The organism is Rhodococcus sp. NPDC003382 (genome assembly GCF_053589135.1).
Window position 1 is genome coordinate 1 of the sequence record NZ_JBSFRH010000043.1, and the last position, 54,158, is coordinate 54,158.

The following is a 54,158-nucleotide window of genomic DNA, read 5'->3' on the forward strand; positions in this document are numbered from 1 at the left end:
CGTTTTCGGTAGCGGCCGCTACCGAAAACGCGCACGGCAGGAAGGGCGTCAGAATGCGCTGCGCCCGCCGTCGACCGTGTGGATACCGCCGGTCACCCAGTCCGCCTCGTCGCTCGCCAGGAACAACGCCAGCGACGCGACATCGTTCGGCGTACCCAGCCGCCGCAACGGGAAGCGGTTCGCGACCTCCGCGTCGATGGCCACCTGATCGGCGTCGTCGGTGGCCGCACCGCGGTCCACGCGTGAGCGGTACACCAGCGGCGTGGGGATGGTCCCGGGACAGATCGCGTTCACGCGGATGTTGTCCGGGCCGTACGTGACCGCCATCTGCTTGGTCATCGCGATGACGCCGCCCTTGGCCGCCGTGTACGGGAAGATACCCGGCAGGCCGATCAGGCCACCCATGCTGGCCTGATTGATGATCGATCCGGTCCGCCGCTCGATCATGTGCGGAAGCGCGTACTTCGACGTCAGCCACACGCCCTTGAGGTTGACGCCGACCACCTTGTCCCACTCGGCTTCCGTCGTGTCCGCCGCGTCCCCGGCGCCGTTCACGCCGGCGTTGGCGAACACGACGTCGAGCTGCCCGAATTCGGCGAGCGTCTCGTCGATCATGCGCCGGGAATCGGCATCGGAGGTGACGTTCGCTGTGACGGGCAGCGCCCGGCCACCCGCCGCCGCGATCTCGTCGCACACCGCGGTGGCCGCGGCGAGATCGAGGTCGACGACCGCGACCGCGGCGCCTTCCTCCGCGAAACGCAGGGCGGATGCGCGGCCGAGGCCGGAGCCGGAGCCGGTGACGAGTGCGGTCTTCCCCGCAAGGCGTCCATTCGAGGACAAGAGTGTTCCTTTCTTTCCGGCGTTGCCGCCGAACAGGATTCGAGAGGTGAGGCGTTCACGCCATGAGTGCGGTGAACTTCCAGTCCAGCACCGGTGCCGGCTCGGCACCCGCGCGGTGCGCGAAGACGAGCGAACGCAGCTTCAGGACGCCGCCACCGCCGGGGAGCGCGGTGGCGGACTCGATGTGCAGGTCGCTGGTGAGAGTGTCGCCCTCGTGCACCGGACCGGTGTGGTCGCAGGACTGCCAGCCGAGCACGGTCACGAGGTTGGGCAGCGCGCGCGTCGCCTGCGACAGTGCGAGACCGATCGTGTGGCCACCGTAGACGAGGCGGCCCGCGGCGCCCACCCGCTCGTCGTGGTGTGTCGCGGCGATGTTGAGCGTCAATCGTGCGAGTTCCGGTGCGCTGGAGACGACGTCGCCGCTCGATCGCAACACCGCACCCGCGACGGACGGGTCGAAATGTGTGCCGGGAACGCGTTCGCGGTACTCGGCGAGATTCCAGTCCACGGGAGCCGCCCAGTCCGGTTCGTCCTGCGGGCCGATGGACGACAGGTCGTCGGTGCGGATCACGGTCGCGGGGTCGGTCGCCGGGTTCAGCGGGAGCATCGCACAGCGGTAGAAGTCGAGCACGGTGCGGCCCTGCTGGTCGACCGTGTTCATCCGCAGCGCGGCCAGGCCGGTCGCGGCGCGGCCGGGTTTGACGGAGTTGCTCTTGAGGCCGACGACCTCGGTCGTGGTGTAGAGGGTGTCGCCGATGCGCGGGAACCGGTGGAAGCGCAGGCCCCGGTAGAACAGGTTGGCCTTGACATGGTGGGTCGCGAGCGTGGACTGACCGATCGCGAGATCGGTGACCAGGCCGGCGTGCGCGATCGGCCCGGCCGCGACCGCGGTGGACAGGTGCGTGTCGAGCGCCAGGCGCAAGCGATCACCGAGGATCGCCTGGTGGGCCGCGGCGAGACCGTCGGTGAGCGTGACGGCGGGTGCCGTGTCGAAGACCTGGCCGACCGTCAGGTCGTCGAGGTAGGGTCCGCCGACGGCGATGGCTTCGGTTGCGGGAGTGGTCATCTCAGGATCCGATCTTCGACAGGGTGCGGCGGGCGGCGACGGCGACGGCTTCGTCGAGCATCTGTCCGTCGAGCTGGGCGGCCCCGGCGCCGCGAGCCTCGGCCTCCTCGAGCGCGGCCAGGACCTGTCGCGCGGCCTCGGCCTGTTCATCCGTGGGGGTGAATGCTGCGGCAGCGGAGTCGATCTGGGCGGGGTGGATGACCCACTTGCCGTCGAAGCCGAGGTCGGAGATCCACCGGGCGCTGTGGCGGAACGCCTCGTCGTCGGCGATGCCGAGGAACGGTCCGTCGACGGCCTGCACACCCGCGGCGCGGGCGGCGTGCAGCACCCGATCCTGCACGTAGATCCAGTGCTCGGGGGCGGCGGTGCGGGAACGGCCCAGGGCGGCACCGAGATCGGCGTATCCGATGATGACACCCGCCACGCGCGCACCACAGACGATCTCGTCGATGCGCTGCACACCCGCGGGTGTCTCGATGAGCGCCTGTACGACGGCGTTCGACGAGCCGAGGATGCGATCGGCCTCGGCGAGGTCCGCCGCGCTCTCCACCTTGGGGATCACGATCGAGGCGAGGGCATCGCCGAGTTCGGCGCACGCCCGCAGGTCGTCCTCGAACCAGGGGGTGCCGCGTCCGTTGATGCGCACCGACACCGTGCGCCGGCTGCCGTGCTCGCGGACCAGGGGGGCGACGAGGTCGCGGGCGGCGTCCTTCTGCGCGGGGGTGACGGCGTCCTCGAGGTCGAGGACGACTTCGTCGGCGGCGGAGGCGAGAGCCTTGGACGCCTTGCGTTCGTCGGAACCGGGTGCGACGAGCACCGCTCGCCTGCGGACGTGTTGCTCGGGAGTCACGGAGAACCTCATGGAGAGTCGGAGCGGCAGGAACGGCGCTAAATGTACGGCCATTGTGTGGGGTTGCGCCACCCCATAGGTAGGCGCAGCGGGTCCTATCACCGAAAACTCTCGAAACAAAGTGGATGCTCGTCGAAACCTCCATTGACAATGGCATGCCGTACTACACAAAATGGCCGTACAAAGTTTCGGGTCCGCGTGGCCCGCTCCGAAACCGAAGGGTCACCTGCGTGAGCTACAACCTGAACGACGAAGAGGCCTTCCTGGTCAAGACCGTCCGCGACTTCATCGACCGCGAGGTCAAGCCGACGGTGCAGGAGGTCGAGCACGCCAACGAGTACCCCGAGAAGTGGATCGAGCAGATGAAGCAGATCGGGATCTACGGTCTGGCGGTCCCGGAGGAATACGGCGGCTCGCCGGTGTCGATGCCCTGCTACGTGCAGGTCACCGAGGAACTCGCCCGCGGCTGGATGTCCCTGTCGGGTGCCATGGGCGGCCACACGGTCGTCGCCAAGCTGCTGACCCTGTTCGGCACCGAGGAGCAGAAGCGCAAGTACCTGCCGAAGCTGGCCACCGGTGAGATCCGGGCGACGATGGCGCTGACCGAGCCCGGCGGCGGCTCCGACCTGCAGGCCATGACCACCACCGCCAAGCGCGACGGCGACGACCTGGTCATCAACGGCGCGAAGACGTGGATCACCAACGCCCGCCGCTCCGGCCTGATCGCGCTGCTGTGCAAGACCGACCCGGCGGCCACGCCGCGCCACAAGGGCATCTCCGTGGTGCTCGTCGAGCACGGACCGGGCCTGACCGTCTCGCGTGACCTGCCGAAGCTCGGTTACAAGGGTGTCGAGAGCTGCGAGCTGAGCTTCGACAACTACCGGATCTCCGCCGACGCCATCCTCGGTGGCGAGCCCGGCAAGGGCTTCGCCCACATGATGAAGGGCCTCGAGACCGGTCGCCTGCAGGTCGCGTCGCGCGCCCTCGGTGTCGCCACCGCGGCGCTCGAGGATTCGCTGGCGTACGCGCAGCAGCGCGAGAGCTTCGGCCAGCCCATCTGGAAGCACCAGTCCATCGGCAACTACCTCGCCGAGATGGCCACCAAGCTGACCGCCGCGCGGCAGCTGGCCCGCTACGCCGCCGAGCGGTACGACAGCGGCGAGCGGTGCGACATGGAAGCGGGCATGGCGAAGCTGTACTGCTCGGAGGTCGCCATGGAGATCGCCCTGAACGCGGTCCGCATCCACGGCGGCTACGGCTACTCCACCGAGTACGACGTCGAACGCTACTTCCGCGACGCGCCGCTGATGATCGTCGGTGAAGGCACCAACGAGATCCAGCGCAACGTCATCGCGAGCCAGCTCGTGGCCCGCGGCGGAATCTGACACGATCCCGGATCGGTAGGATCCCCGCGTCATGAGCGGTAGGGAACGAGAATCGGAGCCGGCGTACGCGCAGCTGTCACGGCAGTTGCGCGAGGCCGTCGAATCCGGTCGGTACCGGGACGGGGTCCGGCTGCCCACAGAAGCCGAACTCGCGCAGCAGCACGGCGTGAGCCGGCAGACGGTGCGCCGGGCCTTCCAGGACCTCGTGGCCGACGGCGTCGTGTACCGGGTTCCCGGACGCGGCACGTTCGCCAACGAACCCGGGCGCCGGTACGGGCGTCCGCACGGTTCGATCGAGGACCTGCTCGCGCTGTCCGCGGACACGACGATGGAGATCGTCACCCCGCTGCACCGCAAGGTCGACATCGAGGCGGCCAGCCGGTTGCGCCTCGACACGGACCTGCTCCATTCGGTGACGTTCCGCCGTCTGCACGACGGCGTGCCGTTCGTCCACACCACCATCTGGCTGCCGGGTCCGATCGCCGCGTACGTGCAGGACGCGCCGGAACTGGCGGCGGGTGCGTCGAGCAAGGTCACACTCATCGGTCTGCTCGAGCCGCACCTGCCGCATCCGATCGTCCGGGCCGCACAGTCGATCACCGTGGCCCCGGCGACCGCCGAGGTCGCTTCGGAGCTGGGCTGCGAGGTGGGCCATCCGATGTTGCGGGTGGATCGCCTCTACTCCGACACGGAGGGCACGCCGACCGAACTGTCGGTCAGCTACTTTCTGCCCGAGCACTACACCTATCGAGTCACCCTCACACGAGCCGAGCACTGACGACCGCCGGCCCCGACCACACAGGAGTCCAGAACATGCGCGTATTCCAGGGCATCGCCGAGATCGAAGCCGCTGTCGGCGAGCACCTCGGCTACAGTGATTGGCTCGAGATCACGCAGGAGCGCGTGAACACGTTCGCCGACGCCACCGGCGACCACCAGTGGATCCACGTCGATCCCGAGCGTGCCGCGTCCGGCCCGTACGGGACGACGATCGCCCACGGCTACCTCACGCTGTCGCTTCTGCCGGTCCTCGGCTCGCAGATCTTCACCGTCGAAGGCCTGAAGATGCGTGTCAACTACGGGTCCAACAAGGTGCGCTTCCCCGCGCCGGTGCCGGTGGGCTCGAAGGTCCGCGCCGGTGCCACGGTCAAGTCCGTCGACCGCACCCCCAAGGGCGCGAACCTGGTCCTGTCCTACACCGTCGAGGTCGAGGGTGGCGACAAGCCGGCGCTGATCGCCGAGACGGTCGCCGTTCTCGTCGAGTGAGCCCGATCAGACGGTGCAGCCGCGGGCGCTGACCGGCCAGCGGTCGACGACCTCGCGGCCGCGGGTGACGATGAGCTCGTCCGCCAGGTTCACGGCGTTGCACACGTGATTCGGGATCACCCGTAGCCGCGCCCCGAGATCGGGGCGCGGCACATCGGGGCCGGCCGGCCACGCGACCGTCGCATGGTGTTCCGACAGGGCGGTGATCCGTGCGTCCGGAACCCCGAGGATCAGGCCGTACCCGGTGGCCCACGGCGCCCGATCTGCGCCGAGCGACTTGCTCCCCGCGTCGAGCACGACGACACCGTCACGGGCGGAGACGACGGTCGCGAGGACGGTGAGCGCGACCTCTTCCTCGGTGACCGTGCCGAGCTCGAGCTGCTGGGCGTCGCCGAAGACGTACACGCCGGGCCGCAGTTCGGTTGCGGCCGTGTCCAGGTAGGCGGTGGGAGTCGAGCCGCCGCTGACGATTCCCGGTTCGATCCCGGCGCCGCGCAGCGAGTCCGCGGCTGTTCGCAGTGCCTCGGATTCCTCGGCCGCTGCGGCGCCGGGTCGGGCCGGTCCGTACGAGTGACCGGGGAAGGTGAAGACCCCGGCGACGGTCAGTCCCGCCGCGGTCGCCGCGGCCCCCACCGCACCGGCGTGCCCGGGTGCCACGCCGGTGCGGTGGTGGCCGCTGTCGACCTCCACGAGAACCTCGATCGCGGTGCCCGCGTGCGTGGCGAGCGCCCGCGCCCCCTCCACCGAATCGACTCCGACCGTGACACGCGTACGGTCCGCGAGCGCCGCGAGCCGCGCGCCGCGGGCGGCATCGACCCACAGCGGATACGCAACGAACAGGTCGCCGAAGCCGTGATCGGCGAACACCTCCGCCTCGGACACCGTCGCGACCGTCAATCCGGCCGCGCCGGCGGCGATCTGGAGTCGCGCGATGTCGGGGCTCTTGTGGGTCTTCGCGTGCGGGCGCAGCGTCACGCCCCGGGTCCGTGCGGATTCGGCCATCCGTTCGATGTTGCGGTCGAGTACGTCGCGGTCGACGAGGAGCGCCGGGGTGGCGGTGACGGCATCGAACAAGGTCATGCGCGCACCGTACACTCGGCCCGTGGAAAGCCGGCCCGTGTTCGATCCCGATGACGTCCGACGTGCGGAAGCGGCACTGCGGACCCCGGACATCGAGCGGTGGGCGCAACGGTTCGAACTGCTCTCCGACGTCAATCGTCTGCGGATGCTGCTGTGCCTGCACCACGCGCCCGGTATCCGCGTCACCGATCTCGCGACTGCGCTCGGTATGACCGGCACCGCCGTCTCGCACGCGCTGCGGTTGCTGCGCGACCGCGGATGGGTCTCGGCGACACGGGACGGCCGGGCCGTGCGGTATCGGCTCGTCGACGACACGGTGCACGAGATGCTGCATTCGATCGGTGCGACGCACCAGCACGCCGCGCACTCCCACGAGAACGACTGATTCCGCCATCGGGGTCGGCGAGCGCGGCTTATCGTGGATACGAGCCTGTGAAGCAGGCGGAGCGAGGTCGTATGCACGAACTGTCGATCGCGCAGGATGTGGTCGAGACGGTGTGCGAACGCGCCGGCGGTCGGCGCGTCCGTAGCGTGCGCATGGTCGTCGGGGCTTTGTGTGCGGTGGTTCCGGACTCGATGTACTTCTGCTTCGAATTGGCGGCGACCGGCACCGCCGCGGAGGGCGCGCGGCTGGATCTGGAGACGCCGGACGGCGTCGGACACTGCCGGGAGTGCGATGCGGATTTTGCATTGACGGACCCGATCCTGTTGTGTCCGTGCGGAAGTGCGGACGTCGAGGTCCGTTCGGGTCGGGAGTTGACGATCGTGTCGATGGAAGTGAGCTGATCGCATGTGCGCCACGTGTGGATGCGGTGACGATGCCGGCCCGCGTATCACGGTGCCCCACGAGCACGAGCACGAGCACGAGCACGAGCACGAGCACGGTCACGGTCACGGACACGGACACGGACACGGACACGGCGAGGGCACCGCCGGGTCCGGCTCCACCGAAACCGTCACGCTCGAGCAACGGGTACTGGCGAAGAACGACGTTCTGGCCGAACGCAATCGGGGTTGGCTCGCCGGTCGTGGCGTCACCGCGTTCAACGTGATGAGTTCGCCCGGTGCCGGAAAGACCACGTTGCTCGAACGGACGATCAGGGACCTCTCCGGATCCGGTCCGATCGCGGTGATCGAAGGCGATCAGGAGACCCTGCTCGACGCGGAACGGATCCGCCGGGCGGGTTGCTCTGCGGTGCAGGTCAATACCGGGGCGGGCTGCCACCTGGACGCGCAGATGATGCACGACGCGCTCACGGCACTCGATCCCGAGGCGGGGACCCTGCTGTTCGTCGAGAACGTCGGGAATCTGGTGTGCCCGGCCCTGTTCGACCTCGGAGAGCAGGGCCGGGTGGTCCTCATCTCCACCCCCGAAGGAACCGACAAACCGCTCAAATATCCGCACATCTTCGCCGTCGCAGACCTGGTTCTGGTCAACAAGATCGATCTGCTGCCCTACGTCGACTTCGACATCGAAACCTGTGTGCGGCATGCGAAATCGATCAACCCCGGAATCGAGGCGATCGCGGTGTCCGCGACGACGGGGGAGAACCTCGCCGCGTGGTACGACTGGATCGCCGATCGTCGTCGGCCCGAACGTTATTCGAGATCGTAAACCGGACCTTCGTTGACAATCCGTCGCGATCGGGTCCCTAATAGGAGAAGCGCTGTGCAAGTGGGCCGACGGTCGACTCCGGCAGCGCAGGGGTGAACCGGCACTCCGGAAGGTGGCTCAGCATGCCTACACCACAAGCGCAGGCGGCCGAGGACACATTGATCCACGTCCTGTGGATCAATGCCGGTCTCAGCTGCGACGGCGATTCGGTTGCGCTCACCGCTGCGACGCAACCCACCATCGAGGAGATCGCGCTCGGAGCGCTGCCGGGTCTGCCGAAGGTCGCGGTGCACTGGCCGCTGATCGACTTCGAGTGCGGACCCGAGGGTGGCGCCGACGACTTCCTCGAATGGTTCCGCAAGGCCGACCGCGGCGAACTCGAACCGTTCGTGCTGGTCGTCGAGGGATCGATTCCCAACGAGAAACTCCACGACGACGGCTACTGGTGCGGCTTCGGCAACAACGAGGAGACCGGGCAGCCGATCACCACCAGCGAGTGGCTCGACCGGCTGGCCCCCAAGGCCACGGCGATCGTCGCCGCCGGGACCTGCGCGACATACGGTGGCATCCACGCGATGGCGGGCAACCCCACCGGCGCGATGGGGGTCCCCGACTATCTGGGCTGGGACTGGAAGTCCAAGGCGGGCATCCCGATCGTCTGTGTGCCCGGATGCCCGATCCAGCCGGACAATCTGTCCGAGACGCTCACCTACCTGCTGTACATGGCGACGGATCAGGCGCCGATGATCCCGCTGGACGAGGCGCTGCGTCCCCAGTGGTTGTTCGGAAAGACCGTCCACGAGGGCTGCGACCGCGGCGGATACTACGAGCAGGGTGATTTCGCGACCGAATACGGCTCGCCGGAGTGCATCGTCAAGCTGGGCTGCTGGGGTCCGGTCGTCAGATGCAATGTCCCCAAACGCGGTTGGATCAACGGTATCGGCGGCTGCCCCAACGTCGGCGGTATCTGCATCGGATGCACGATGCCGGGATTCCCCGACAAGTTCATGCCGTTCATGGACGAACCTCCGGGTGGTCTGGTGTCGAGCACCGCAATCGGCATGTACGGCTCCGTCATCCGGAACCTGCGCAAGATCACGAGACGAACCCTGGACCACGAGCCGTCGTGGCGCACACCCGGCACGAAGTTGACGACCGGAGCCACCCGCACCTGGTAGGTGTGCAGCCGACGTTCCGAGAGAGGCCAGCTCGATGACAGCCACCACTCCCGATTCCAGCTCCACGAACTCGCTCGTCGAGATGGCCTGGGATCCCATCACCCGAATCGTCGGTAGCCTGGGCATCTACACGAAGATCGACTTCGCGAACAACACTGTCGCCGAATGCCACAGCACCTCGTCGATCTTCCGCGGGTACTCCCTGTTCATGAAGGGCAAGGACCCGCGCGACGCGCACTTCATCACCAGCCGCATCTGCGGGATCTGCGGCGACAACCACGCCACCTGCTCGTGCTACGCGCAGAACATGGCGTACGGCGTGCAGCCACCGCATCTCGGGGAGTGGATCGTCAATCTCGGCGAAGCGGCCGAATACATGTTCGACCACAACATCTTCCAGGAGAACCTCGTCGGCGTCGACTACTGCGAGAAGATGGTCTCCGAGACGAACCCGTCCGTCCTGGCACGGGCCGAGAAGACCCGCGCACCGCACGAGGACCAGCACGGCTACCGCACCATCGCCGACATCATGCGGTCCCTGAATCCGTTCAGCGGCGAGTTCTACCGAGAGGCACTGCACGTCAGCCGGTCCACCCGAGAGATGTTCTGTCTCATGGAAGGCCGTCACGTACATCCCTCGACGCTCTACCCCGGCGGCGTGGGCACCGTGGCCACGGTGCAGTTGATGACCGACTACATGAGCCGGCTCATGCGCTACGTCGAATTCATGAAGAAGGTCGTGCCGATGCACGACGACCTGTTCGACTTCTTCTACGAAGCGCTGCCGGGTTACGAGAAGGTCGGCCTGCGGCGCACCCTGCTGGGGTGCTGGGGCGCGTTCCAGGATCCGGAGGTCTGCAACTTCTCCTACCGGGACATGGAGAACTGGGGCCGGAAGATGTTCGTCACGCCGGGGGTGGTCGTCGACGGCAAACTCGTGACGACCTCGCTCGTCGACATCAACCTGGGTCTGCGGATCCTGCTCGGCTCGTCGTACTACGAGGACTGGACCGACCAGGAGATGTTCGTCAAGACGGACCCGCTGGGCAATCCGGTCGACCGCCGCCACCCGTGGAACCAGCACACCAATCCGCACCCGCAGAAGCGCGACCTCGAGGACAAGTACAGCTGGGTGATGTCGCCGCGCTGGTTCGACGGCACCGATCACCTGGCCCTCGACACCGGCGGCGGACCGCTGGCCCGGCTGTGGTCGACCGCGCTGGCCGGTCTCGTGAACATCGGCTACGTCGAGTCGACCGGGTCGAGTGTCAAGATCAACCTGCCGAAGACCGCGTTGAAGCCGCCGGTGACGCTCGAGTGGAAGATTCCGAAGCACGGCAGCAACACCCTCGAACGCAACCGCGCCCGCACCTATTTCCAGGCCTACGCGGCGGCGTGCGCGCTCCACTTCGCGGAGAAGGCGCTCGAGGAGATCCGTGCCGGCCGCACCAAGACGTGGGAGACGTTCGAGGTGCCGGACGAGGGCATCGGCTGCGGATTCACCGAGGCGGTGCGCGGCGTGCTCTCCCATCACCTGGTGATCCGGGACGGCAAGATCGCCAACTACCACCCGTATCCGCCGACGCCGTGGAATGCCAGCCCCCGCGACAGCTACGGGACACCCGGGCCCTACGAGGACGCGGTGCAGGGTCAGCCGATCTTCGAGGAGAACGACCGCGAGCATTTCAAGGGCATCGACATCATGCGCACCGTGCGCAGTTTCGATCCGTGCCTACCGTGCGGCGTGCACATGTACCTGGGCGATGGGAAGACGCTCGAGAAGGTGCATTCGCCGACCCAGTCGGTCACCGGAGAGTGACGGATGGAGCGGTGGCGAGAATCCGGTGACCGTATCGAAGCGCTGCTCGATGCCTGTTCCGTAGCCGGGCCGGCAGCCCGCGACCGCGCGGAGGACCTCGTCCGCGAGGTACTGGATCTGTACGGGGCCGGCCTGACCCGGATCCTCGACGCGATCGCCGTGTATCCCGGAGCCGTGGACGCGGTCGCACGCGACGACCTGGTCGCGAGCCTGCTGCTCGTCCACGGCCTCCACCCGCACGACGTGACGACGCGGGTGCGCACCGCGCTCGACTCGGTCCGCCCGTACCTGGAGTCGCACGGCGGCGACGTCGACCTGCTCGACATCCACGGATCGGTGGTGCGCCTGCGGCTGCTCGGCAACTGCCGGGGATGCCCGTCGTCGGCGGCCACGCTCGAACTGACAGTGCGCGACGCCGTGCGGGCGGCGGCGCCGGAGATCACCGAGCTCGACGTGGAAACCGAACCCGACGATCACGGCCTCATCCGTCCGGAAACCCTGTTCGCGCACGTCCGTTCCGATGTGAGCGGGAAATGGTGTGCAGTAACGGAGTTCGAGGAGCTCGCGGAAGGAGAGGTCGGCGGATTCACGATTGCCGGTCTGCCGGTGCTGGCATGCCGCCTCGACGGTCGGTATCTCGCCTACCGCGACCACTGCCCCGTGTGCGGCGGATCGTTTGCCGGTGCGGTGCTGCACCGACGAGCGGGAGGTGACGCGGGGGCGGTACTGCGCTGCCCGGGGTGCCGAGCACACTTCGACGTCCGCAGGGCCGGAGCCCGGGTGGACGACGGTGCCGCCGAACATCTCGAGCCCCTGCCGGTGCTGGTTCGCGACGGAACCCTGTCGCTCGCCGTACCCGACACCCGCCCCAGTGACATATCCCGTCGCTCCGCTCGCCCCACGGGAGTGGCGTGATGGCCACCGTCTCCGAGGTTCTCGGCCGCATCGCCGCCGCGACACCGGTTCCCGCGGCGGAGCGGTGTCAGATGTGTGCGATCGAGTTCGACGAGGCGCACCGGCACGTCGTCGACCTCGACTCCCGGCACCTGATGTGCGTATGCCGGTCCTGCTACCTCCTGTTCACCGATCACGGCGCAAACCTGCGGTTCCGCGCCGTTCCCGACCGGTACCTGTCGTTCCCGGACTTCACGCTCGCGCCGGGCCGGTGGGAGGACCTGGAGATCCCGGTGGGGCTGGCGTTCTTCTTCCACAATTCGACGCTCGGCCGCACCGTCGCGTTCTATCCGGGACCTGCCGGTGCCACGGAATCGGAGCTGCCGCTGGGCATGTGGGACGCGGTCCTCGCCGATAACCCGGCGCTGACCGCACCGCTGCCCGACGTGGAGGCGCTGATCGTACGGGTACCGGACCGCGGTGAACCCACGTGCCACCTCGTGCCGATCGACGCGTGTTACGAACTGGTGGGCAGGCTGCGGCGGGTGTGGCGGGGCTTCGACGGCGGACAGGATGCGCGTGCCGCACTCGACGGATTCTTCGACACACTCGCCCGGCGGAGCCGACCGGTCGACGCGGGGGCACCGTCGTGACCGCGCTCGAGTTCGGCATCGTCGACATCGCGCCCGAACCGTACGCGGCCGCGCCGACCCTGCTGGCGAAACTCGGGATACGGGAAGACACGGGCGCGACCGTGCACGCACTGGCACTGCGGTGCCAGCTCCGCATCGAACCGCGCCGCCGGAACTACGGCCCCGACGAGGAAGCCGCGCTGACGGACCTGTTCGGCACGCGCGACCGATGGGGCACGACCCTTGCGCCCTTCCCGTGGCTGCACGCGTCGACGGTGGTGCCGGGATTCGAGGGCGCGTGCGAGACCACGCTGCCACTGGCCTGCACGTACGACTTCGAGGTCGCGGCCTCGCGCTACCTGCACGCGCTCTGCGACGGTGCGGTGCCGTTGCTGGCCCTGTTCAGCGGTACCGTCTTCATCCGCGGCACCACGGGATTCGCGGTCGAGCAGGTGCCGTGGGACCGCGAGGCCCGATACGACCTTCCGGTACAGGTATGGCGTGACCTGATGCGGGCGCACTTCCCCGACAGCGGATACGCGCGCCTGACCCACGCGACGCTGGCCGCACTGGCACGGTTCAAGGCCGAACGGGGACTGACCGATCTGGACGCCACGATCACCGCACTGCTCGACGCAGCCGGTGCCGGAACGGATGCGGAGGCGTCGTGACGGTGGAGCGGCAGCAGCAACACGACGACACGGACCGGGTGCGTGCGGTCGCCGACGCGATCCTCTACGAGGGTTACCTGCTGTATCCGTACCGGGCGAACTCCCGGAAGAACCACTCGCGCTGGCAGTTCGGAGTTCTCGGGCCGCCCGGAGCCGCCGCGTCCGGGCTCGGCGAGCCGCCGGGTCTGGCGGCACAGACCGTGCTGCGCATGCTGGGAGCCGAGCCGGTGATCGAGGTGACCCTGCGGTTTCTCCAGCTTCAGCGTCGTACGGTGCAGCGCCGCACCGGCGAGGGGTTCGAGATCGTGCCCGAGCTGGTCGTCGTCGGACAGTCGTGGGTCGGGTGGGACGAGGCCGTCGAGTGCTCGTGCGCGTTTTCGGTAGCGGTGGCTACCGAAAACGCGCACGGGGCAGCGGAGGTCGCGGTGCCGGCGGGGGAGGACACCGAACTGCTGACCGAACCGGACGGCACGGTCGCCGGACGTCTGCTGCGCACCCGCCGCGCCGTGCACGCGACCGTGACCGTCGAGGCCGGACCGATCGACGGCGATCTCGTCCGCGTGTCCGCCACCGTCACGAACACCGGTGACGCGCCCGTCGACGCGGACGACGCGATCGGGCGGTCGCTGATCGGTGCGCACCTGATCCTCGCTGCCACCGAGGCGCGTTTCGTATCGCTCCTCGAACCGCCCGCCGACGCGGCCGCACTCGTCGGCACCTGCACCCACGAGCGTTGTTTCCCCGTGCTCGCCGGGGACCCGGACCCGGCCGTGCCGGGGGAAGCACCCGTCGTGCTGGTGTCGCCGATCATCCTCTACGACCACCCGCGCGTCGCCGAGCAGAGCGGCGGAGACCTGTTCGACGCCACGGAGATCGACGAGATCCTCACCCTGCGGGTACTGACCCTCACGGACGAGGAGAAGGCGCAGGCCCGCGCCACCGACGCGCGGGCCGCGGACATCGTGGACCGCTGCGAGGCGATGACCCCCGAGGAGCTCCAGGCACTGCACGGCGTCCTGCGCGACCCCGGCCGCGGCGCCGATCCGATGGGCGCCGGTCCGATACCCGAGGTGCCCGACGGTGTCGACTGGTGGACCGAGGAAGCGGACACCAGCGTGCGACCGGAACTCGACACCGTGCTCGTGCAGGGGGTGCCCGTGGGACAGGGAAGCCTGGTCCGGCTGCACCCGTCCCGGCGGGCCGACGCGCAGGACCTGTTCTTCCGCGACCGGCTCGCGCGCGTCGCGACGGTCCACGCCGATGTGGACGGCGGGACCCACGTCGGGGTCGTCCTCACCGACGACCCCGCTGCCGACCTCCACGAATGGTTCGGCCGCTACCTCTATTTCGCGCCGGACGAGATCGAACCGGTGCCGGACGTCCCGGTGCAACCGTCGAGGAACGAGGAGTCATGAGAATCGTCGGAATGCTGACCACGGCGGTCGCCGCCGCCGTCGCGGTCGGTGCAGCATTGGTCGCAGTGAAGTCGTTGCCGGATCTCAAGCGCTACTTCCGGATCCGGAACATGTGAGGAGTGGGGTGCGGATTCTGGTCGCGGGCGTGGGCAACATCTTCCTCGGGGACGACGGGTTCGGACCCGAGGTCGTGCGCTGCCTCGCCCGGAGCCCGCAACCGGAAGGAGTCCGGTTGGTGGACTACGGGATCCGCGGCATGCACCTGGCATACGACCTGCTCGACGGGTGGGACGGCCTGGTCCTGGTCGACGCGGTTCCCGACGCCGGGGAGCCCGGGGCGGTGCGGGTCTTCGAAGCCGGCGACACCGCACCCACCACGGTCGGGGTCGATGCACACGGCATGGACCCGGCCTCGGTGTTCGCGACCCTCGCGGCGCTGGGCGGGAGCCGGCCCCGCACGATCGTGGTGGGATGTCAGGCGCAGTGCGTCGACGAAGGCATCGGGCTCTCACCCGCCGTCGCGGCCGCGGTCGAACCGGCCGCCGCGGCGGTGCGCCGAGCCGTGCAGAATCTCCGGCGACCCGATCGGGCCGCCCGGCCGAGGCCCGGAGGTTGACGTATGTGCCTGGGAATTCCCGGCCGGGTGATCCGGCTGCTCGAGGGCTACGGCGGCCAGTTGGCGCTCGTCGACGTCGTGGGTGAGAGCCGGCAGATCAACATCGGGTTGCTCGACGACGCAGGCGTCGAACCCGGCGACTGGGTGATCATCCACATGGGTTTCGCGATGGAACGGGTCGACGAAGCCGGCGCCGAACGTGCCCTGGCCGGACTGGAACTGATGGGCCGGGGCCCGGACCGGGAGGATCCACCGTGACGAGCGCCGTCGAGCGCCGCCGCGTGACCGTCCGGGGGGTGGTGCAGGGAGTCGGGTTCCGGCCGTTCGTGGCGGGCCTGGCCGCCGAACTGCGCCTCGCCGGGCACTGCGGGAACGACGACACCGGCGTGTTCGTCGAGATCGAAGGGGCCACAAGCACACTCGACGAGTTCGAGCGACGGCTGCGGGCCGAAGCCCCGCCGCTCGCCGACGTTCTCGATCTGACGTCGGTCCCGCGCACGCCCCGCGGCGACCGCGACTTCCGCATCGTGGACAGCCGCCGCACCCCGGGACTGCGCACGCTGATCCCGCCCGACGTCGCCACGTGCGAGGACTGTCTGCGGGAACTGAACGATCCCGCCGACCGCCGGTACCGGCATCCGTTCGTCAACTGCACCCACTGCGGCCCCCGGTACACGGTGATCACCGACCTGCCCTACGACCGCCCCGCCACGACGATGGCGGCGTTCCCGATGTGCCCGCGCTGCGCCCGCGAATACGCAGATCCGGCCGACCGGCGGTACCACGCCCAGCCGATCTGCTGCCCGGACTGCGGACCGCGGATCCACACCGAACGCGGCGGCGACCGCATCGACGGGGACGACGCGGTGCTGGCAGCGGTGCAGCGTGCCCTCGCGGCCGGGCAGCTCGTGGCCGTCAAGGGGCTCGGCGGCTACCACCTGATGTGCGACGCCACCGACCCCGACGCGGTCCGGCGGTTGCGCGAACGCAAGCGGCGACCGGACAAGCCGTTCGCGGTGATGGCACCGGACGTCGCGACGGTCGCATCGCAGTGTGTCCTGTTCCGGCAGGAGATCGAGGCACTGACCCGGCCGGCGCGCCCGATCGTGCTGCTGGAGAAGCGGGCCGATACCGCGGTGGCGGACGAGGTCGCGCCGGGCCTCGGCGAGCTCGGGGTGATGCTCGCGTACACCCCGTTGCACCACCTGCTGTTCATGCCGGTGCCCGGGCACCCGAATCCGGTGCCGCGCCTGCTCGTGATGACCTCCGGGAACGTCTCGGGCGAACCGCTGTGCACCGACGACGACGACGCCCGCACCCGGCTCGGCGGCATCGCCGACCTGTTTCTCGTGCACGACCGGCCGATCGCGGTGCCTTGCGAGGATTCGGTGGTCGCGGTCGTCCACGGCGACCGGGAGTCGCCGATCCGGCGCTCGCGCGGCTACGCGCCGATGCCGGTCCTGCTCGACCGGCCGTCGCCGCCGGTCCTGGCGGTCGGCGCGGAACTGAAGAACACCTTCTGCCTGACCCGGCAGGAGTACGCATTCTGTTCGGCACACCTCGGGGACATGGGGTCGCTGGAAAGCAGGCGGGCGTTCGAAACGTCCGTGGAGCGGCTGACCGCGCTGCACCGGGTCACCCCGGAACTCGTGGTGGCCGACGCCCACCCCGGATACGCGACGCGGCAATGGGCCGAGCGCTACGCCGAGGAGCACGACATCGCGCTGCACACCGTCCAGCACCATCACGCTCACGTCGCGTCGCTGCTCACCGAACACGGCAGGATCGGTTCGCCGGCACTCGGCATCGCGTTCGACGGCACCGGCTACGGCTGCGACCGCACGGTGTGGGGTGGGGAACTGCTGCTCGTCGGACCGGACCTGCTGGACATGCGCCGGGCCGGGCACCTGCGGTCCTTCCTGCTGCCCGGCGGCGACGTCGCCGTGCGGACCCCGGCGCGGGTCGCGCTGGTGTTGCTGCGCGACGCCGGTCTCGGCGATCCCACGTCACCGCACCTGGACGACCTGCCGTGCGCCGGGGCCCTGACCGACGTGGAACGGGACCTGGTGTCCGGCCAGCTGACGTCCGGCATCGGCTGCGTATGCACCACGAGCGTCGGGCGGCTGTACGACGGAGTGGCGTCCCTGCTCGGGGTGCGTCATCGCATCACGTACGAGGGGCAGGCGGCCGTGGAACTCGAGGCGCTCGCGCGTACCGCCGCCGAGCCGGCGCCGGTGCGGATGACGGTGCACGGCACCGAACTGGACTGGACCGGGACGCTGCGCTGCCTGGTCGGGGGACTGCGGCTCGGGGTTCCGGCCGCGGATCTGGCGCTGGGATTCCACCAGGCGCTCGCGGTCGCGACCGCTCGGCTCGCCGCGCGGATCGCCACCGACGCCGGAATCACGACGATCGGGTTGACCGGAGGTGTCTTCCAGAATCGACTGCTCACCGAAGGTGTTCGAACTATCCTGCAAGACAGTGGGTTCGATGTCCTGACGCACAGTCGGGTGCCGTCGAACGACGGTGGGCTGTCGCTGGGACAGGCCGCGATCGGCGCCACCCTGGCACGGCGGCGAGCCGCGAGTTCTGCACGGCGGCGGGCCGCCACTTCGGAGCAGCGGCGAGCCGCCGGTTCGGAGCAGCGGCGAGCCGCCGATTCGATACGGCGGGAAGCGGATCCGGCGCAGACGGGACGTGGGCGATGACATCGACGACACAGCAATCGAACCCGCCGATCGGTGAGAACCCGATCGGGGAGGACCTCGCCGCGGACCTGGCGACCGCGGCGCTCGGGCTGGCGCGACGATTCCATGCGGGCGCGACGCTGTGGGTGGTCTCGCCGCAATGGGAACCGCACGCCCACCACGTGGCCGTGGAATTCGTGCATCCGGTGATCATGGGCAAGCGGGCGCTGCCGGCGGTGTCGCTGGTCGAGCCGGACCCGGTGGCCCAGTGCCGGGTCGCGGTGCGGCCGGGCGACGTGATCCTCGCCGTCGCGCCCGCGGACGAACCCGACGTCCTCGACATCGTGCGTCGCGCCGCGGCGTGGGGAGCCGACACCATCTGGATCGGTGCCGGACCGCGCCCGCCCGCCGGGGCCGCCACGCACGTGCTGTGGGTGGATTCGAACGATCCGATGGTGTGGGCCACCGGCCGATTCGTGCTGATGTACCACCTGCTGTGGGAATTGACCCACGTCGTCTTCGAGCATCCCGGACTGCTCGAAGAAGACCACACCGACGCGGTGTGCGTGACGTGCAGCGACGAGGGCAGGCTCGCGGAGGTCGTCGCCCCACCCGGCGCCGACACCGCCACCGCTCTCGTGCGGACCGCGGACGGGGAGGAGCACGTCGACGTGTCGATCCTGGAATCCGTTGCCGTGCACGATCTTCTCGTCGTACACGGGGGCGTGGCGCTAACCCGGCTCGACGCTACTGCCGATCCGGGGGAGAGGTGACACCGTGAGCGAACCGGAACAGACGAGTTTCCTGTATCCGTTCATCGAGGCGGACGAACGCGACGCCGCGCCGCTGTTACGCGACCTCGCCGCGTCCGCTCGCAGCAAGGCAGCGGAGAGCGCACGGTTGCAGCAGGCGTCGATCGACGAATGGGGACCGGCACTCGAATCCGCGGGGGAGCGGATGGCCCGGTCCTTCGCACGCGGTGGCCGGCTCTACACGTTCGGCAACGGCGGCAGCTCCACCGACGCCGCGACCCTCGCGTCCCTGTTCAGCCGGCCCGCCCGCGGACGGCCGGTGCCCGCCTGGTCCCTGGCCGCGGACCAGGCCGTGGTCACCGCCCTCGGCAACGACGTCGGCTTCGACCTGATCTTCTCGCGGCAGATCATCGCCCACTCCCGGCCGATCGACATCGCGATCGCCCTGTCCACGTCCGGCAACTCGGACGATCTCATGACGGCCCTCGCCGAGGCGCGATTCCGCGGCCTGCTCACGATCGGATTCGCCGGGCACGACGGCGGGCGGATGGCCGTCTCCGACGACCTCGACTACTGCTTCACGATCCGCTCGCAGAGCATCCACCGCATCCAGGAGAGCCACGCGCTGCTCGGATACCGCCTGTGGGAGATCGCGCAGGATCGTCTCGCGCGCGAGACGTCGACGGGCGGAGGCGGAACGTGAGCACCGACGCGGGTCGCGAGGACCGGGTACTGGAACGGATCGAGGCGTTCCGGCGCCGCCGCCCGCGTCTGCTCGACACGGTCGTCACCCTCTCCCACGGGGCCGGGGGCAAGGCGTCCGCGGCGCTGGTCGATGCGGTGTTCGTGGACGCGTTCCGCAACGCCGAACTCGAACAGCTCGGCGACGCTGCCGTCGGGTCGATCGGCGTGGGGGAGCGCCTGGCGTTCTCCACCGATTCGTACGTCGTCAAGCCACTGCAGTTCCCGGGCGGATCGATCGGGCACCTCGCGGTGCACGGCACCGTCAACGACCTCGCCGTGTCCGGCGCGCGGCCGCGCTGGTTGTCGGCGGCGTTCGTGATCGAGGAGGGCTTCGAGATCGCCCGGCTGCGGGAGATCGTCGCCGACATGGCGACCGCCGCGTCCGGCGCGGGAGTCGACATCGTCACCGGGGACACCAAGGTCGTCGGCAAGGGTTCCGCCGACGGGCTCTACATCAGCACCGCGGGCGTGGGCGTGGTGCCCGACGGCCGTCGTCTGGGCGCGGACCTGGTTCGGCCCGGCGACCGGGTCGTCGTCTCCGGCACGATCGGCGACCACGGCATGGCGGTGCTGCTCGCGCGCGGCGAACTCGCGCTCGAGGCGGACATCGCGTCCGACACCGCTCCCGTGCACCGGATGGTGGAGGCGCTGCTCGCGGCGGCCCCGTCGACCCGGTGGATGCGCGACGCGACCCGCGGCGGCGTCGGCACCGTGTGCAACGAACTCGCGCAGGCCACCGGATTCGCAGTGGTGCTCGACGAGGAGGCACTGCCGGTCCGGCCGCAGGTTCTCGGTGCGTGCGACCTGCTCGGCATCGACCCGCTGTACGTGGCGAACGAGGGCAAGTTCGTGGCGGTGGTCGCCGAGGACGAGACCGACGCGGCGCTCGCCGCGCTGCGCGGGCAGGCCGGGGGCGAAGCCGCGGCGGTCGTCGGCGAGATCCTCGCGGAACCGGAGGGCATCGTCGCGCTGCGCACCGCATTCGGGGGCAGCCGGATCGTCGACATGCTCGTCGGTGATCCGCTGCCACGCATCTGTTGACCGTGAGGAGAACTGTTGTGTGTCTGGGAATTCCGGGACGGATCGTGGACATCCTCGACGCCGATCAGGATCTCGCGAAGGTCGACGTCAACGGGGTGCAGCGGGCCATCAGCATCCGGTTGCTCGCCGGCACCGGCCTGCAGGTCGGCGACTGGGTGCTGGTGCACGTCGGATTCGCGATGTCCCGCATCGACGAGGCGGAAGCACGGATGACGCTCGACCAGGTGCGCCGGATGGGGGCCGACTACGTCAACGAGATCGAGGCGTTCACCAATTCGGAGATCGACACGACGCCGAGATGACGGCGACGAGGGAAAGCGGGTTGGCACCATGAAATTCGTCGACGAGTTCCGGGACCCGGCTGCGGCCCGGGCCCTGGTCGCTGCGATCACCGATCTCGCCGCCGAGGACGAGTTCAAGTTCATGGAAGTGTGCGGTGGGCACACCCACACCATCTACCGGCACGGCATCGAACATCTGCTGCCGCCGTCGGTGGAGCTGGTGCACGGACCGGGCTGTCCCGTCTGTGTCATCCCGATGGGCCGCATCGACGACGCGATGTGGCTGGCCGAGCAGGACGGCGTGGTGTTCACGACGTTCGGGGACATGATGCGGGTGCCCGGATCGCGCGGCAACCTGCTCGAAGCGAAGGCGCGCGGCGCCGATGTGCGGTTCGTGTATTCGCCGCTCGACGCGCTCAAGATCGCGGTCGACGACCCGGACAAGCAGGTGGTGTTCTTCGCGGTCGGGTTCGAGACCACGGCACCGTCCACCGCGGTGACCCTCGTGCGTGCGAAACAGCTGGGGCTGACGAACTTTTCGGTGTTCTGCAATCACGTCACCATCGTTCCCCCGATCAAGGCGATCCTCGAATCGCCGGATCTGCGCCTGTCCGGGTTCCTCGGGCCGGGCCACGTGTCGACCGTGGTGGGCCTGCGCCCGTACCGGTTCGTGCCGGAGAAGTACGGAAAACCGATCGTGGTGGCGGGTTTCGAGCCCCTCGACATTCTCGCGTCGGTGCACATGCTGCTGCGGCAGATCCGGGACGGGCGGTGCGAGGTGGAGAACCAGTACAGCCGGGTCGTGCGCAGCGAGGGAAACGGGCAGGCCCTGGCGCTGCTCGCGCAGACGTTCGCGCTGCGACCCCACTTCGAGTGGCGCGGGCTCGGATTCATCTCGCAGAGCGCACTGGGAATTCACCCCGACTACGCCGAGTTCGACGCCGAGCAGCGCTTCTCGATGCCGGGTGTGCGGGTGGCAGATCCGAAGGCATGCCAGTGCGGTGAGGTGCTCAAAGGCGTGATCAAACCGTGGGAGTGCAAGGTGTTCGGGACCGCGTGCACACCCGAGACGCCGATCGGCACCTGCATGGTCTCACCCGAAGGGGCATGCGCCGCTTACTACAACTTCGGTCGTCTCCATCGCGAGACGGCGGCACTGGTGGGGCAGCGCGGGAAGGGGTGACCGTGGCGGAAAGCGCGGTGGCCCAGGGATATCGGTTGTTCGCGCGGTATGCGCACGCGCCCAACGAACTCGGTTACTGCGGCCCGGCGAGTGCCGCCGCGCTCGAGAGTGCTGCCTGCGGTGGCGGGGATCCGGCGGTGGTGGCCGCCGCGGCCCGGCAGTTCAGCGGGGCCTGGCCGTATCAGCAACTGATCGCCGAACAGTGCGGGATCGCCGATCCGCTCGACGAGCAGGTGGTTCGGGCCTATTGGACCGGAAACGTCCTCACCGATCGCATCGACGCGGAGCGGTTCGGTGGTGAACTGCTGAGCCGGTTCGGTGCGCGAGCCGGTCACTACTGGTCGCACCTGACGGAGGACCTGCTGTCCGAGGTGACCGCGACCCACGCGTTCCACGTGTTCGGGGTGTATCCGTGGTCGCGGCTGCTGGGAACCGGGATGCCCGAGCCGCTCCGGATCCTCGATTCGTGCCGGATCGGGTGGGGGACCGTGCTGGAGGTGTCCGACGACGACGCCCTCGTGAACGTGCGGCGACTCGAATTCGACGGTGCCCGGCTGACTCTCGGATCCGAGACGGCCTGGCGCGTCGGCCGGCGGACCGACTCCGGCGTGTTCGTGCCCGACCTGCGCGTGGGGGACCGGGTGGCGCTGCACTGGGATTTCGTGTGCGACAGGCTCACTGCGGAGGAGACCGACCGGCTGGAGTCGTGGACCGTCCGGCAGCTCGGGCACACCAACCGCCGGCTCGCCGCATGATGCTCAGCCGCGGCGCTGCGGCACGGAGAAGCCCCACGGCAGTTCGAGCCGGTGCGCCGCGAGCAGCGTGTCGTCGGTGAGGATCTCGTCGATCGGTCCGTCCGCGACGAGCCGGCCGCCGTCCAGAATCACCGCGCGGGTACACAATTGCGCGGCATACGGAAGGTCGTGCGTGACCAGCAGCAGCGTCGCGTCGAGCCGGGTGAGGACCTCCGCGAGTTCGCGACGGGCCACCGGATCGAGATTTGCGGACGGTTCGTCGAGCACCAGAACCTCGGGCCTGCAGGACAGCACGGTCGCCAGGGCGACACGCCGCCGCTGCCCGCCCGACAGGTGCGCGGTGTCGCGGTCCGCGTGCTCGGTCATGTCGACCGCGGCGAGAGCCTCCCGGACCCGCTCGTCGAGCTCCGGCGGGCGGACCCCGAAATTCGCCGGGCCGAACGCGACGTCCTGGGCGACGGTGGGCATGAACAGCTGGTCGTCGGGATCCTGGAACACCAGGCCGACGGCGCGCCGGACGTCGCGGAGGGTGTCGCGGCCGATCGTCCGTCCACCGATCGTGACCGTTCCCTCGGTGGGGGTGAGCACGCCGTTGAGATGAAGCATGAGCGTCGTCTTGCCCGCCCCGTTGGGGCCGAGCACCGCGACGCGCTCGCCCGCCGCGACGGTCAGGTCGATGCCGTGCAGGGCACGCCGGCCGTCGGGATAGGAGTAGCCGACGCCGACCAGGTGGACCGCGGGTGTGCCGGTCACGTCGTGACCCACGCCGTCGCGCACACGAGCACGGCACCTGCGGTCGGCGCCAGTGCCGAGATCCAGTCCGCGGGACGTGCGGGCTCACCGAAAGCCGGGACGGTACCCGTGAATCCACGCGAGAGCATGGCCAGGTGCACCCGTTCGCCGCGCTCGTAGGCGCGCAGGAACAGGCCCCCGATCCCGCGCGCGGTCGCGCCGATCCGACGCAGCGTGCGCGGGTCGTCGCCGCGGGACAGCCGTGCGATGTGCATCCGGTGCGCCTCGTCGGCGAGCAGGTCCGCGTACCGGATCATCAACACGACGATGGTGGTGATCGATCCCGGTACATGAAGGCGTGCAAGGGATCCCGGTAGTTCCCGCACCGCCGTGGTCGCGGCGAGGGTCAGCGACACGAGCACGCCGAGGGTCCCCTTGGCGAGGATCCCCCACGCGGCATACAGGCCGGGGACCGACAGCGAAACCCCGGCCACCACGACACGGTCACCGGCCTCGGCGAACGGCAGCAGCACCGCCAGCACCACGAACGGAAGTTCGATGAGCATCCGCGGAGCCAGCCACGAGAGCCGGATCCCCGCGACCGTCCACACGGCGGCGAGCACCGCCAGGTACGCACCGAACGCCCACATCGCCTCGCGCGGGGTGGCGACGACGACGAACACGAACGTCACCGCCGCGACGATCTTCACCTCCGCGGGCAATCGGTGCACCGGCGAGGTACCCGGCAGGTGGAGTCGCGTCGCTGCGGTCGCGCCGCTCACGGTTCCGCCGATTCCCCGGGTGCGCGACGCCGGCCGAGGAATCGGAACAGGCCGCCGGCGGCGACCGCGACGACGACCACGCCGGCGATGCCCGCGAGCCCGGTCGAGAAGTCCCGGCCGCCGACCGCGTAGTCGGCCAGCGGGCTGCCGGACAGCCTGTGATCGGTGGCGGTGGTCGCCATGCACTCGCCGGTCACGCGTTCGGTCCCGTCGACCTCGACGACCTCGCACCCGCGCAGGGTCGTCGAGTCGAGGCCGTCGGGGCTGGAACTGGCGAGGTAGGAGAGCGCCCCGGCGATCAGCAGGGCGACCGCGGCGAGGGTGAGCAGTACCCGGCGCCGGCTCATGCCGTCACGTCCGACGCGGGTGCGGGTGCGGGTCGGGGTGCGGTGCGCAGGAGATACACCAGATCGGGCCGGGCCCTGGCGACCGCGGCCACCGTCGCGGCGGTGACGATTCCCTCCCCGGCGCCGACCAATACGTGGGTGCCGAGCAGGTAGGCGGCCACGGTCCCGAGCGAGGTGGTGGAGGCGCCGCCGATCGCGTACTCGAGCAGGAATCCGGCGGACGCCGCGACCACGGCGGCCAGTGCCGCTGTGAACGACACGACCGCCAGGCCCCGACCACGGGTGCGTCCGCGGAGGAGGGACCGCAGCGCGACCGCGATGCCGTAGCCGGTCGCGACGCCGATCAGCGCCATGTTGGTGATGTTCGCGCCGAGGGCGCTCAGGCCACCGTCCGCGAACAACAGGGCCTGGACGATCAGCACGATCGCGAGGCACAGCGCGCCGGTGTACGGGCCGACGAGGATCGCGGCGAGCGCGCCACCGAGGACGTGTCCGCTCACGCCGGGAAGGATCGGGAAGTTCACCATCTGCAGGGCGAACGCGAACGCGGCCACCAAACCCGCCATGGGAGCGGTCCGCTCGTCGAGTTCGGTCCGTGCCCGCCACAGCGCGATCGCGAGTCCGGCGACCGCCACGGCACCGAACAGGAGGGACGTCGGGGCGTTGATGAGGCCGTCGCTCATGTGCATTGCTACGACATCCATCATCGAATCATAACTTCTCATATGAACAGGTGCTCAGGTATCGGCGTGGCCCGTCGGGGCGGTTCCGTCGGCCGAATCCCATTTTCGGGATTTAGAGAGTGGGCGACCTCTTTTCTGGCTATCGTGAGCGAACTCGAGGAGGAGGGGACTCATGAGTGAACCGTTCGACGTGATCGTGCGCGGCGGCCTGTGGTTCGACGGCACCGGCACGCCCGGCGTCGTCCGTGACCTCGGCATCCGCGGTGGAGTCGTGGTGACGGAGAGCGTCGAACCGCTGACCGCCGGCCCGGACACCGAGGTCGTCGATGCGCGCGGCCGGTGGGTGATGCCCGGATTCGTCGACGCGCACACGCACTACGACGCCGAGGTGCTCGTCGCGCCGGGCCTGTCCGAATCGGTGCGGCACGGCGTCACGACCGTCCTGATGGGCAACTGCTCGCTGTCGACGGTGTTCGTGCCGCCGGTCGACGCCGCCGACCTGTTCAGCCGCGTCGAGGCGCTGCCCCGCGATCACGTGCTCAGCGCGCTCGAGACCGCGAAGAACTGGACGTCGCCCAAGGAGTACATCGCGGCGATCGACGCGCTGCCTCTCGGACCGAACGTCGCCGCGTTCATCGGCCATTCGGACGTGCGCGCCGCCGTGATGGGACTGGGGCGCTCCACCGACTCGGTCAACAAGCCCACCCGCGAAGAACTCGTCGCCATCGACACCGCCGTCGGCAAAGCGCTCGACGCGGGTTTCCTCGGGGTTTCCACCATGACGAACCCGTGGGACAAGATCGACGGGGACCGCTACCGCTCCCGGACGCTGCCGTCCACCCACGCGTCGTGGTCGGAATTCCGCAGGCTGCACCGGATCCTGCGCCGTCGTGGCCGGGTGCTGCAGGCCGTGCCCAACCTCAACACCAAGTACGACGTGGCGTTCTTCGCGCTCGCGAGCACCGGCATCGGCCGTCGCCCCATGAAGGCCTCGGTCCTCGCCGCCGCGGACACCAAGGCAGAACGGTGGGTGCACCGCATCTTCGGTCCGATCGCGAAGGCCGCCAACAAGTTCGGACGCGGCGCATTCCGCTGGCAGCACCTGCCCACCACCTTCGAGGTGCACTCGGACGGAATCGACCTCGTCGTCTTCGAGGAATTCGGATCCGGCCGCGCCGCACTGCATCTCAGGGAGGAGATGGGTCGCAACGACCTGCTGCGCGACGAGGCCTACCGCCGGTGGTTCCGGCAGGACTTCGAGAAGAAGTTCTCCCCGCGGGTGTGGCACCGCGACTTCGACGACACCGACATCGTGGCCTGCCCCGACGAGTCCCTCGTGGGCCGCTCGATCGGCGACGTCGCGCGCGAACGAAAGCTGCATCCGGTCGACGTGTTCCTCGATCTCGTCGTCGAACACGGCCGGGAATTCCGCTGGCACACCGTCATCGCCAACGACCGGCCCGAGGTGCTGAACCGCCTGATCACCACCCCGGGCGTCACGGTCGGGTTCTCCGATGCCGGTGCGCACCTGCGCAACATGGCGTTCTACAACTACGGGATCCGCATGCTGCGCCGCATCCACGACTTCGCCGAACGCGGCAAGCCGGTGATGCCCCTCGAGGCGGCCGTCCACAAACTCACCGGGGAACTCGGCGACTTCTACGGAATCGACGCCGGGCACCTGCGCGTCGGCGACCGCGCCGATCTCGTCGTCGTCGATCCCGCCGGTCTCGACGAGGCGACCGAGCGCTACCACGAGGAACCCATGCCCGAGTTCGGTGGCCTGCGCCGGATGGTGAACCGCAACGACGCCGCCGTCACCGCGACGGTCGTCGCCGGACGGGTCGTCTTCCGCGACGGCGAATTCGTCCCCGGCTACGGCACCACCGTCGGCACCGGCCGTTTCCTGCGCGCCGGCGTCACCGAACGCGGGCCCGCCCCGGCGCGCGGGGCCGTCCCCGAGCGCGTCGAGGTCGGATGACCTCGACTTCCCGTCCACGCACCCAGCAGGAACGCCGGGAAGCGACGATCGGGCGCATCCTGGACGCGACGGTCGCCGCGCTGGGCGAGGTCGGCTACACCGCGACCACCATCGCCGAGGTGTGCAGCCGGTCCGGGGTGTCCTCCGGTGGGGTCTTCCGGCACTTCCCGACCCGGCTGGACCTGATGGTCGCGGCCGCCGACGAGGTGCGCAAACGGCAGTTCGAGAAGTACCGGGAGGGCCTCGCGCGGCTCGGCGTGATCGACCGGAGCTACGAATCGGTCCTCGCGAGTCTGCAATTGGTGCGCGCCGCGTGCCGTGCCCCGATCAACGCGGCCTGGTACGAACTACTCGGCGCGGCCCGCACCGATGCGGCGCTGCGCGAACGGCTCGAACCGCTGGCCGCGCGCTACCACGCCGAGATCGCGGAATTCGCTGCCGCGCTGCCGGTTGCCGCCCGATTCGACCCGCAGGTGTTCACCACGATCGTGTTCTCGATCGTGCACATGCTCGACGGAGAGGCGATGTCCGCGGTCGTGCATCCGCAACCGGAACAGGAGGATCTGCGGCTCCAGCAGATCGCGCGCGCTCTGACCGGAGGCGCGTCGCGCCGGGACGTCGACCACGATCCAGGGAACTGACTGCGTGCCAACGGTTTCCGAGAGCCTGGGAATGCCCTGATTCAGGCTCGGTCGAACCACGTCACCTGCGCGCCGTTGCCGAACTCCCGGCGCCGGGTGGCCGTGAACTGCGTCGGCGCGAAGGACCCGGACAGTGCCGGGAGACCGGCTCCCGCGAGGACGGGAAAACTTTTGAATATCAGCCGATCGATCTCGCCGATGAGCTGCCCGGCGAGATTGCTGCCGCCGCAGAGCCAGATGTCGAGGCCCTCTTGCGCTTTCAGCTTCCGAATCAGTTCCACCGGATCGGTGTCGACGATATCGACTCGTGGATGGTCCACCGGTGCGAGAGTGCGCGAGAAGACGTACTGCTTCAGGTGGTCGTACGGGCTGACCACCCCCTCTGCGAGTGCCGGTTCGTAGGCGCCGCGACCCATCACCACGGTGTCCCATGTCCGGTTCGGCGTATCGGTCGGCATGCCCACGAGTTCGCGAACGTGGGTCGGGATCGATTCCGGATACGTCTCGCCGATCCAGGACGACATGTCGTCGCACATCGGATAGAAATCGAATTCGCCGTTGGGACCGGCGATGTAGCCGTCGAGGGAGACGGCCACGTAGTAGACGAGCTTTCGCACAGAAACCACCTCGTCCGTAGTACTATGATTGAAGTGGTTTGAACGTAGTACTACGGATGGAGTGGTGTCAAGTGGTTCGCGCGAATCCCGAGCGTCGCCAGGCCCTGCTGGACGCATCGATCGAGGTGCTCGCCCGAGACGGGGCACGCGGGCTGACGTTCCGCGCGGTGGACAAGGAAGCGGGAGTGCCGGCGGGAACCGCCTCGAACTACTTCTCCAATCGCGACGAGCTGCTCGTCCAGGTGGGACACCGCTACTACGAGCGGCTGATTCCCGGGGAGGACGTCGTAGCGCAGTCGCGGCAGAGACAGACCCGCGAGTCCATGATCGACTTGATGACCGAAGTGGTCGAACGGGTCAGCGGCTTCCGAAGCGGATATCTCGCCGTCCTCGAACTCCGGCTCGAGGCGACACGGCGACCCGAACTGCAGGCCCTGCTCACCGAGCGGGTGCGAGCCGATCTCGACTTCAACGTGGCCAACTACCGGGAGTCCGGATTGCCCGGAGGCGAGGACGCCGTCGTGCTGCTGTACCTCGCCTTGAACTGGCTGATCCTGGAGCGCCTCACGCTTCCGGGAATCTTCGACGAGAAGCGCGCCGCCGAGCTGGTGCGGACCGCCGTCGAGCGCGCAATTCCCGCTGACGCGTGAGGCGGAAAGACGGCCCGGATGTTGGTGGACGTCACACTTCGCTTAAGTTCGAGTGATGAGCAATGAGAACGGTGCTGCTCCCCAGTGGTTCGTCGACGCCCTCGCTGCTCCCGTGGAAACGGGCAAATGCACGGTGTCGGGCGCGACGATCTTCTACCGAGCGTGGGGTGATCCGGGGCAGGCCGGCATCGTCCTCGTCCACGGCGGTATGGCCCATTCGGGCTGGTGGGACCACATCGGGCCGCAGCTCGCCGAGTCCCGGCGCGTCGTCGCGCTGGACCTGAGCGGACACGGCGACAGCGACCACCGCGACCACTACGGTCTCGAAACCTGGACGGACGAGGTGCTCGCCGCCGCGGAAGCCGGCGGGATCGTCGGACCGCCCGTCCTGGTCGGGCACAGCATGGGCGGCATCGTGTCGTTCGCGGCGTCGCACCGGATGGGGGAGCGTCTCGCCGGTGTCGTCATCCTCGACTCGCCGATCCGCGATCTCACCCCCGAGGAACTCGAGATGCGCATGAAGGCGGCGCGGCCGGCGGGTCCACCGAAGGTGTACCCGACCGTCGAGGATGCGGTCGCGCGCTTCCGTCTCGTTCCGCCGCAGGAGCATGCCGAGCCGTACGTGTTCGATCACATCGCCCGCGGCTCGCTGAAGCCCGTCGACGGCGGGTACACCTGGAAGTTCGACGCCATGCGGATCGGTCGGGAGACGCGGAGCAGTCTCGAGGAGATGACCCCGCGTTGCCCGGTCGTGTACTTCCGCAGCGAGCACGGCATCGTCGACGACGCCCTGTACGCCCAGTTGCGGGAGCTGTTCGGTCCCGACGCGGTGATGACCGTACTGCCCGCGGCCGGTCACCATCCGATGTTCGACCAGCCGCTGTCCGTCGTCACGGCGGTGCGCACCGTGCTCGCCGCCTGGAAGCGATAGCCGGAACCCCGCCCCGCCGCGTGAGAACCCGGGGAAGGTCGATCAGAGCGACCTGGGGGAGTCGCCGTCCTCGACCGGGACCGGTCGCCGGCGCTCGCGCAGCACGTGACGGGCCGCCCAGTCCAGGCAGAAGCCGAGCGCACCGATCACGACGATCACGGCCATCACCTGGTCGTAGGCGAGCTGATCGCGGGCGTTGAGGATCTGGTAGCCGAGTCCGGATCGGACGCCGAGCATCTCGGCGGGAACGAGCACCACCCACGCGATGCCGAGGGCGACGCGCAGACCGGTCTGCACCTGTCCGCGGATCGCGGGCAGCACCACCGATCTCAGCTGTTCGAGGCGGGTGGCGCCGAACGACCGGGCGACGAGCAGATGTCCCGGATCGATGCCGTGGACGCCGGCGGCGGTATTGATGACGATCGGCCACACCGCCGCAGCGGCGATCAGGAAGAACACCGGTTGGTGTCCGATTCCGAACAGCGCCACCGCGATCGGAGCCCACGACAGCGGTGAGATCATCCGCAGGAACTGCACCACCGGCATCGACGCCCGCTCGACGACCGGGTTCAGTCCGATGAGCAGCCCGAGCGGGATCCCGACCACCGCGGCGATCAGCAGCCCCACCAGCAGCCGCCACATGCTCGCCGCGATATCCGGCAGCAGCACCCCGCGGGAGATCAGATCCCCGAGAGCGGGCACCACGTGCTGCGGTGCGAATTCCCGGACCAGCGAATCGGATCCGGCGACCACGGTGGTGAGCAGCCACCACACGAACACGGCGACGGCGATCGCGGCGAACGGGGGCCACCACGCGTCCCGACGCGGACTGACGGGGGCACGGGAAGCGAGCGCGGTGGTGCTCACGATGGATCGACCTCCTCGATACGGGTGAGATCTGCGGGCAGACCGAACGCGGCGGTGCCGTCCACCCGGACCAGGGAGGTCCGCACGAAGCGGTCGTCGACCAGGTCGGCGTGCACGGTCGCGGGATCGAGACGCGACAGGAAACGGGTGTCGCCGTCGACGACCGTGGCGTGCATGGCCAGCGCCAGCGCCTCGGTGAAGCTCGGGAACGGGAACGGCTGATAGCCGATCCGCTGAGGATGCCACTGCGGGTGCCGGATGGTTCCCGGCGGCTCGGGGTAGGTGAGCGCGCGGGTCACCGCGGGCAGTGGCTGCGGCAGATAGCCGGCGGTCAGGGCTTCCGCGGCGGCGCGGCGGTCGGTGCCGATCCGCAGCTGCGCGGTCACAAGGGAATCCGAGACCTGCTGCACCACCGTCGGATTGCGTTCGATGAGGTCCTCGTGCACGAGCAGCGCGCAGCACGCGTGCTCGCGCCACACGTCGCCGAGGAACCGATGAATGCGGCCGATGCCGCGCAGGTCGGCGGCGGCGTTGAACGGGTCCGCGACGGTGAACGCGGCGATCGAGCCGTTCGCGAGCGCCGGAATCATGTCGGACGGGCTCATCACCACCAGCTCCACGGTGCCGGCCGAGCGCGACGCGGACTGCCGGATCACCGGGCGCAGGCCGTGGGCGCGCAGCATCTGCTGGACCGTGATGTTGTGGATGGACCACCAGAACGGGATCGCCACCTGTCGGCCCGCGAGCTGCCCCAGTTCGGTGATGTGCGGGGCGACGGTGAGCGCGGACCCGTTGGTGTGGTTCCAGCCCAGGACCCGCACCGCGCTACCCAGCGAATACCGCAGCTGCAACGCCATGGGCATGAGCAGATGGACCACGTCGACCTGGCGGGTGACGAACGCTTCCGCGAGCGAGGCCCAGCTGCGGAACAGCACGGGGCGGACGTCGTCGACGACGCCCGGGGCGAACAGCCCGGCGTGATGTGCCACGAGCAGGGGAGCGGCGTCGGTGATCGGCAGGTAGCCGATGCGCAGTCGGCCGCTGGTGTTCGTACGGTCCGTGCTCGCGGCCCGGCCCAGGTCGAGAAGGCCTGCGACGCCACCCGCGGCGGCGAGACCGACGGCGCCGCGCAGCAGCGTCCGTCGACCGATCGTCGTGCTCATGCGATTTCGAGCGCGGTGTCGCGGTAGCGGGCGAGGATCTCGGTGCGCAGCCGCTGCCGTTCGGATTCGGTGATTCCGTCATGGTCCAGGTGCCACTGCTGTTGCACCCGGCCGCCGGACCCCAGCAGGGCGATGCGATCGGCGAGACTCAGCGCCTCGTCGATGTCGTGGGTGACCAGCACCGTGGTGAAGCCCAGGTCGCGGGCGAGCCCGCTCAGCCAGTCCTGCAGATCCGCGCGGATCGCCGGGTCGAGCGCGCTGAACGGCTCGTCGAGCAGCAGCAGCCGCGGCCGCACCGCGACGGCCCGGACCACCGCGACCCGTTGTGCCTGACCGCCGGAGAGCTGGTCCGGGTAGTAGCCGGCGAGACCCGCGAGACCGAACGTGTCGAGCAGTTCGTCGGCGTACGCGGGGTCGAAACGGTCGCGATGGGCGGCGAAACGTCCACCGAATGCGACGTTCTCGCGAACGGTGAGCCACGGCATCAGGAGCGGCTGCTGGAACACCACACCGGTGTGCGGGCGGGCCGCGTCGTCGGATTCGGGCCAGGTGACCGCGCCTCGGTCGAGACGGTCGAGACCGGCGACGATGCGCAGCAACGTGGACTTGCCGCTACCGCTGCTGCCGAGCACCACCAGGAACTCGCCGGTGTCGATGTCGAGGTCGACCCCGTCGAGAACGGGTTCGGTCCGGCCGGGAAAACTCTTGTAGCCCTGTACTACTCGTACTGCGAGAGTTCCCACCGAAGCTGTCCTTCCGACGGCGATTGAATGGGCAGGAAGGCCGCTTCGCGGAAGCGGCGATTGGTTGCGCTCGCGGACGCGTAGCCGGCGCCGCCGCGCAACGTCGACTCGAGCCGCGTCGCCTCGACCGCGACGAAGGAACCGTCGAGGCGCAGCCGCAGCAGATCGGCCGGGGCCACGGACGCCGGAGCGCCGGCGTACTCGTAGAGGCGGTCGCGGAGGTTGTCGAAGCGGTCCCGCAGCGCGTGGTACTCGTCGACGAACAGTGCGCCGAGTCCGGTGGTACGAGAACAGGATTCGTCGAGCGCGGTGCGAGAGATCCCGACGCAGAAGGAGGTCTGCAACAGTAGGAAGGTGGGGCGGACGGCGCCGCAGAACGAGCGGAGCTCGTCGGTGACGATCTGGTCGTGCGGAACGTGCACCCGGTCGAACGTCAGGGAGGTCGATGCGGTCGCGCCGAGGGCGAGCAGGTCCGGTCGCGGATCGATGCGGATGCCGGGGCTGTCCGCGCGGACCGCGGCGACGACTCCGCTGCCGTCGGCGGTGCGCGCCGGGAAGACGATGAGCGCATCGTCGAATACGTTGGATGCCCAGTGGATCGGACCGGACACCACCAGACCGTCGTCGGTACGTTCCGCAGCGAGCGTGAGATCACCCAGGCCGGCAAGATGTTTCATTGCCGCAGCCATGGCGGTGACGCCGACCCGCCGGCCTGCGCCCAGGTCGTCGCGGAACTTCCCGCGCAGCGTCGCCGGTGCGCGGTCGATGTACTCGAGGGCCATGCGCTGTGCCCACAGGGAGAAGCCGACCGCGAGAGATTCGGCTGCGACGTCCTCGATGACCGCGACCATGTCCCGTAGTTCGCCGCCGTCGAGTCCGCCGGTGAGAAGACCTGATTCGCCGATCCGGGCGAGATCGATCCGGGTGTCGGTTTCCCCGCGATCCAGCGCGGCAGCGCGATCGCGCACGAATTCTGCGATCGCCCGGCGCTGTTGCTCGTCGGTTCGTTCCATGGCCGCGGTCATCGGGTTCCTACCCTTCGAGCGAGTGGATGCGGTCGATCGGAGTGCTGACGGCCTCGCGGGCGCGAACGACCGCGGCTTCGTCCGGAGCGTTGTAGAAGCACAAGCACTTGTCCATGTCCTCGCGGACGTAGGTACGCAGGAAGCTCACCTCGGGAACGTTCGCGTACTTGGGGGAGTTGGCCTTCTTGCGGGCCAGGTAGGTGTCCATGTCGATCGTGTCCGGGATGTCCCACTCGACGAGATAGCCGGCCTCGGGACGCGCTGCCTTGATTTCGTCGAGATCCGCGCCGACCAGACGAACTTCGTTGGGGCCCACGATCTCCGCGACGTCGAGCTGGGCGGCTTCGAGCTGGGCTGCGCGGCAGGCGTCGAACTCGGCGATCGCGAAGACGCGGGCGCCACCGGTGGTGACCTGCGATTCGATGAGTTCGCCGCCGGCCGCGGCGACCTCGGCGTCGAACGCCTTGATCGCGGCGTCGGCCTGGCCGTCTGCGGGCACGAGTTCGTACAGGTACAGGGACATGAGGGCACCTTCCGGTGAAACGGGGATGGGGTGTGTCGCTGCGCCGGCACCCGGGCACGGTCGACGTGCGTCAGGGCCCGAGAACGGGCGGGGCTTCGCCGGTCAGCGGTGAATGTGACAACACGCGGCGCCGGCCACGCGCACGAGGTCCACGTGCAGGCGGCGGGTCAGCTGGCGGTGGGTCACGAAGCTCACCGTACATGTAGACAGACCGATCTGTCTATTGCGAGGGTCGGTTAGGCTCGACGGCGTGACAGTCTCCACCCACACCGAGTCGAACACCGGCCGGAACACCCGCACCGGCAAGCCCGGTCCTGCCGAAAGACTCCTGGAGACGGCGACGGCGCTCTTCTCGGAACACGGCATCCGGGCCGTCGGCATCGACCGCATCCTCGCCGAATCGGGGGTCGCACGCGCCAGCCTGTACTCGTCCTACGGATCGAAGGACGCGCTGGTGCTCGCCTATCTGGATCGGCTCGACGGCCGGGACCGTGCCCGGTGGGAAGGTGCGGTCGCCGGTGTGCAGGATCCGATCGTCAAGATCCTCACCTTCTTCGACCTGGCACTCGCGTCGGCGCCCTCGAAGGGTTTTCGAGGATGTCAATACTCCAATGCCGCAACGGAATTCCCGGAGGAATCGTTTCCGCCGGTGGTCGCGCACCGGGAGTGGCTGCGGCGCACGCTGGTCGAGCTCCTCACGGCGGCCGGCGTCACCGAACCGGATGCCCTCGCCCTGCGGATCCGATTGATCTACGACGGCGCGCTCGCCGGGTCGAAGCTCGAGCACAGCGACGCGCCGCTGCGACTGGGGCGCGAGATGGTCGCGGAGTTGGTCGGTGCTGCCCCCGCTACTGGTGCCGCCCCCGCTACTGCGGGGTGAGAGTGCTGCGCCACTTCTCGTAGGCGGCGTGCTCGGCCGCGCGCCGCTGCTTGACCCGGTCGTTCTCGAGGTCGCCCGGCAGTCCGTTCTTCTCGAGCCGGCGCGTGCGGTTGTGGGCCATGTAGGCGACGGAGAAGAACAGCGACAGCATCATGCCGAGTCCCGCCGTGCTCAGGCGGAGCCAGATCGGCCCGGGGAGCAGTAGGAAGGCCGCGTAGACCGGGAGGAACGGGACCTGGCTGCGGATCATGTGGCGCAGGACGGCGTGGTCGCCGACCAGGTCGTTGCGGACCCATTCGCGCATCGAGGCGGGTAGGGGGCGTCCGAAGGCGTAGGCGGTCCACTGGACGGGGCCGGGGCGAGTGCGCATGTGCCGTTTCGCTTCCTCGTGTGTCGTCACGATCGGTCGAGATCGAGCGTACACATATAAGTAGCGCACTAACTAATCGTGCGGTCCAAATCTCTCCGATCGCGGGGAAGGCGGGAGTGGGACGAGTCCTGTACGGCCCCAGGAACCTGTTCTATATTGCGACCATGTACGAGTGGTCCGACACCGACCTCATGTTCCGCGACGCTCTTCGCGGCTTCATCGAGAAGGAAATCCGCCCCCACGTCGATGAACTCGAGAGCGGTGCGCTGCCGCCGTACGACATCATCCGCAAGATGTTCGCGGCGTTCGGTATCGACGAGATGGCCCGGGAATCGCTGGCGAAAGCCCTGGCCCGCGAGGAAGCAGGGGAGAGCGCGCCCGCCAAGTCCGGCGGGATGGGCGGCTCGCCCGGAATGGCGGCGCTGCTCAACATCGAGATCGCCGGTGTCAGCCTCGGTCTCGTCGCGTCGATGGGCGTGAGCCTCGGCCTGACCGCCGGCACCATCCGCAGCCGCGGCACCCTCGCCCAGAAGAAGCGCTGGCTGCCGGAACTGGTCACCATGGAGAAGGTCGGCGCGTGGGCGATCACCGAACCGGACTCCGGCTCCGACGCATTCGGCGGGATGAAGTCGACCGTGCGCCGCGACGGCGAGGACTACATCCTCAACGGCCAGAAGACGTTCATCACCAACGGCCCCTACGCCGACGTCATCATCGTCTACGCGAAGCTCGACGAGGGGGACGCGACCGTCGATCGGCGGGATCGCAAGGTCCTCGCGTTCGTGCTCGACAAGGGCATGGAGGGGCTGACGCAGAGCGCCCCGTTCAAGAAGATGGGCATGAACTCCTCGCCCACCGGCGAACTGTTCTTCGACAACGTCCGCATCACCCGCGACCGGCTGCTCGGTGAAACCGAGGAGGGCGGCAAGAGCGACGGCAAGGACAGCGCGAAGGAATCGTTCGCGGCCGAACGGATCGGCATCGCCTATCTCTCGCTCGGCATCATCGAGCAGTGCCTGAAGCTGTGCACCGCGTACGCCAAGTCCCGGAAGCTGTGGGGCAGGGAGATCGCGCAGTTCCAGCTCATCCAGCTCAAGCTGGCCGAGATGGAGGTCGCGCGCATCAACGTGCAGAACATGGTGTTCAGCGCGATCGAACGCGCCGCGGCCGGCAAGCCGGTGAGCCTGTCGGAGGCGTCGGCGATGAAGCTGTACTCCTCGCGTGCCGCGACCGAGGTGGCGATGGAAGCGGTGCAGTTGTTCGGGGGCAACGGCTACATGGCCGAGTACCGCGTCGAGCAGCTCGCGCGCGATGCCAAGTCGTTGATGATCTACGCGGGAAGCAACGAGATCCAGGTGACCCACATCGCGAAGGGCCTGCTCGCCGAATAGTTCTGCCCCGGAGAAAATCTGCACTGCGACTGCCGAATCGGTTAGTGTCATCCGGCATGAGTGAGATTATGCCGTTCGCGGCGACGGTCGATCCCGATCTCGCCGCGGCCCTGGCGCAGCTACCCGACCTGCGCCTCGAGAATCTGGAGGAGGCTCGCCGCACCTTCGACGAGTTGATGTCCGGGCTCGGTCCCGCGGACACCTCGGGCGTCGCCGTCGAGGAGTGGCTGGTCCCCGGTGCGCCCGGTGGTCCGGAGATTCCGGTCCGGTTGTTCGTGCCGGACGCCTGTCCGGACGGGAACTTCGGATCCCGGGCGGTCGTGCTCGAAATCCACGGCGGCGGCTTCGTGCTCGGCTCGGCCGCGCAGAGCGACGCACTGAACTCGGTGATCGCGCGGCGCACCGGGGCAGTCGTCGTCTCCGTCGACTACCGGCTCGCCCCCGAGCATCCGTACCCGGCCGCGGTCGACGACTGCTACGCCGCCCTGACCTGGATCGCTTCGAGTGCAACGCATCTCGACATCGACCCGGACCGGATCGTCCTGGTCGGCGATTCCGCGGGCGCCGGCCTGGCCGCCAGCGTCGCTCTGCGCGCCCGGGACCTCGACGGCCCGCCGATCGCGCTGCAGGTTCTGCTCGAGCCCGAACTCGACGACCGGCTCCAGACCGCCTCGATGCGCAGCGGCACCGACACGCCCGTGTGGGACAACACCAAGGCAGCGCTGAGCTGGCGTCACTATCTGGGCGAGCAGCCGCCGACCGGGGAGGCGGTGCCGGCGCGGCAACAGGATCTGTCGGGACTGCCGGCCACCTACATCACCGTCAACGAACTCGATCCGCTGCGCGACGAAGGGCTCGAATACGCCCAGCGCCTTCTGCAGGCCGGCGTGCGCGTGGAACTGCACCTCTGGCCCGGCACTTTCCACGGATTTTCTCTGGTTCGCGGAGCAGCGGTAACCCGTCGCGCAACCGCGTCCTTGTGTGATTCGATCATTCGCGCCACTGCGCGTACTGCGGTGCTCGAGACCGACTAGAACGAAGACTTTTGGGGGGATTCGATGGGGGTTGTCAGTGGAAGTACGCCGCCCGTGCGCGTGATTCCGGCGCGCGAAATCGGAGCACCGGTCGACGGTGCCGCCAGGCAGGACGACGCGCCGCCCGCCGTGGACGGGCGCCAGGCACGGGCCGAGCGGACCCGCCGCGCGATCGTCGAGGCGCACATCTCCCTGATCGGCGCGGGTGAACTCTCGCCGACGGGGGCGCAGATCGCGGACCGGGCCGGGGTGTCGCTGCGATCGCTGTGGGGGAATTTCAACGACCTCGAGACCCTGTTCGCAGCGACGGGAGCCGAGGTGCTGCGTCGCCAGAACACGATGATCGAGCCGATCGACGCGGACCTGTCGCTGGAGGAACGGATCGAGACGTATTGTCGGCAGCGTGCCCGGGTTCTGGAATTCGTCGCCCCCTTCGCCCGGTCGTCGGAGCTCCGGGCGCCGTTCTCCCGCGAACTGCAGCGCAACCGGGTGCGGTACCTGCGTGGCGTGAGTTCGGAGATCGAGGCGTTGTTCGCCCGTGAACTCGCCGGAGGCGATGTCCCCCGCCGCGGAGAGGTGCTGCAGGCGCTGGGCATCGCCGTCACCTGGCCGACCTGGGTGTCGCTGCGTGACGTGTCGCGACTGTCGATTCACGAGGCGACGTCGGTGATGACGCGGATGGTTACCGCGCTGCTGACATCGGACTGATCACACCGCGTCCGCCCCCGCCGGGAACGCCGTCGCCGGCCCCGCCCCCGAGATGGATCGGGGCGGGGCCGGTTCGGTGTGGTGGGTCGAGCAGTCTTGCAGGGGATCCCGCCACCCCGAGCGGATGGTTTCCGAATCTGCTGCACAACAGTCGGATTCGTGCCACCTGGCCAGGGGACTACCGAGGATGCGGTCGCCGGGCGCACTCCCGGAACGGCGGCCTATTGACACTTCGAGTGTTGTCGCTCACAATCGGAATCAATGAAGTTGACATGACTGTCACGTCACGAACAGACCCCTGGAGGAAGACCATGCCCGTTCCTGCGATGCGTGAACTCGGCGAGAAGGTGCGCAACTGGGGGCGGTGGGGCTCCGACGACGAGCGCGGTACGACGAACCTCATCACCCCGGAACGCCTGGTCGCGGCGGCAAAGCTGATTCGCACGGGTGAGATCTTCGAGCTGGGGATCCCCCTCGACGGCGACGGGCCTCAGCCCGGCGGCGCCCGCATCAACCCGATCCGCCTCATGTCCGAGAACGGCCAGGAGCAGGTCCTGCCCGGCGGATTCAAGTGGGCCGACGACTACGTGTTCATGCCGCTGCAGGCCGGATCGCAGTACGACGCGCTCTCGCACGTCCAGTACGACGAGCAGATCTACAACGGTCATCCCGGCACCGGCATCACCGTCAAGGGCGCCGACAAGTGCGGCATCCATACGCAGTCCAAGGGTATCGCCGGCCGCGGCGTCCTCCTCGACATCGCCCGCCACCGCGGCGTCGACTGGCTGGAGGCGGGAACCGCGATCGGACCGGACGAACTCGACGCGGTCGCCCGATCCCAGCAGGTGGAGGTCGGGCCGGGCGACATCCTGCTCATCCGAACCGGTTGGCATGCAAAGTTTCTCGCCGAGCGCGACCCGGCGTCGTACATGGCGGGGGAACCCGGCCTGTCGCTCGCCTGCGCGCAGTGGCTCCGCGACCGCGACGTCGCCGTGGTCGGCGCGGACAACTGGGCCGTCGAGGTCATGCCGGGGGAGAACCCGGGTGCGTTGTTCGAACTGCACATGGTGCTCATCCGCGACATGGGCATGACGCTCGCCGAAATGCTCAACTTCGAGGAACTCGCCGCGGCATGCGCGGCCGACGGTGTCTACGACTTCTTCTACGCGGGACCGCCCCTGCAGTTCACCCGTGGCGTCGGGTCGCCGATCAATCCGCTCGCCATCCGCTGAGCGCCACGGTCGCTCGCACAATCCCCTCGACCTCAGGAGAACCCCCGACATGCTGCTCAGCGACATCGTCGAGTACGGCGCACGCAAACATCCCGACCGGATCGCCCTCCGATTCGAGAACGACGTGGTCGACTTCGGCGAACTGCGCGACCGAACCCGGAGACTCGCGAATGCACTTCTTGCCGTAGCGAATCCGGGTGACCGGGTCGCGATCCTCTCGACGAACTGCACCGAGTACTTCGACTGCTACTACGGCGTCCCGATGGCCGGAATGGCGCTGACCATCCTCAACTTCCGGCTCCATCCCGAACAGATCGTCGCGCTCGTCGAGCACTCCGGGGCGTCGGTGCTCGTCGTCTCCGAGGAATTCGCCGAGGTCGCCGCAACGGTCCGGGAGCGCGTCCCCTCCGTCCACACGATCGTCGTCATCGACGGTTCCGACGAGGACACCTCCTGGGAGTCGTTCGTCCGCAACGCATCGACGGAGCCGCCGGTGACCCGGCCGTCCCCGGACGACATCGCGTGGCTGGTCTACACCAGCGGCACCACGGGAATGCCCAAGGGCGTGGCGATCAGCCACCGGAACCTGCTCAGCGGCATCACGTCGTCGGCGCTCCACTGGAACCTGCCCGAGGGTACCGTGTTTCTGTTCTGCTTCCCGCTCTGTCACGTGGGCGGCTACGTGACGCTGCTCAACCACCTGAACGGCAACACGGTCGGGATTCTGCGTGCCTACGACAACGCGACCTTCCTCCGGACGGTCGAGGAGTGGAAGGTCACGCAGACCGGACTCGCTCCCACCATGATCAACTTCCTGCTGCAGGATCCCGCGCTCGACGAGCACGATCTCGGCACGCTCGAAGCGATCGGGTACGGCTCGTCCGCCATCCCCGCAGCGGTGCTCCGCGAAGGCCTGGACCGGCTCGGCTGCGATTTCTACCAGGGAATGGGCATGACCGAGCTGGCCGGCAACGTCCTCCATTTCGACGAGGCGTCGCATCGCCGGGCCGCGAACGGCGAGCCCGAACTGCTGGCGGCCGCAGGAAAACCGATGCGACTGGCGGACATCCGCATCGTCGACGACGCGATGAACGATGTTCCCCGCGGCGAGATCGGTGAGATGATCGTGCGCGCGGACCAGGTCATGTCGGGATACTGGAACGATCCCGAGGCAACCGAGGCCGCCTTCACCGACGGCTGGTTCCACACCGGTGATCTGGTGCGGCAGGACGCCGAAGGCTTCGCGTACATCGTCGACCGCAAGAAGGACCTCATCATCAGCGGCGGCGAGAACGTGGCGTCCCTCGCGGTCGAGCAGGCCCTCTACCGCCACCCCGCCGTCGCCGAAGCCGCCGCGATCGGCGTTCCGAACGAAACCTGGGGCGAAATCGTCTGTGCCGTCGTAGTTCTCCGCGAAGGAGCCGACGCGAGCGCCGACGACATCATCGCGACCTGCCGCGAGCATCTCGGCGGATTCCAGGTGCCGCGCCGCGTCGAGTTCGTCGACACACTCCCCAAGAACGTGACCGGCAAGATCCTCAAGCGCGACCTACGGGATCGCTTCGCACCTTCCCCGGCCTGATCGGCCCCCACCGGATCGGCGGCAGCTTCGCGCTGCCGCCGATCCCGTCATGCACAGAAACTCCCTCCCCACCCTCCCCGGAGCGATCATGAAACGTACTCTCGCCGTGGGCCTGACCGCCCTGTCCGCAGCCGCCGTGCTGACCGCCTGTTCCGGTCGCGGCACCACGATCGAAGCCGGCGAATGCGATCCCGGCATCACCGACACCGAGATCCGGTTCGGTTCGAGCCTGATGCAGTCCGTCGCCGGTCCGCAGGCGAAGGCCGCGACCGCCCTGTTCGAGGACATCAACCAGGACGGCGGCGTCACGATGGGTGACGGTAGGACCCGCCGGATCGTCTACACCGCCCTCGACGACGGCTACGACCCCGCGCGCACCGTCGGCAACGTGCGCTCCCTGGTCGAACAGGAACAGGTCTTCGCCATCCACAACCTCGTCGGGACGCCGTCGACCCTCGCGGTCGTCGACTACCTGTCGTCGAAGAACGTCCCGCTGGTCTTCCCCATGACCGGCAGCGACGAACTGCTCGCCTCCGTCGCCGATCGTCCCGTCGTCGCCGGCGCCGTGAATCCTCAGACCGGATGGGAAGTTTCGGCCCACGCCGAGCAGATGCTGGCTCGACATCCGAACGCGAAGATCGCGGTGCTCTACCCGAACGACAGCCTCGGCAGCGGCAGCCTCGCCGCACTCGAAGCCGCTCTCGAGGGCAGCGGCGCGCAGATCGTCGCACGGCAGTCGTACGAACCGACCACGCCGTCGGTGGATTCGCAGGTCGTCAACCTCGCCAACTCGGGCGCCGACGTCTTCATGAACTTCGCGACCGCGAGCTTCGTGACCCAGTCACTGAAGAAGGCCCACGAACTGCGTTGGGATCCGGACACATACATCTACTCGGGCGCGACCGACACGAACTTCGTGCTCGCACCCGCGGGTCTGGAAGCCGCGGAGGGAATCCACTCGTTCTACTGGATCTACGACGTGAGCAGCCCCGAACACGACGACAAGCCCGGTGTGGCGAAGTGGCGTGAATTCGCCGCCCGGCACGCGCGCGATTTCGCAAGCACCGACACGATCGCGGCAACCGGCTACAACACCGCACAGCTTCTCGTCACCGCTCTCGAGCAGATGGACGGCTGCAGCCGAACGGATCTGCTCGACGCGGTCCGGAACCTCGACGGGGTGACGACGGACCTGTCCATCGAGGGCATCACCTTCGACACCACCCCCGACTACCCGTACGCGATCACGTCGATGGCCCCGATGACCTTCCGGGACGGCAGCTGGCACTACGACGCCGTGGTCACCCGCGGCGAGGATCGGTGACGGTGCACACCGGCCCGGCGGCGGGCAACACCGCAGCCGTGCCGGAACTGCGGGTCGAGGACGTGCGGCTGCGCTTCGGCGGCGTCGTCGCCCTGGACGGTCCGTCGTTCTCGATCGCCCCCGGAACCATCATGGGACTGATCGGACCGAACGGCGCGGGTAAGACGACGCTCTTCAACTGCATTTCGCGGCTCTACCAGCCCGATTCGGGCCGGATCACGTTCGGCGACACGAATCTGCTGGAGTTGCCCGCCGACGGCATCGCCGCGGCAGGCATCGCGCGCACCTTCCAGAACATCGGGCTCTTTCCCACCATGACGGTCGTCGAGAACGTCCTCAGCGGCGCATACTCGCGCACCCGCGCCGGATTCGTGCGCACCGCACTGGGTTCGCCGGCCGCACGCCGCGAGGAGCGGCACGAACGCGACGAGGCGTGGGCGCTGCTCGAGGCGATGAACCTCGCCCACGTCGGGCTCGAACCGGCCGGCAACCTGCCGTACGGGACGCTCAAACGCGTCGAACTGGCCCGGGCCCTCATGCAGCGGCCGAAGCTGCTCATGCTCGACGAACCGGCGAACGGCCTCATCCACGAGGAGGTTCTCGAACTCGCCGAGACCGTCCGCGACCTCCGCGACGAACGCGGCTTCTCCGTGCTGCTCGTCGAGCATCACATGGCGATGGTCATGTCCATCTCCGACCGGATCGTCGTGCTCAACTTCGGACGCAAGATCACCGAGGGCGATCCCGCCGAGGTGGCGGCACACCCGGAGGTCGTCGAGGCCTATCTGGGAGGTGCGGCATGAGCCTGCTCGCCGTCCACGATCTCCACGCGCGATACGGGAACGCAGAAGTCCTGCACGGCATCGACTTCGACGTTCCGGCCGGTGAGGTCACGGTGGTTCTCGGCGCCAACGGTGCCGGCAAGACGACCATCCTCCGATCGATCTGCGCGATGGTGCACACCAGCGGGCGGATCGTGTTCGACGGCCGCGACATCAGCGGCGTGCGAACCGACCGCATCGCACGTCTCGGTATCGCCCACGTTCCGCAGGGGCGAGGCACCTTCGGTGATCTCACCGTCGAGGAGAACCTTCTCATCGGCGGGTACACCACGTCGCAGGCCGCCACGACGCGGTCCATCGAGCGGTGGTACGAGTTCTTCCCGCGCCTGCGCGAACGCCGGACGCAACTCGCCGCCGGTCTCAGCGGCGGCGAACAGCAGATGCTCGCGATCGCCCGCGCCCTCGTCCCCGAACCGCGGCTGCTTCTGCTCGACGAACCGTCGCTGGGACTCGCACCGCGTATCACCCAGGAGGTGTTCCGCGCGCTGGGGCAGATCAACGAGGACACGGGCACAACCATTCTCGTCGTCGAACAGAACGCCCACCTGGCACTCGAGATCGGATCCTCGGCGGTCCTGGTCGACGCCGGGCGCGTCGTCGCCCAGCGCCCCGCCGAGGCTCTCGCCCACGACGACGCGGTGCGCCGCGCCTACCTCGGCTACTGACCAGGAGTTTCAGACATGCAGGTGTTTCTTCAGCAAGTCGTGGACGGGCTGACCTGGGGTGCGCTGTACGCGGCGTTCGCCCTGAGCATCGTCCTCGTCTACCGGGCATCCGGAATCGTGAACTTCGCGCAGGGCGAGATGGCGATGATCTCGGCGTTCTGCGCCTGGCAGTTCCACCAGTGGGGCGCCCCGCTCTACCTCGCGATCGCCGGTGCGATGGTAGTGGCCTTCCTGTTCGGTGCCCTCACCGAGCGGGTACTCATCCGGCCGCTCGCCTCGTCCCCGAACCACATGCCGCTCGTGATCATCACGCTCGGTCTCATGCTCGTGCTCAACAGCGCGGCGGGCTGGATCTGGGGTGTGCAGAGCAAGGAGTTCCCCTCGATCGTCTCCGGCCCGGCGATCACCCTGGGGCCGGTCGCGATGTCCCGTCAGTCGGTGGTGATCGTCGGCGCGGTCGTCGTGGTCGCGGCACTGTTGTTCGTTCTCTTCCAGCGCACCCGGATCGGGTTGGCGATGCGCGCTGCCGCCGGGAATCCGGAGTCCGCGAAGCTGATAGGTGTCCCGGTCGGGTCGATGCTCACCATCGGCTGGGGGCTCGCCGCCGCCATCGGTGCGCTCGCCGCCTCGCTCGCGGCTCCGCAGTTGTTCCTCCAGCCGAACATGCTGGTCGCCTCCCTGATCTACGCGTTCGCCGCGGCCGTGCTCGGAGGACTCGACAGTCCGGTCGGCGCGATCGTCGGCGGACTGTGCGTCGGGGTCGCCGAAAACCTTGCCGGTACCTATATCTCGTGGATCGGGCACGACTTCAAACAGGCGGTGGCGCTCGCCCTGATCCTCGGAGTCCTGCTGCTGCGGCCCGAGGGCCTGTTCGGCACCAGAAAGGTTGCACGGGTATGACATTCCTCGATTCACTTCGCCGACCGCGAGCCGAACTCGATGCTCCGCTGTGGCTCTCACGGGCCATGGTCGCCGTCGTCGTCCTCGTCGCGGTCGTGGCCCCGCTTGTGTCCGCACCGTACGTGAACTTCGACCGGTCGATGGTTCTGGTGTACATCGTCGTGGGGCTCGGACTGAACCTGTTGACCGGCAACACCGGTCAGATCTCGCTGGGCCACGGCTTCTTCTTCGCCGTGGGGGCCTATCTCAGCGGGGTCCTCGTCGAGAACCACGGTGTGCCGTACCTGCTGCTGCTGCCGCTCGCCTTCGTCGTGTGCTACCTCGTGGGGTACGCCTTCGGGTTGCCGGCGCTGCGGCTACGCGGGCTCCAACTCGCCTTGGCCACATTGGGTCTGGCGCTGGTGACGCCCGCGGTCATCAAGCGGTTCGAACACGTGACTGACGGTCACGCCGGCATCAACATCTCCGCCGCCGACGCGCCCGGGTTCACCGGCCTCGAGCGGGACCAGTGGGTGTACTACCTGTGCCTCGTGGTCGCGCTGGTCGCGTACCTGGTGGTCCGCAGGCTGTCGACCGGCCGGATCGGCCGCTCGCTCATCGCGATTCGCGACTACGAAGCGGTCGCCACCACACTCGGTGTTCCGGCCACCCGGACGAAGACGACGGTGTTCGCCCTCAGTGCCGCCCTCGCCGGCACCGGCGGCGTGCTCTACAGCTTCGTCGTCCAGTACGTCGGCCCGGAAGCGTTCGGGCTGCCGCTCGCGATCGCGTTCATCACCATGATCGTCGTCGGCGGACTGGGCACGGTCCCCGGTGTCGTGTTCGGTGCCCTGTTCGTGGTGTACGTGCCGCAATGGACCGCGGACATCAACCAGTCCGCCGCGGGCATCACGTACGGTGCGGCCCTGATCCTGTTCATCTTCGTGCTGCCGTACGGTGTCATCAGCGTGTTCCGCGGTCTTCTCGGTCCCGTCGTCGCCCGGATTCCGGGCCGCCGCCGGGACACCCGGCCGTTGGCGGACGGCCGCGACACCGAACCCGATCTCGTCACCGTCGCCTGATCCACGGCGATCTGATCCCACGGCCGTCCGATCCCACGACGAAGGCCCTCGGCTCGTAGCCGAGGGCCTTCGTCGTGGAACCGGAAGGAGTCCGGTCACCGTTCGGCGAAACGCTGCCCGAGGTCGTCGATCTCGGGAAGACCCATGAACGAGGTGAACTCGTCGAACGGCGGCAGCTCGCCGAGCACCGCGCGCGGCGTTCCGTCCCGGAGGATCGCCCCGTAGAACTCGCGCACCGACCGGGTCGCCGTGAGGAGCGCACCGATCGGGAACAGCACCAAGGCGAACCCGAGGTCGGTGAGCTCGTCCAGGGGGAGACCCGGGGTCCGGCCGCCCTCCACCCAGTTGAACACCAGGCGGTGGCCCTTCAGCCGGGACGCGACCTTGCGCACGTCGTCGGCGCTCGCGGGAGCCTCGACGAACAGCAGGTCCGCGCCCGCATCGGCGTAACGCTTCGCGCGCTCGATCGCCGCATCGATACCCTCGACCGCCGCCGCGTCGGTGCGGGCGATGACGAGCAGATCCGGGTCGGTGCGCGCTGCGGTCGCCGCCTCCAGTTTGGCGACCATCTCCCCGGCGGGAATCACCGCCTTTCCGGCCATGTGGCCGCACCGCTTCGGCGAGACCTGATCCTCGAGCTGAAGCGCTGCGACGCCGGCGTTCTCGTAGTCGCGAACGGTGCGGATCACGTTGATCGGATTCCCGTAGCCGGTATCGGCGTCGGCCACGACCGGCACGTCGACGGCCGCGACCATCCGGCGGGCATGGTCCGCCATCTCCGTCGCGGTCAGCAGGCCGACGTCCGGCCGTCCCAACAGTGATGCGGCGGTGCCGAATCCGGTCATGTACACGGTGGAGAAGCCTGCGGCTTCGGCCAGCCGTGCAGTGAGTGCGTCGTAGGCGCCGGGAGCGAGAACCGGGGATCCGGAATCGAGCAGGCGACGCAGCTGTGGCCGCGTCGCGGTCCGGGCGCCGAGCAGGTCGGACATGGAATGCCTTTCGAAATTTCAGGGAACCAGATGCCGCGGGTTCGCGACCCGCAGCCTGGTGAGGACAGCGCTCGAGACGGCCCGACGGACGGCGACGTCGTCGTAATCCAGGGCACCCGAGCGGATTCCGGTGGCGAGATCGGCCTCGGTGTCGCAGCCGAGTTCGCCGAGCCGACCGCGCACGATGTTCGCGGCGTCGTCCCCGGCGGACAGCTCCCGGCCGGCGATGCGCAGGAGGTTCGCGCAGATCCGCAGCAGGTACCGCTGCCGGTCGGCATCGTCGGCCAGTGCCGGCGCGATCTCGTCGGTGAGTGTCGTGGCGACGAGATCGACGATCTCGGTCGTCGTCGGCCGGTCGTGAACCGTGGCGGCCCGGGAACGCGGTTCGGGCGCGTCACCCGGGTCGTCGAGGAGCCCGAGTACGAGCAGGAGGTCGTACTCGGATTCGCACACCCGGCGTCCGATGGACGCCAGTTCGAGGGAGAACTCCTCGCCGCTGAGGTGCCGCTGCGCCTGGAATCGGCTCAGGACGAGCCAGCGCAGCGTGCCGTAGGCCTCCCACCAGTGCAGTTCGGCGTCCGACGGGCGGATCCCGGTGGCGCGTTCGTAACCGTCGACGAGTTGCTCGCGGGTGCCGATGCCACCGACCGGCAACTCGGCACCGAACCGCCAGGCGCGGACGCACAACCAGCCCAGGTCCTCGATGGGGTCGCCGAGGTGGGCGAGTTCCCAGTCCAGGACGCCGCGGATCCCGGTTCGGTCGACGAGCAGATTGCCCATCCGGAAATCACCGTGTACCAGCGCTTTCGGCCGCACCGGTGGTCGATGGTCACGAAGCCAGCGCAATCCCATCTCGACGGCAGGGCGCGGCTCGTCGAATTCCCGGTACACCGCTTCGATCGCGTCGAGCGGATCCCCGGAATCGAGCATCGCCACCTCGGCGACGTCGCTGCGGTGGATCAGGCCCAGGGCGTATCCCATCTGCTCGGCGAGCTCGGCCCGGACGGCGACGAGTTCCGGGTCCCGCTGCAGTTTGCGCGGGAGCGATTCGCCGTCGACCCTGTTCATCAGCAGATAGGGCGCGTCGATCCCCGGTGCGGTGTCGCCGGCCGCGAGGACCTGGGGGACCGGGACGCCGGCCGCGGCCGCGGCGCGCAGGCACGCGGCCTCCGCGCGCATGCGGTCGGCGTCGCCGTGGCCGGGCGGGTCGCGGCGCAGCACGACCGGCAGGGGACTGCCGTCCGAGGTGTGGGCCTCGACAGACCACACCTGCCTGCTCGCCCCGCCGGTGAGTCGGTGCACGTCCGCGACCGTGACGGTTTCGTCCCGGGCATCGGACAGGACGTCGGCGATGCCGTCGGCGAGTGTGGTGGTGGGGGATTCGGTCATCGCCACGGTGCCGCCTCGGGGTCGCGCAGGAGACGACGCGCCGTCGACATGCGGTGCACTTCGTCGGGGCCGTCGTAGATCCGCGCGTACCGGGCGCGGCGGTACATCTCCTCGAGCGGGGTGTCGCCGGTCAGGCCCAGCGCCCCGTGGACCTGGATCGCACGATCGACGACGTTGTGGAGCATCCGGGCTCCCCAGAACTTGATCAGGCCGATCTGGACCCGCGCGTCCTCGCCGGCGTCCATGGCACGGGCCGCATCGAGGGTCATCAGCCGCGCCGCGTGGATCTCGGCTGCCGATTCCGCCACGTAGCGGTGGATCTCGCCCTTCTCGGCGAGGAGCGTGCCGTGCACGTAGCGGCTGTTCGCGCGCTCGCACATCAGCTCGAATGCCCGCTGCGCCTGCCCGAGCCAGCGCATGCAGTGGAAGATCCGGCCGGGTCCGAGACGATCCTGGGCGACGACGAACCCCTTGCCTCGCTCCCCGAGGAGGTTGGCGGCCGGGACGCGGACGTCGGTGAGCCGGACCTCGTAGTGGTCGCTCGGGTCGTGGCCCATGGTCGGGATCGAGCGGACGATCTCGAATCCGGGGGTGTCGGTGGGCACGATGATCGCGCTGATCCGCGAGTGGCGCGGCGTGGACTCGGGCTCGGTGCGGGCGAAGACGGAGCAGTATCCGGCGTCGGCGACTCCGGTGGTGAACCACTTGTGCCCGTTGATGACCCAGGTGTCGCCGTCGAGTTCCGCCCGGGTCTCGATCAGGGTGGGGTCCGAGCCGGCGACGTCGGGTTCGGTCAGGCCGACGGACGGCAGGAAGTCCCCGGCGACCAGCGGCGGGATCCACCGCTTCTTCTGCTCCTCGGTGCCGTGCTTGCGCAGCATCAGCGTGTCCTGCATGGACACCGAACCCACGGCGAGCTGGCCGAATTCGGAGCGTCCGATGATCTCGTTGAGGTAGACGAAGTCGAGGAACGGCACGCCCCCGCCGCCGACGTCGGCCGGGTGTCCGAGAGCCCAGAGTCCGAGTTCCTTGGCGCGGGAACGCAATCCGTCGAGCGTCTTCCGGGCGTCGTCACCCTCACGGGTGAGGACCGGTTCGGCGGGGATGACTTCGCCGTCGATGAAGGCGCGCATCCGGGCGCGCAGGTCGGCGATCTCGCCGTCGGGCTGGTTCACCATCATTCCAGTGCTGCCTCTCGTGTTATGTGCGCGATGCTCGGTTGCGGGAACCGATCTCGCGAAGGGGGCGGATCGCGGCGGAGTCGACGTACTCGTCGATGCGGGAGATGTGTCCGTCCTCGACGCGGACGAACAGGCCGGCGGGAATCTCCAGGGGGCCGTGCCCCGGGAGGACGCCGCGGACCACGTGTTGCTGAGCGAATCCGTCGGGCAGGATGTGCCGGCGGATGTCTTCGTAACGGAAGTCCTCGAGCGTGCGCGCGAGCCACCGCAGTACTCGGAGGTTCTCGGAAACGGTCTGCTCGAGGCCGTCGTCGTTGTGCCAGATACGCGCGTCGGGCGCGTACAGCTCGGTGAGTGTCGCCTCGTCGCCGCGTTCGACGGCGGCGAAGAAGCGATCGGCGAGGTCGTTCATTGGGAAATGCCGTTCATGGGGCAGGGTTCTCCTCGCAGCTATGCGGTGTCGGGGTCGAGTCCCAGTGCACCGAGGCACATCTGGTCCAGGGTGTCCAGCAGCCGTTCCTCGTCGGCCTCGTCGCCCTGGACGAGCCAGAGGTAGAGGGTGTGGTCGACCATCGCGGCCATGGCACGGGCCGCGAACACCGGGTCGAGCGAGGAGCGGACGAGCCCGTCGGCCTGCCAGCGGGCGATCGCCCGCGACGTCCGTTCGACCAGTTGCTGGCGGTGCTGCTGACGCAGCGCACGGAACTCGTCGTTGAACGTCGCGACCTGCTCGACGATCGCCATCAGTCGCGCGTTGCGCCGGTACGCCTGGTAGTAGGAGCGGTTGGACGCGACGAGACGGGCGGCGGGGGACAGGTCGGGGTCTGCGGGTTCGCGACGGTGCACGTCCTCGAACAGGCGGGTGCTGAGCTCACGGAAGATGTCTTCCTTGGATTCGAAGTAGCGGTAGAACGTTCCGTAGGAGACCTTGGCCTCCTGTGAGATCTGTTCGACCCGCGTGTCGGGGAAACCGACGGTCTCGAACACGGTGCGGGCAGCGTCGAGCAGTGCATCGCGGGTCTTGCGGCCGCGTGCGGTCAGGGTGTCGACCGGTGCAGGGACGGACGGGGTGTTGACAGATGACTTGGCCACGGTCAAACTATCCAAGAAGATGACATGACTGTCAAGTCATTTTTCGGCCACAGCCACGACACATTCTTCCTCGTCATCGCGCCGAAAGGGATCGCAATGGACAACTCGGATCCGAAGTTCGAATTCCGCGGAATCAACCACCTCGCGCTCGTGTGCTCCGACATGCGACGCACCATCGACTTCTACTCGGGTGTGCTGGGCATGCCGCTCGTCAAGACGCTCGACCTGCCCGACGGACTCGGCCAGCATTTCTTCTTCGACTGCGGAGGAGGGAACACCCTCGCGTTCTTCTGGCTCGCGGATGCCCCCGACGCGGCACCGGGTATCGCCGCGCCCAAGGGCCTGCCGGACCAGGGTGAACTCGCCAGCGCCGTCGGCTCCATGAACCACGTCGCCTTCGCGGTGCCGCCGGAGAAGTTCGACGAGTACCGCACCCGGCTGAAGGCCGAGGGCATCGCGGTCAGCCGTGTCCTCAACCACGACGACAGCCCCGCGGGGGTGTCCCGGGAGGTGCATGCCGGCACCTTCGTCCGATCGTTCTACTTCCAGGACCCGGACGGTGCTCTTCTGGAATTCGCGTGCTGGACACGAGAGTTCACGGAGGATGACGTCCGGCACGAGCCGAAGACCGCCGCCGACCGGCGCGCGACGAGCGTCCGCTGACAACCCCGAAAGGAACCGCCATGCCCCGACTTCGTGAGGTCCCGCGCGCCGAGGTGACCGACGAGAAGATCCTGTTCTTCTACGACAGGCTCTTCGGGCCGGACAAGGATCCCGCCGTCGATCACGGCACCATCCACGCCACCCCGGGTGACTGGTGGACGGTCTTCGCCCAGTCACCCGCAGTGTTCCGGCACGCGGTGCGCGGATTCTCGCTCTACCGCAACGCGAAACTGGATCCCCTCCTGCGGGAACTGGGCCAGGGACGCGCCGGGTACGCCCGCGGAAGCCAGTTCGTCTTCTCGCAGCACTGCAAGCAGATGCGGTCGCTCGGCATGCCGGAGGAGAAGATCGCCGCGATCCCGTCCTGGCAGATCAGCGACCTGTTCTCCCCGCTCGAACGTGCCGTGCTCGCCTACACCGACGGCCTCGTCCACGACGGGGGCCGCGTACCGGACGAGGTGTTCGCCGCCCTGCAGGCCGAGCTCTCCGACTCCGAGATCCTCGAACTGACGTACATCACCTGCATGTACGACATGCACGCCACCATGTGCCGGGCGCTGAAGCTCGAGTTCGACGACCGGCCCGAGCCGATCGAAGAGGTCCAGGTGCCCGAGGGCGTCGTGGTCGCGGACCTGTCGGCCGACCTCGCGGGAGAATAGCGAGGAGTCGGAACGGATCGTGCGGCCGCGGTCGGGGCGGCCGCACGATCGCTACGTGGTGAGCAGGTAGAAGCGCCACAGATCGAAGTTCTCGATCGGCAGGACCGAGACGTCGGCGAACCCGGCGTCGAGCGCGTAGCGGCGCAACGTCGGCATGCGCATCACCGTTCCGGTCCCCACCGAGCCGGGGTGGCTCATGCTGTCGGGCAGGCAGCAGGTCAGGCTGAACCCGTACATGAGGCGGTCGATTTCGTTTGCGGGTGCGGTGAACTCGTCCGCGACCGCTTCGTCCATCACGACGACCACGCCGTCGTCGGTCAGTGCCCGCCGCATCGCGCCGAGCACTTCCACGGGCCGGGGCATGTCGTGAATGCACTCGAACGCGAACGCGGCCGAGAATCGTCCTTCCGGAAGTTCCTGGGCATCCGCTTCGATGATCGTGACGCGATCCGAAACATCCGGGTGTTCGGCGACATTGGACGTGGCGAGGGCTACGGTCGCCGGATCGATGTCGTAGCCGGTCACCCGGGCCTGTGGGTACGCGCGCGCCAGCGCGATCGTCGACCATGCTCCACCGCAACCGATGTCGGCGATCTCGATCCCCGGTTTCTGCAGCAGGTCGTGGAGTTCGGGCACCGACGCCAGCGCCGGCGGCAGGGCCTTCTCGAACCACGGCCGGTTCATCGCGGCCTGCGATTCCCGCGCGTCCGCACCGAGGTCCGCCCAGCTCACGCCGCCGCCGGTGCGGTAGGCATCGAGCAGTTCGGGCAGGTGGACGGCAAAACCGCACAGCATGCGTGCGAGCGGGCCGAGGTAGTTCAGGCTGTGCTCGTCGGTGAGGACCTCGGCGGCAGCATCCGGGAGGGTGTATGTCCGCGGATCTCCGTCGCTCGCGACGAGCAGCCCGGTCGCGGCCTGCTGTTCGAGCCATTCACGCGCATAACGAGGATGGGTGCCGGTGCGCTCGGCCAGTTCCTCCGGAGTGGCCGGCCCGTCCGCGGCGAGACTGCGGTACCAGCCGAGCCGGTCGCCGATGTAGATGGCGATCAGGTCGACCGTTCCGAGCGATGCGTCGAGGACCCGTTGCGCGAGGGCCTCGACCGTGGGGGCGATATCCATGTCGGTCATGAGTGCCTCCGAGAGGAGGGGGTGTTCGGGGCATTTTCATGGTGCCTGCCGGGCGTGCACGCGACAACCTGCCGGACCTCCGGGAACAATTGCCGTACGGTGTACGTTAACCGAGGGCATCCCACAAGAAGGAGAGTTCTCGTGCAGATCACCGGCAGTGCCCTGTCCCTCAATGTCGCGGACGTCGAGGCGTCGGCGGAGTTCGCGATCCGGCACCTGGGTTTCGCCCCGGAGATGTCCGCCGACGGTTTCGTGTCCCTCGCCCGCGAGGACGCCGGATTCAACCTGATCTTCCTGCGTACCGGGCTCGGCACCTTCAAACCGGCCAGCCATGCCGGTGCCGCCGGGCAGGGAACGCTCGTGGCGTTCGTCGTCGACGACATCGACGCCGAATACGAGCGGCTCCGAGGCGAAGGCGCCCGCATCGTCACCCCGCTCGAGACCGAGCCGTGGGGCGAGCGCTACTTCCAGATGCTCGATCCCAACGGCATCGTGTTCCAGCTCGTGCAGTGGGTCGACGGCGCGGACAGAAATCGAGGGCGCGGCGCACAGCAGGTTCGCGGAGGCGCTCCGCGGACCGACCACGATCCTGAAAGATGCCGAGGCGCAGTGG

61 protein-coding genes and 1 pseudogene are annotated in these 54,158 nt (G+C 68.7%); 40 read left to right on the forward strand and 22 right to left on the reverse strand.

Annotated elements, in window-relative coordinates; genetic code table 11:
- Positions 1-48: 48 nt before the first annotated feature.
- Genes ACWDUD_RS23795 through ACWDUD_RS23805 form a run of 3 tightly spaced genes read right to left on the reverse strand, consistent with a single transcriptional unit; the run spans position 49 to position 2,756 of the window.
- Positions 49-840: an SDR family NAD(P)-dependent oxidoreductase gene (locus ACWDUD_RS23795; protein ID WP_450110899.1), complete on the reverse strand. Its 792-nt coding sequence runs from the start codon at positions 838-840 to the stop codon at positions 49-51.
- A gap of 55 nt (positions 841-895) precedes the next feature.
- On the reverse strand, positions 896-1,906 hold the full coding sequence (locus ACWDUD_RS23800) for a MaoC family dehydratase (protein ID WP_450110900.1): 1,011 nt from the start codon (positions 1,904-1,906) through the stop codon (positions 896-898).
- Position 1,907: 1 nt separating this feature from the next.
- Entirely contained in the window at positions 1,908-2,756 is an 849-nt protein-coding gene (locus ACWDUD_RS23805) for an HpcH/HpaI aldolase/citrate lyase family protein (protein ID WP_450110901.1), read from the reverse strand.
- A gap of 230 nt (positions 2,757-2,986) precedes the next feature.
- On the opposite strand from ACWDUD_RS23805, the gene ACWDUD_RS23810 reads away from it, so the two are divergent.
- From ACWDUD_RS23810 to ACWDUD_RS23820, 3 genes are read left to right on the forward strand one after another with little or no spacing between them, the layout of a single operon-like run.
- The gene (locus ACWDUD_RS23810) at positions 2,987-4,141 is read left to right on the forward strand and encodes an acyl-CoA dehydrogenase family protein (RefSeq protein ID WP_197251178.1); all 1,155 of its coding nucleotides are present in this window, start codon (positions 2,987-2,989) and stop codon (positions 4,139-4,141) included.
- Positions 4,142-4,172: 31 nt separating this feature from the next.
- Positions 4,173-4,919, forward strand: coding sequence for a GntR family transcriptional regulator (locus ACWDUD_RS23815; RefSeq protein WP_197251179.1), 747 nt, complete (start codon positions 4,173-4,175; stop codon positions 4,917-4,919).
- 35 nt (positions 4,920-4,954) lie between these two features.
- On the forward strand, positions 4,955-5,407 hold the full coding sequence (locus tag ACWDUD_RS23820; protein WP_197251180.1) for a MaoC family dehydratase: 453 nt from the start codon (positions 4,955-4,957) through the stop codon (positions 5,405-5,407).
- Positions 5,408-5,413: 6 nt separating this feature from the next.
- On the opposite strand, the gene ACWDUD_RS23825 is transcribed toward ACWDUD_RS23820, so the two are convergent.
- Positions 5,414-6,487, reverse strand: coding sequence for an alanine racemase (locus tag ACWDUD_RS23825; protein ID WP_450110902.1), 1,074 nt, complete (start codon positions 6,485-6,487; stop codon positions 5,414-5,416).
- Between the two features lie 22 nt (positions 6,488-6,509).
- On the opposite strand from ACWDUD_RS23825, the gene ACWDUD_RS23830 reads away from it, so the two are divergent.
- The 19 genes from ACWDUD_RS23830 (at position 6,510) to ACWDUD_RS23920 (ending at position 22,770) form a co-directional block, all read left to right on the forward strand.
- Positions 6,510-6,872, forward strand: a complete 363-nt coding sequence (locus ACWDUD_RS23830) for an ArsR/SmtB family transcription factor (RefSeq protein ID WP_248675172.1) — start codon at positions 6,510-6,512, stop codon at positions 6,870-6,872.
- A 71-nt stretch (positions 6,873-6,943) separates the two neighbouring features.
- Positions 6,944-7,273, forward strand: a complete 330-nt coding sequence (locus ACWDUD_RS23835; RefSeq protein ID WP_248675171.1) for a hydrogenase maturation nickel metallochaperone HypA/HybF — start codon at positions 6,944-6,946, stop codon at positions 7,271-7,273.
- A 4-nt stretch (positions 7,274-7,277) separates the two neighbouring features.
- On the forward strand, positions 7,278-8,102 hold the full coding sequence (hypB, locus tag ACWDUD_RS23840; protein WP_450110903.1) for a hydrogenase nickel incorporation protein HypB: 825 nt from the start codon (positions 7,278-7,280) through the stop codon (positions 8,100-8,102).
- Between the two features lie 122 nt (positions 8,103-8,224).
- Positions 8,225-9,280, forward strand: a complete 1,056-nt coding sequence (locus ACWDUD_RS23845; protein WP_197251184.1) for an NADH-quinone oxidoreductase subunit B family protein — start codon at positions 8,225-8,227, stop codon at positions 9,278-9,280.
- A gap of 34 nt (positions 9,281-9,314) precedes the next feature.
- Positions 9,315-11,099, forward strand: a complete 1,785-nt coding sequence (locus ACWDUD_RS23850) for a nickel-dependent hydrogenase large subunit (protein ID WP_197251185.1) — start codon at positions 9,315-9,317, stop codon at positions 11,097-11,099.
- Between the two features lie 3 nt (positions 11,100-11,102).
- Positions 11,103-12,014 carry a NifU family protein gene (locus ACWDUD_RS23855; protein ID WP_450110904.1) on the forward strand — a complete coding sequence of 304 codons (912 nt, stop codon included), beginning with the start codon at positions 11,103-11,105 and terminating at the stop codon, positions 12,012-12,014.
- Positions 12,014-12,646: a DUF5947 family protein gene (locus tag ACWDUD_RS23860; protein ID WP_450110905.1), complete on the forward strand. Its 633-nt coding sequence runs from the start codon at positions 12,014-12,016 to the stop codon at positions 12,644-12,646. The genes ACWDUD_RS23855 and ACWDUD_RS23860 overlap by 1 nt, the downstream gene beginning before the upstream one ends.
- Positions 12,643-13,296 carry a DUF6084 family protein gene (locus tag ACWDUD_RS23865; protein WP_450110906.1) on the forward strand — a complete coding sequence of 218 codons (654 nt, stop codon included), beginning with the start codon at positions 12,643-12,645 and terminating at the stop codon, positions 13,294-13,296. Before ACWDUD_RS23860 ends, ACWDUD_RS23865 begins: the two co-directional genes overlap by 4 nt.
- Positions 13,293-14,711 carry a hypothetical protein gene (locus ACWDUD_RS23870; protein WP_450110907.1) on the forward strand — a complete coding sequence of 473 codons (1,419 nt, stop codon included), beginning with the start codon at positions 13,293-13,295 and terminating at the stop codon, positions 14,709-14,711. The genes ACWDUD_RS23865 and ACWDUD_RS23870 overlap by 4 nt, the downstream gene beginning before the upstream one ends.
- On the forward strand, positions 14,708-14,827 hold the full coding sequence (locus tag ACWDUD_RS23875; RefSeq protein ID WP_374068598.1) for a DUF6893 family small protein: 120 nt from the start codon (positions 14,708-14,710) through the stop codon (positions 14,825-14,827). Before ACWDUD_RS23870 ends, ACWDUD_RS23875 begins: the two co-directional genes overlap by 4 nt.
- Positions 14,824-15,327 (forward strand): hydrogenase maturation protease, encoded by a 504-nt coding sequence (locus ACWDUD_RS23880; RefSeq protein WP_450110908.1) that lies wholly within the window; start codon positions 14,824-14,826, stop codon positions 15,325-15,327. Before ACWDUD_RS23875 ends, ACWDUD_RS23880 begins: the two co-directional genes overlap by 4 nt.
- Positions 15,328-15,330: 3 nt before the next feature.
- Positions 15,331-15,585, forward strand: a complete 255-nt coding sequence (locus tag ACWDUD_RS23885; RefSeq protein ID WP_450110909.1) for a HypC/HybG/HupF family hydrogenase formation chaperone — start codon at positions 15,331-15,333, stop codon at positions 15,583-15,585.
- Positions 15,582-18,035: a carbamoyltransferase HypF gene (hypF, locus tag ACWDUD_RS23890; RefSeq protein WP_450110910.1), complete on the forward strand. Its 2,454-nt coding sequence runs from the start codon at positions 15,582-15,584 to the stop codon at positions 18,033-18,035. Before ACWDUD_RS23885 ends, hypF begins: the two co-directional genes overlap by 4 nt.
- On the forward strand, positions 18,032-18,787 hold the full coding sequence (locus ACWDUD_RS23895) for a hydrogenase assembly protein HupF (RefSeq protein WP_450110911.1): 756 nt from the start codon (positions 18,032-18,034) through the stop codon (positions 18,785-18,787). Before hypF ends, ACWDUD_RS23895 begins: the two co-directional genes overlap by 4 nt.
- Before the next feature lie 4 nt (positions 18,788-18,791).
- Entirely contained in the window at positions 18,792-19,469 is a 678-nt protein-coding gene (locus ACWDUD_RS23900) for a D-sedoheptulose-7-phosphate isomerase (RefSeq protein WP_450110912.1), read from the forward strand.
- Positions 19,466-20,551: a hydrogenase expression/formation protein HypE gene (gene hypE, locus ACWDUD_RS23905; RefSeq protein ID WP_197250876.1), complete on the forward strand. Its 1,086-nt coding sequence runs from the start codon at positions 19,466-19,468 to the stop codon at positions 20,549-20,551. Before ACWDUD_RS23900 ends, hypE begins: the two co-directional genes overlap by 4 nt.
- A 17-nt stretch (positions 20,552-20,568) precedes the next feature.
- On the forward strand, positions 20,569-20,853 hold the full coding sequence (locus tag ACWDUD_RS23910) for a HypC/HybG/HupF family hydrogenase formation chaperone (protein ID WP_197250877.1): 285 nt from the start codon (positions 20,569-20,571) through the stop codon (positions 20,851-20,853).
- 28 nt (positions 20,854-20,881) lie between these two features.
- Positions 20,882-22,015 carry a hydrogenase formation protein HypD gene (gene hypD, locus ACWDUD_RS23915; protein WP_197250878.1) on the forward strand — a complete coding sequence of 378 codons (1,134 nt, stop codon included), beginning with the start codon at positions 20,882-20,884 and terminating at the stop codon, positions 22,013-22,015.
- A 2-nt stretch (positions 22,016-22,017) separates the two neighbouring features.
- Positions 22,018-22,770, forward strand: coding sequence for a DUF6390 family protein (locus tag ACWDUD_RS23920; protein ID WP_450110913.1), 753 nt, complete (start codon positions 22,018-22,020; stop codon positions 22,768-22,770).
- Positions 22,771-22,773: 3 nt separating this feature from the next.
- Here ACWDUD_RS23920 and ACWDUD_RS23925 read toward each other — a convergent pair whose 3' ends face one another.
- The 4 genes from ACWDUD_RS23925 to ACWDUD_RS23940 are packed head-to-tail and all read right to left on the reverse strand — an operon-like array spanning position 22,774 to position 25,335.
- Positions 22,774-23,523, reverse strand: coding sequence for an energy-coupling factor ABC transporter ATP-binding protein (locus ACWDUD_RS23925; protein WP_450110914.1), 750 nt, complete (start codon positions 23,521-23,523; stop codon positions 22,774-22,776).
- Positions 23,520-24,284, reverse strand: coding sequence for a cobalt ECF transporter T component CbiQ (gene cbiQ / locus ACWDUD_RS23930; RefSeq protein ID WP_450110915.1), 765 nt, complete (start codon positions 24,282-24,284; stop codon positions 23,520-23,522). Before cbiQ ends, ACWDUD_RS23925 begins: the two co-directional genes overlap by 4 nt.
- Complete coding sequence (locus ACWDUD_RS23935; protein WP_450110916.1) at positions 24,281-24,631, reverse strand: PDGLE domain-containing protein; 351 nt, start codon at positions 24,629-24,631, stop codon at positions 24,281-24,283. The genes cbiQ and ACWDUD_RS23935 overlap by 4 nt, the downstream gene beginning before the upstream one ends.
- The gene (locus ACWDUD_RS23940; RefSeq protein ID WP_450110917.1) at positions 24,628-25,335 is read right to left on the reverse strand and encodes an energy-coupling factor ABC transporter permease; all 708 of its coding nucleotides are present in this window, start codon (positions 25,333-25,335) and stop codon (positions 24,628-24,630) included. Before ACWDUD_RS23940 ends, ACWDUD_RS23935 begins: the two co-directional genes overlap by 4 nt.
- Before the next feature lie 151 nt (positions 25,336-25,486).
- On the opposite strand from ACWDUD_RS23940, the gene ACWDUD_RS23945 reads away from it, so the two are divergent.
- Together ACWDUD_RS23945 and ACWDUD_RS23950 are read left to right on the forward strand one after the other, a co-directional pair.
- Positions 25,487-27,295 (forward strand): N-acyl-D-amino-acid deacylase family protein, encoded by a 1,809-nt coding sequence (locus ACWDUD_RS23945; RefSeq protein WP_450110918.1) that lies wholly within the window; start codon positions 25,487-25,489, stop codon positions 27,293-27,295.
- Positions 27,292-27,936 carry a TetR/AcrR family transcriptional regulator gene (locus tag ACWDUD_RS23950; RefSeq protein ID WP_450110919.1) on the forward strand — a complete coding sequence of 215 codons (645 nt, stop codon included), beginning with the start codon at positions 27,292-27,294 and terminating at the stop codon, positions 27,934-27,936. The genes ACWDUD_RS23945 and ACWDUD_RS23950 overlap by 4 nt, the downstream gene beginning before the upstream one ends.
- 41 nt (positions 27,937-27,977) lie before the next feature.
- On the opposite strand, the gene ACWDUD_RS23955 is transcribed toward ACWDUD_RS23950, so the two are convergent.
- Positions 27,978-28,553, reverse strand: a complete 576-nt coding sequence (locus ACWDUD_RS23955) for a dihydrofolate reductase family protein (RefSeq protein WP_450110932.1) — start codon at positions 28,551-28,553, stop codon at positions 27,978-27,980.
- 71 nt (positions 28,554-28,624) lie between these two features.
- On the opposite strand from ACWDUD_RS23955, the gene ACWDUD_RS23960 reads away from it, so the two are divergent.
- Together ACWDUD_RS23960 and ACWDUD_RS23965 are read left to right on the forward strand one after the other, a co-directional pair.
- Positions 28,625-29,203, forward strand: a complete 579-nt coding sequence (locus ACWDUD_RS23960; protein WP_450110920.1) for a TetR/AcrR family transcriptional regulator — start codon at positions 28,625-28,627, stop codon at positions 29,201-29,203.
- Positions 29,204-29,258: 55 nt separating this feature from the next.
- Positions 29,259-30,134: an alpha/beta fold hydrolase gene (locus ACWDUD_RS23965; protein ID WP_197250888.1), complete on the forward strand. Its 876-nt coding sequence runs from the start codon at positions 29,259-29,261 to the stop codon at positions 30,132-30,134.
- Positions 30,135-30,176: 42 nt separating this feature from the next.
- On the opposite strand, the gene ACWDUD_RS23970 is transcribed toward ACWDUD_RS23965, so the two are convergent.
- From ACWDUD_RS23970 to ACWDUD_RS23995, 6 genes are all read right to left on the reverse strand, one after another.
- Complete coding sequence (locus tag ACWDUD_RS23970) at positions 30,177-31,001, reverse strand: ABC transporter permease (RefSeq protein ID WP_197250889.1); 825 nt, start codon at positions 30,999-31,001, stop codon at positions 30,177-30,179.
- The gene (locus ACWDUD_RS23975; RefSeq protein ID WP_450110921.1) at positions 30,998-32,164 is read right to left on the reverse strand and encodes an ABC transporter substrate-binding protein; all 1,167 of its coding nucleotides are present in this window, start codon (positions 32,162-32,164) and stop codon (positions 30,998-31,000) included. The genes ACWDUD_RS23970 and ACWDUD_RS23975 overlap by 4 nt, the downstream gene beginning before the upstream one ends.
- Complete coding sequence (locus ACWDUD_RS23980; RefSeq protein WP_197250891.1) at positions 32,161-32,907, reverse strand: ABC transporter ATP-binding protein; 747 nt, start codon at positions 32,905-32,907, stop codon at positions 32,161-32,163. Before ACWDUD_RS23980 ends, ACWDUD_RS23975 begins: the two co-directional genes overlap by 4 nt.
- Positions 32,883-33,932, reverse strand: a complete 1,050-nt coding sequence (locus ACWDUD_RS23985) for an acyl-CoA dehydrogenase family protein (protein WP_197250892.1) — start codon at positions 33,930-33,932, stop codon at positions 32,883-32,885. Before ACWDUD_RS23985 ends, ACWDUD_RS23980 begins: the two co-directional genes overlap by 25 nt.
- Positions 33,933-33,939: 7 nt before the next feature.
- A complete protein-coding gene (locus ACWDUD_RS23990; RefSeq protein WP_197250893.1) occupies positions 33,940-34,455 on the reverse strand; it encodes a DUF4242 domain-containing protein in 516 nt (171 codons plus the stop codon).
- A gap of 102 nt (positions 34,456-34,557) precedes the next feature.
- A complete protein-coding gene (locus tag ACWDUD_RS23995; protein ID WP_368862567.1) occupies positions 34,558-34,821 on the reverse strand; it encodes a putative leader peptide in 264 nt (87 codons plus the stop codon).
- On the opposite strand from ACWDUD_RS23995, the gene ACWDUD_RS24000 reads away from it, so the two are divergent.
- On the forward strand, positions 34,706-35,335 hold the full coding sequence (locus ACWDUD_RS24000; RefSeq protein ID WP_248675148.1) for a TetR/AcrR family transcriptional regulator: 630 nt from the start codon (positions 34,706-34,708) through the stop codon (positions 35,333-35,335). The genes ACWDUD_RS23995 and ACWDUD_RS24000 overlap by 116 nt on opposite strands.
- On the opposite strand, the gene ACWDUD_RS24005 is transcribed toward ACWDUD_RS24000, so the two are convergent.
- Positions 35,322-35,705: a DUF5313 family protein gene (locus ACWDUD_RS24005; protein WP_197250895.1), complete on the reverse strand. Its 384-nt coding sequence runs from the start codon at positions 35,703-35,705 to the stop codon at positions 35,322-35,324. The genes ACWDUD_RS24000 and ACWDUD_RS24005 overlap by 14 nt on opposite strands.
- A gap of 164 nt (positions 35,706-35,869) precedes the next feature.
- Here ACWDUD_RS24005 and ACWDUD_RS24010 point away from each other — a divergent pair, with 164 nt between their 5' ends.
- The 10 genes from ACWDUD_RS24010 to ACWDUD_RS24055 all read left to right on the forward strand — a co-directional run bounded on the left by ACWDUD_RS24010 (position 35,870) and on the right by ACWDUD_RS24055 (position 46,444).
- Entirely contained in the window at positions 35,870-37,096 is a 1,227-nt protein-coding gene (locus tag ACWDUD_RS24010) for an acyl-CoA dehydrogenase family protein (protein ID WP_197250896.1), read from the forward strand.
- Between the two features lie 56 nt (positions 37,097-37,152).
- Positions 37,153-38,130 (forward strand): alpha/beta hydrolase, encoded by a 978-nt coding sequence (locus ACWDUD_RS24015; RefSeq protein ID WP_197250897.1) that lies wholly within the window; start codon positions 37,153-37,155, stop codon positions 38,128-38,130.
- 54 nt (positions 38,131-38,184) lie between these two features.
- Positions 38,185-38,838: a TetR/AcrR family transcriptional regulator gene (locus ACWDUD_RS24020; protein WP_231610022.1), complete on the forward strand. Its 654-nt coding sequence runs from the start codon at positions 38,185-38,187 to the stop codon at positions 38,836-38,838.
- Between the two features lie 311 nt (positions 38,839-39,149).
- The gene (locus ACWDUD_RS24025) at positions 39,150-40,070 is read left to right on the forward strand and encodes a cyclase family protein (RefSeq protein WP_231610023.1); all 921 of its coding nucleotides are present in this window, start codon (positions 39,150-39,152) and stop codon (positions 40,068-40,070) included.
- A gap of 49 nt (positions 40,071-40,119) precedes the next feature.
- On the forward strand, positions 40,120-41,652 hold the full coding sequence (locus ACWDUD_RS24030; protein WP_450110922.1) for a long-chain-fatty-acid--CoA ligase: 1,533 nt from the start codon (positions 40,120-40,122) through the stop codon (positions 41,650-41,652).
- Between the two features lie 88 nt (positions 41,653-41,740).
- A complete protein-coding gene (locus ACWDUD_RS24035; protein WP_450110923.1) occupies positions 41,741-42,976 on the forward strand; it encodes an ABC transporter substrate-binding protein in 1,236 nt (411 codons plus the stop codon).
- Positions 42,973-43,779 carry an ABC transporter ATP-binding protein gene (locus ACWDUD_RS24040; protein ID WP_450110924.1) on the forward strand — a complete coding sequence of 269 codons (807 nt, stop codon included), beginning with the start codon at positions 42,973-42,975 and terminating at the stop codon, positions 43,777-43,779. Before ACWDUD_RS24035 ends, ACWDUD_RS24040 begins: the two co-directional genes overlap by 4 nt.
- Positions 43,776-44,483: an ABC transporter ATP-binding protein gene (locus tag ACWDUD_RS24045; RefSeq protein ID WP_450110925.1), complete on the forward strand. Its 708-nt coding sequence runs from the start codon at positions 43,776-43,778 to the stop codon at positions 44,481-44,483. Before ACWDUD_RS24040 ends, ACWDUD_RS24045 begins: the two co-directional genes overlap by 4 nt.
- Positions 44,484-44,498: 15 nt before the next feature.
- Complete coding sequence (locus ACWDUD_RS24050; protein ID WP_197253530.1) at positions 44,499-45,383, forward strand: branched-chain amino acid ABC transporter permease; 885 nt, start codon at positions 44,499-44,501, stop codon at positions 45,381-45,383.
- Positions 45,380-46,444 (forward strand): branched-chain amino acid ABC transporter permease, encoded by a 1,065-nt coding sequence (locus tag ACWDUD_RS24055; protein ID WP_450110926.1) that lies wholly within the window; start codon positions 45,380-45,382, stop codon positions 46,442-46,444. The genes ACWDUD_RS24050 and ACWDUD_RS24055 overlap by 4 nt, the downstream gene beginning before the upstream one ends.
- Positions 46,445-46,539: 95 nt before the next feature.
- Here ACWDUD_RS24055 and ACWDUD_RS24060 read toward each other — a convergent pair whose 3' ends face one another.
- The 5 genes from ACWDUD_RS24060 to ACWDUD_RS24080 are packed head-to-tail and all read right to left on the reverse strand — an operon-like array spanning position 46,540 to position 51,095.
- Complete coding sequence (locus ACWDUD_RS24060; RefSeq protein ID WP_450110927.1) at positions 46,540-47,433, reverse strand: isocitrate lyase/PEP mutase family protein; 894 nt, start codon at positions 47,431-47,433, stop codon at positions 46,540-46,542.
- 18 nt (positions 47,434-47,451) lie between these two features.
- Complete coding sequence (locus ACWDUD_RS24065; protein WP_450110933.1) at positions 47,452-48,822, reverse strand: phosphotransferase family protein; 1,371 nt, start codon at positions 48,820-48,822, stop codon at positions 47,452-47,454.
- Positions 48,819-50,003: an acyl-CoA dehydrogenase family protein gene (locus ACWDUD_RS24070; protein ID WP_450110928.1), complete on the reverse strand. Its 1,185-nt coding sequence runs from the start codon at positions 50,001-50,003 to the stop codon at positions 48,819-48,821. Before ACWDUD_RS24070 ends, ACWDUD_RS24065 begins: the two co-directional genes overlap by 4 nt.
- A gap of 19 nt (positions 50,004-50,022) precedes the next feature.
- The gene (locus tag ACWDUD_RS24075) at positions 50,023-50,415 is read right to left on the reverse strand and encodes a nuclear transport factor 2 family protein (RefSeq protein ID WP_450110929.1); all 393 of its coding nucleotides are present in this window, start codon (positions 50,413-50,415) and stop codon (positions 50,023-50,025) included.
- Positions 50,416-50,453: 38 nt separating this feature from the next.
- A complete protein-coding gene (locus ACWDUD_RS24080; protein WP_450110930.1) occupies positions 50,454-51,095 on the reverse strand; it encodes a TetR/AcrR family transcriptional regulator in 642 nt (213 codons plus the stop codon).
- A 96-nt stretch (positions 51,096-51,191) separates the two neighbouring features.
- On the opposite strand from ACWDUD_RS24080, the gene ACWDUD_RS24085 reads away from it, so the two are divergent.
- Positions 51,192-51,758 carry a VOC family protein gene (locus ACWDUD_RS24085; RefSeq protein ID WP_450110934.1) on the forward strand — a complete coding sequence of 189 codons (567 nt, stop codon included), beginning with the start codon at positions 51,192-51,194 and terminating at the stop codon, positions 51,756-51,758.
- Positions 51,759-51,778: 20 nt separating this feature from the next.
- Positions 51,779-52,417 (forward strand): carboxymuconolactone decarboxylase family protein, encoded by a 639-nt coding sequence (locus ACWDUD_RS24090; protein ID WP_450110931.1) that lies wholly within the window; start codon positions 51,779-51,781, stop codon positions 52,415-52,417.
- Between the two features lie 51 nt (positions 52,418-52,468).
- Here ACWDUD_RS24090 and ACWDUD_RS24095 read toward each other — a convergent pair whose 3' ends face one another.
- Positions 52,469-53,536: a methyltransferase domain-containing protein gene (locus ACWDUD_RS24095; protein ID WP_450110935.1), complete on the reverse strand. Its 1,068-nt coding sequence runs from the start codon at positions 53,534-53,536 to the stop codon at positions 52,469-52,471.
- Between the two features lie 150 nt (positions 53,537-53,686).
- Between ACWDUD_RS24095 and ACWDUD_RS24100 the strand changes: the two are divergent.
- Positions 53,687-54,061, forward strand: a pseudogene (locus ACWDUD_RS24100) (VOC family protein); the annotation flags it as partial.
- Positions 54,062-54,158: the final 97 nt, after the last annotated feature.

What these genes read in the sequence shown, in the direction of transcription:
- ACWDUD_RS23800 (WP_450110900.1), bottom strand. Translation starts at nt 1,906, where the DNA reads ATGACCACTCCCGCAACCGAAGCCATCGCCGTCGGCGGACCCTACCTC.
- ACWDUD_RS23815 (WP_197251179.1), top strand. Translation starts at nt 4,173, where the DNA reads ATGAGCGGTAGGGAACGAGAATCGGAGCCGGCGTACGCGCAGCTGTCA.
- ACWDUD_RS23820 (WP_197251180.1), top strand. Translation starts at nt 4,955, where the DNA reads ATGCGCGTATTCCAGGGCATCGCCGAGATCGAAGCCGCTGTCGGCGAG.
- ACWDUD_RS23825 (WP_450110902.1), bottom strand. Translation starts at nt 6,487, where the DNA reads ATGACCTTGTTCGATGCCGTCACCGCCACCCCGGCGCTCCTCGTCGAC.
- ACWDUD_RS23835 (WP_248675171.1), top strand. Translation starts at nt 6,944, where the DNA reads ATGCACGAACTGTCGATCGCGCAGGATGTGGTCGAGACGGTGTGCGAA.
- hypB (WP_450110903.1), top strand. Translation starts at nt 7,278, where the DNA reads ATGTGCGCCACGTGTGGATGCGGTGACGATGCCGGCCCGCGTATCACG.
- ACWDUD_RS23845 (WP_197251184.1), top strand. Translation starts at nt 8,225, where the DNA reads ATGCCTACACCACAAGCGCAGGCGGCCGAGGACACATTGATCCACGTC.
- ACWDUD_RS23850 (WP_197251185.1), top strand. Translation starts at nt 9,315, where the DNA reads ATGACAGCCACCACTCCCGATTCCAGCTCCACGAACTCGCTCGTCGAG.
- ACWDUD_RS23855 (WP_450110904.1), top strand. Translation starts at nt 11,103, where the DNA reads ATGGAGCGGTGGCGAGAATCCGGTGACCGTATCGAAGCGCTGCTCGAT.
- ACWDUD_RS23860 (WP_450110905.1), top strand. Translation starts at nt 12,014, where the DNA reads ATGGCCACCGTCTCCGAGGTTCTCGGCCGCATCGCCGCCGCGACACCG.
- ACWDUD_RS23875 (WP_374068598.1), top strand. Translation starts at nt 14,708, where the DNA reads ATGAGAATCGTCGGAATGCTGACCACGGCGGTCGCCGCCGCCGTCGCG.
- ACWDUD_RS23885 (WP_450110909.1), top strand. Translation starts at nt 15,331, where the DNA reads ATGTGCCTGGGAATTCCCGGCCGGGTGATCCGGCTGCTCGAGGGCTAC.
- ACWDUD_RS23895 (WP_450110911.1), top strand. Translation starts at nt 18,032, where the DNA reads ATGACATCGACGACACAGCAATCGAACCCGCCGATCGGTGAGAACCCG.
- hypD (WP_197250878.1), top strand. Translation starts at nt 20,882, where the DNA reads ATGAAATTCGTCGACGAGTTCCGGGACCCGGCTGCGGCCCGGGCCCTG.
- ACWDUD_RS23935 (WP_450110916.1), bottom strand. Translation starts at nt 24,631, where the DNA reads ATGAGCCGGCGCCGGGTACTGCTCACCCTCGCCGCGGTCGCCCTGCTG.
- ACWDUD_RS23940 (WP_450110917.1), bottom strand. Translation starts at nt 25,335, where the DNA reads ATGGATGTCGTAGCAATGCACATGAGCGACGGCCTCATCAACGCCCCG.
- ACWDUD_RS23945 (WP_450110918.1), top strand. Translation starts at nt 25,487, where the DNA reads ATGAGTGAACCGTTCGACGTGATCGTGCGCGGCGGCCTGTGGTTCGAC.
- ACWDUD_RS23950 (WP_450110919.1), top strand. Translation starts at nt 27,292, where the DNA reads ATGACCTCGACTTCCCGTCCACGCACCCAGCAGGAACGCCGGGAAGCG.
- ACWDUD_RS23965 (WP_197250888.1), top strand. Translation starts at nt 29,259, where the DNA reads ATGAGCAATGAGAACGGTGCTGCTCCCCAGTGGTTCGTCGACGCCCTC.
- ACWDUD_RS23975 (WP_450110921.1), bottom strand. Translation starts at nt 32,164, where the DNA reads ATGAGCACGACGATCGGTCGACGGACGCTGCTGCGCGGCGCCGTCGGT.
- ACWDUD_RS23985 (WP_197250892.1), bottom strand. Translation starts at nt 33,932, where the DNA reads ATGACCGCGGCCATGGAACGAACCGACGAGCAACAGCGCCGGGCGATC.
- ACWDUD_RS23990 (WP_197250893.1), bottom strand. Translation starts at nt 34,455, where the DNA reads ATGTCCCTGTACCTGTACGAACTCGTGCCCGCAGACGGCCAGGCCGAC.
- ACWDUD_RS23995 (WP_368862567.1), bottom strand. Translation starts at nt 34,821, where the DNA reads ATGCCGTGTTCCGAGAAGAGCGCCGTCGCCGTCTCCAGGAGTCTTTCG.
- ACWDUD_RS24005 (WP_197250895.1), bottom strand. Translation starts at nt 35,705, where the DNA reads ATGCGCACTCGCCCCGGCCCCGTCCAGTGGACCGCCTACGCCTTCGGA.
- ACWDUD_RS24010 (WP_197250896.1), top strand. Translation starts at nt 35,870, where the DNA reads ATGTACGAGTGGTCCGACACCGACCTCATGTTCCGCGACGCTCTTCGC.
- ACWDUD_RS24015 (WP_197250897.1), top strand. Translation starts at nt 37,153, where the DNA reads ATGAGTGAGATTATGCCGTTCGCGGCGACGGTCGATCCCGATCTCGCC.
- ACWDUD_RS24025 (WP_231610023.1), top strand. Translation starts at nt 39,150, where the DNA reads ATGCCCGTTCCTGCGATGCGTGAACTCGGCGAGAAGGTGCGCAACTGG.
- ACWDUD_RS24030 (WP_450110922.1), top strand. Translation starts at nt 40,120, where the DNA reads ATGCTGCTCAGCGACATCGTCGAGTACGGCGCACGCAAACATCCCGAC.
- ACWDUD_RS24035 (WP_450110923.1), top strand. Translation starts at nt 41,741, where the DNA reads ATGAAACGTACTCTCGCCGTGGGCCTGACCGCCCTGTCCGCAGCCGCC.
- ACWDUD_RS24045 (WP_450110925.1), top strand. Translation starts at nt 43,776, where the DNA reads ATGAGCCTGCTCGCCGTCCACGATCTCCACGCGCGATACGGGAACGCA.
- ACWDUD_RS24050 (WP_197253530.1), top strand. Translation starts at nt 44,499, where the DNA reads ATGCAGGTGTTTCTTCAGCAAGTCGTGGACGGGCTGACCTGGGGTGCG.
- ACWDUD_RS24055 (WP_450110926.1), top strand. Translation starts at nt 45,380, where the DNA reads ATGACATTCCTCGATTCACTTCGCCGACCGCGAGCCGAACTCGATGCT.
- ACWDUD_RS24060 (WP_450110927.1), bottom strand. Translation starts at nt 47,433, where the DNA reads ATGTCCGACCTGCTCGGCGCCCGGACCGCGACGCGGCCACAGCTGCGT.
- ACWDUD_RS24065 (WP_450110933.1), bottom strand. Translation starts at nt 48,822, where the DNA reads ATGACCGAATCCCCCACCACCACACTCGCCGACGGCATCGCCGACGTC.
- ACWDUD_RS24070 (WP_450110928.1), bottom strand. Translation starts at nt 50,003, where the DNA reads ATGATGGTGAACCAGCCCGACGGCGAGATCGCCGACCTGCGCGCCCGG.
- ACWDUD_RS24075 (WP_450110929.1), bottom strand. Translation starts at nt 50,415, where the DNA reads ATGAACGACCTCGCCGATCGCTTCTTCGCCGCCGTCGAACGCGGCGAC.
- ACWDUD_RS24085 (WP_450110934.1), top strand. Translation starts at nt 51,192, where the DNA reads ATGGACAACTCGGATCCGAAGTTCGAATTCCGCGGAATCAACCACCTC.
- ACWDUD_RS24090 (WP_450110931.1), top strand. Translation starts at nt 51,779, where the DNA reads ATGCCCCGACTTCGTGAGGTCCCGCGCGCCGAGGTGACCGACGAGAAG.
- ACWDUD_RS24095 (WP_450110935.1), bottom strand. Translation starts at nt 53,536, where the DNA reads ATGGATATCGCCCCCACGGTCGAGGCCCTCGCGCAACGGGTCCTCGAC.